51 protein-coding genes, 1 tRNA gene, 2 rRNA genes and 1 pseudogene (1 of these 55 running past the window's edge) are annotated in these 57,671 nt (G+C 35.1%); 46 read left to right on the plus strand and 9 right to left on the minus strand.

Going from position 1 to position 57,671, the window contains the following annotated elements; genetic code table 11:
• The 8 genes from COB47_RS01725 to COB47_RS01760 form a co-directional block, all read left to right on the plus strand.
• Positions 1-2,652 (plus strand): 23S ribosomal RNA (locus COB47_RS01725); it begins 297 nt to the left of the window's first position.
• 71 nt (positions 2,653-2,723) lie between these two features.
• Positions 2,724-2,840: ribosomal RNA gene (gene rrf / locus COB47_RS01730) — 5S ribosomal RNA — on the plus strand.
• A 410-nt stretch (positions 2,841-3,250) separates the two neighbouring features.
• Positions 3,251-3,922, plus strand: coding sequence for an HAD family hydrolase (locus tag COB47_RS01735; protein ID WP_013289699.1), 672 nt, complete (start codon positions 3,251-3,253; stop codon positions 3,920-3,922).
• Positions 3,923-3,935: 13 nt separating this feature from the next.
• Complete coding sequence (locus COB47_RS01740) at positions 3,936-6,203, plus strand: glycoside hydrolase family 65 protein (protein ID WP_013289700.1); 2,268 nt, start codon at positions 3,936-3,938, stop codon at positions 6,201-6,203.
• A gap of 233 nt (positions 6,204-6,436) precedes the next feature.
• On the plus strand, positions 6,437-7,663 hold the full coding sequence (locus COB47_RS01745; RefSeq protein WP_013289701.1) for an ABC transporter substrate-binding protein: 1,227 nt from the start codon (positions 6,437-6,439) through the stop codon (positions 7,661-7,663).
• 101 nt (positions 7,664-7,764) lie between these two features.
• Positions 7,765-8,652: a carbohydrate ABC transporter permease gene (locus COB47_RS01750; RefSeq protein WP_013289702.1), complete on the plus strand. Its 888-nt coding sequence runs from the start codon at positions 7,765-7,767 to the stop codon at positions 8,650-8,652.
• A gap of 43 nt (positions 8,653-8,695) precedes the next feature.
• Positions 8,696-9,529, plus strand: a complete 834-nt coding sequence (locus tag COB47_RS01755) for a carbohydrate ABC transporter permease (protein ID WP_013289703.1) — start codon at positions 8,696-8,698, stop codon at positions 9,527-9,529.
• A gap of 92 nt (positions 9,530-9,621) precedes the next feature.
• The gene (locus COB47_RS01760) at positions 9,622-10,641 is read left to right on the plus strand and encodes a LacI family DNA-binding transcriptional regulator (RefSeq protein ID WP_013289704.1); all 1,020 of its coding nucleotides are present in this window, start codon (positions 9,622-9,624) and stop codon (positions 10,639-10,641) included.
• Between the two features lie 69 nt (positions 10,642-10,710).
• On the opposite strand, the gene COB47_RS01765 is transcribed toward COB47_RS01760, so the two are convergent.
• Positions 10,711-13,056 carry a glycoside hydrolase family 65 protein gene (locus COB47_RS01765; protein WP_013289705.1) on the minus strand — a complete coding sequence of 782 codons (2,346 nt, stop codon included), beginning with the start codon at positions 13,054-13,056 and terminating at the stop codon, positions 10,711-10,713.
• Between the two features lie 526 nt (positions 13,057-13,582).
• Here COB47_RS01765 and COB47_RS12745 point away from each other — a divergent pair.
• The 6 genes from COB47_RS12745 to COB47_RS01790 all read left to right on the plus strand — a co-directional run bounded on the left by COB47_RS12745 (position 13,583) and on the right by COB47_RS01790 (position 17,403).
• The gene (locus COB47_RS12745) at positions 13,583-13,711 is read left to right on the plus strand and encodes a hypothetical protein (protein ID WP_013289706.1); all 129 of its coding nucleotides are present in this window, start codon (positions 13,583-13,585) and stop codon (positions 13,709-13,711) included.
• Positions 13,698-14,483, plus strand: a complete 786-nt coding sequence (locus COB47_RS11885; RefSeq protein ID WP_013289707.1) for a glycoside hydrolase family 73 protein — start codon at positions 13,698-13,700, stop codon at positions 14,481-14,483. The genes COB47_RS12745 and COB47_RS11885 overlap by 14 nt, the downstream gene beginning before the upstream one ends.
• Entirely contained in the window at positions 14,480-15,109 is a 630-nt protein-coding gene (locus tag COB47_RS01780) for a hypothetical protein (RefSeq protein ID WP_013289708.1), read from the plus strand. The genes COB47_RS11885 and COB47_RS01780 overlap by 4 nt, the downstream gene beginning before the upstream one ends.
• 565 nt (positions 15,110-15,674) lie before the next feature.
• Entirely contained in the window at positions 15,675-15,803 is a 129-nt protein-coding gene (locus tag COB47_RS12750; RefSeq protein ID WP_013289709.1) for a hypothetical protein, read from the plus strand.
• A 37-nt stretch (positions 15,804-15,840) separates the two neighbouring features.
• Positions 15,841-16,707: a hypothetical protein gene (locus COB47_RS01785; protein WP_237698964.1), complete on the plus strand. Its 867-nt coding sequence runs from the start codon at positions 15,841-15,843 to the stop codon at positions 16,705-16,707.
• 33 nt (positions 16,708-16,740) lie between these two features.
• Positions 16,741-17,403 carry a hypothetical protein gene (locus tag COB47_RS01790; protein WP_013289711.1) on the plus strand — a complete coding sequence of 221 codons (663 nt, stop codon included), beginning with the start codon at positions 16,741-16,743 and terminating at the stop codon, positions 17,401-17,403.
• A 205-nt stretch (positions 17,404-17,608) separates the two neighbouring features.
• Here COB47_RS01790 and COB47_RS01795 read toward each other — a convergent pair.
• Positions 17,609-18,751, minus strand: a pseudogene (locus tag COB47_RS01795) (IS256 family transposase).
• A gap of 96 nt (positions 18,752-18,847) precedes the next feature.
• On the opposite strand from COB47_RS01795, the gene COB47_RS12230 reads away from it, so the two are divergent.
• The 5 genes from COB47_RS12230 to COB47_RS01825 all read left to right on the plus strand — a co-directional run bounded on the left by COB47_RS12230 (position 18,848) and on the right by COB47_RS01825 (position 22,541).
• Positions 18,848-19,720, plus strand: coding sequence for a lysozyme (locus tag COB47_RS12230; protein ID WP_013289712.1), 873 nt, complete (start codon positions 18,848-18,850; stop codon positions 19,718-19,720).
• A complete protein-coding gene (locus COB47_RS01805; protein WP_237698965.1) occupies positions 19,639-20,583 on the plus strand; it encodes a hypothetical protein in 945 nt (314 codons plus the stop codon). Before COB47_RS12230 ends, COB47_RS01805 begins: the two co-directional genes overlap by 82 nt.
• Before the next feature lie 420 nt (positions 20,584-21,003).
• Positions 21,004-21,381 carry a hypothetical protein gene (locus COB47_RS01810; protein WP_013289714.1) on the plus strand — a complete coding sequence of 126 codons (378 nt, stop codon included), beginning with the start codon at positions 21,004-21,006 and terminating at the stop codon, positions 21,379-21,381.
• A 502-nt stretch (positions 21,382-21,883) separates the two neighbouring features.
• Positions 21,884-22,135, plus strand: coding sequence for a hypothetical protein (locus COB47_RS01820; RefSeq protein ID WP_013289715.1), 252 nt, complete (start codon positions 21,884-21,886; stop codon positions 22,133-22,135).
• A 49-nt stretch (positions 22,136-22,184) separates the two neighbouring features.
• A complete protein-coding gene (locus COB47_RS01825) occupies positions 22,185-22,541 on the plus strand; it encodes a hypothetical protein (protein ID WP_232841449.1) in 357 nt (118 codons plus the stop codon).
• 130 nt (positions 22,542-22,671) lie between these two features.
• Here the strand turns inward: COB47_RS01825 and COB47_RS01830 are convergent, their stop codons facing one another.
• The gene (locus COB47_RS01830; protein ID WP_013289717.1) at positions 22,672-23,658 is read right to left on the minus strand and encodes an aldo/keto reductase; all 987 of its coding nucleotides are present in this window, start codon (positions 23,656-23,658) and stop codon (positions 22,672-22,674) included.
• A gap of 158 nt (positions 23,659-23,816) precedes the next feature.
• Between COB47_RS01830 and zapA the strand changes: the two genes are divergently transcribed.
• Genes zapA through pepV form a run of 8 tightly spaced genes read left to right on the plus strand, consistent with a single transcriptional unit; the run spans position 23,817 to position 33,254 of the window.
• Positions 23,817-24,290, plus strand: a complete 474-nt coding sequence (gene zapA / locus COB47_RS01835) for a cell division protein ZapA (protein WP_013289718.1) — start codon at positions 23,817-23,819, stop codon at positions 24,288-24,290.
• Position 24,291: 1 nt separating this feature from the next.
• Positions 24,292-25,173 (plus strand): alkaline phosphatase family protein, encoded by an 882-nt coding sequence (locus COB47_RS01840; RefSeq protein ID WP_041742358.1) that lies wholly within the window; start codon positions 24,292-24,294, stop codon positions 25,171-25,173.
• Positions 25,170-27,473, plus strand: a complete 2,304-nt coding sequence (locus COB47_RS01845) for a U32 family peptidase (RefSeq protein WP_013289720.1) — start codon at positions 25,170-25,172, stop codon at positions 27,471-27,473. The genes COB47_RS01840 and COB47_RS01845 overlap by 4 nt, the downstream gene beginning before the upstream one ends.
• Positions 27,473-28,585 (plus strand): sporulation integral membrane protein YtvI, encoded by a 1,113-nt coding sequence (gene ytvI / locus COB47_RS01850; RefSeq protein WP_013289721.1) that lies wholly within the window; start codon positions 27,473-27,475, stop codon positions 28,583-28,585. The genes COB47_RS01845 and ytvI overlap by 1 nt, the downstream gene beginning before the upstream one ends.
• Before the next feature lie 11 nt (positions 28,586-28,596).
• Positions 28,597-30,414 (plus strand): ASKHA domain-containing protein, encoded by a 1,818-nt coding sequence (locus tag COB47_RS01855; protein ID WP_013289722.1) that lies wholly within the window; start codon positions 28,597-28,599, stop codon positions 30,412-30,414.
• Entirely contained in the window at positions 30,407-31,105 is a 699-nt protein-coding gene (locus COB47_RS01860) for a TVP38/TMEM64 family protein (RefSeq protein ID WP_013289723.1), read from the plus strand. The genes COB47_RS01855 and COB47_RS01860 overlap by 8 nt, the downstream gene beginning before the upstream one ends.
• Before the next feature lie 42 nt (positions 31,106-31,147).
• Positions 31,148-31,870, plus strand: a complete 723-nt coding sequence (locus COB47_RS01865; protein ID WP_013289724.1) for an N-acetylmuramoyl-L-alanine amidase — start codon at positions 31,148-31,150, stop codon at positions 31,868-31,870.
• On the plus strand, positions 31,863-33,254 hold the full coding sequence (gene pepV, locus COB47_RS01870) for a dipeptidase PepV (protein ID WP_013289725.1): 1,392 nt from the start codon (positions 31,863-31,865) through the stop codon (positions 33,252-33,254). Before COB47_RS01865 ends, pepV begins: the two co-directional genes overlap by 8 nt.
• Before the next feature lie 60 nt (positions 33,255-33,314).
• On the opposite strand, the gene COB47_RS01875 is transcribed toward pepV, so the two are convergent.
• Positions 33,315-33,941, minus strand: coding sequence for a manganese efflux pump (locus COB47_RS01875; RefSeq protein ID WP_013289726.1), 627 nt, complete (start codon positions 33,939-33,941; stop codon positions 33,315-33,317).
• A 168-nt stretch (positions 33,942-34,109) separates the two neighbouring features.
• Between COB47_RS01875 and COB47_RS01880 the strand changes: the two genes are divergently transcribed.
• The 13 genes from COB47_RS01880 (at position 34,110) to rimI (ending at position 46,772) form a co-directional block, all read left to right on the plus strand.
• Positions 34,110-34,652, plus strand: coding sequence for a sigma-70 family RNA polymerase sigma factor (locus COB47_RS01880; RefSeq protein ID WP_013289727.1), 543 nt, complete (start codon positions 34,110-34,112; stop codon positions 34,650-34,652).
• Complete coding sequence (locus COB47_RS01885; RefSeq protein ID WP_237698968.1) at positions 34,639-35,997, plus strand: hypothetical protein; 1,359 nt, start codon at positions 34,639-34,641, stop codon at positions 35,995-35,997. The genes COB47_RS01880 and COB47_RS01885 overlap by 14 nt, the downstream gene beginning before the upstream one ends.
• A gap of 51 nt (positions 35,998-36,048) precedes the next feature.
• Positions 36,049-36,357: an STAS domain-containing protein gene (locus tag COB47_RS01890; RefSeq protein WP_013289729.1), complete on the plus strand. Its 309-nt coding sequence runs from the start codon at positions 36,049-36,051 to the stop codon at positions 36,355-36,357.
• A 17-nt stretch (positions 36,358-36,374) separates the two neighbouring features.
• Complete coding sequence (locus COB47_RS01895) at positions 36,375-36,731, plus strand: anti-sigma regulatory factor (protein ID WP_013289730.1); 357 nt, start codon at positions 36,375-36,377, stop codon at positions 36,729-36,731.
• 4 nt (positions 36,732-36,735) lie between these two features.
• Positions 36,736-37,506 (plus strand): SigB/SigF/SigG family RNA polymerase sigma factor, encoded by a 771-nt coding sequence (locus COB47_RS01900; protein ID WP_013289731.1) that lies wholly within the window; start codon positions 36,736-36,738, stop codon positions 37,504-37,506.
• A gap of 159 nt (positions 37,507-37,665) precedes the next feature.
• Complete coding sequence (locus COB47_RS01905; protein ID WP_013289732.1) at positions 37,666-41,139, plus strand: Ig-like domain-containing protein; 3,474 nt, start codon at positions 37,666-37,668, stop codon at positions 41,137-41,139.
• A 216-nt stretch (positions 41,140-41,355) separates the two neighbouring features.
• On the plus strand, positions 41,356-41,718 hold the full coding sequence (gene queD / locus COB47_RS01910; protein ID WP_041742651.1) for a 6-carboxytetrahydropterin synthase QueD: 363 nt from the start codon (positions 41,356-41,358) through the stop codon (positions 41,716-41,718).
• Positions 41,715-42,485 (plus strand): GTP cyclohydrolase FolE2, encoded by a 771-nt coding sequence (gene folE2 / locus COB47_RS01915; RefSeq protein ID WP_013289734.1) that lies wholly within the window; start codon positions 41,715-41,717, stop codon positions 42,483-42,485. The genes queD and folE2 overlap by 4 nt, the downstream gene beginning before the upstream one ends.
• 63 nt (positions 42,486-42,548) lie before the next feature.
• The gene (locus COB47_RS01920; protein WP_013289735.1) at positions 42,549-43,988 is read left to right on the plus strand and encodes a hypothetical protein; all 1,440 of its coding nucleotides are present in this window, start codon (positions 42,549-42,551) and stop codon (positions 43,986-43,988) included.
• Positions 43,989-44,022: 34 nt separating this feature from the next.
• Positions 44,023-45,192, plus strand: a complete 1,170-nt coding sequence (locus COB47_RS01925) for an amidohydrolase (RefSeq protein ID WP_013289736.1) — start codon at positions 44,023-44,025, stop codon at positions 45,190-45,192.
• Between the two features lie 20 nt (positions 45,193-45,212).
• Entirely contained in the window at positions 45,213-45,686 is a 474-nt protein-coding gene (tsaE, locus tag COB47_RS01930) for a tRNA (adenosine(37)-N6)-threonylcarbamoyltransferase complex ATPase subunit type 1 TsaE (RefSeq protein ID WP_013289737.1), read from the plus strand.
• A complete protein-coding gene (tsaB, locus tag COB47_RS01935; RefSeq protein WP_013289738.1) occupies positions 45,667-46,332 on the plus strand; it encodes a tRNA (adenosine(37)-N6)-threonylcarbamoyltransferase complex dimerization subunit type 1 TsaB in 666 nt (221 codons plus the stop codon). The genes tsaE and tsaB overlap by 20 nt, the downstream gene beginning before the upstream one ends.
• Complete coding sequence (gene rimI / locus COB47_RS01940) at positions 46,329-46,772, plus strand: ribosomal protein S18-alanine N-acetyltransferase (RefSeq protein WP_013289739.1); 444 nt, start codon at positions 46,329-46,331, stop codon at positions 46,770-46,772. The genes tsaB and rimI overlap by 4 nt, the downstream gene beginning before the upstream one ends.
• A 32-nt stretch (positions 46,773-46,804) precedes the next feature.
• Here rimI and COB47_RS11895 read toward each other — a convergent pair whose 3' ends face one another.
• A complete protein-coding gene (locus COB47_RS11895; protein ID WP_237699021.1) occupies positions 46,805-46,927 on the minus strand; it encodes a HEPN domain-containing protein in 123 nt (40 codons plus the stop codon).
• Between the two features lie 113 nt (positions 46,928-47,040).
• Positions 47,041-48,690, minus strand: a complete 1,650-nt coding sequence (locus COB47_RS01950; RefSeq protein WP_013289740.1) for a putative bifunctional diguanylate cyclase/phosphodiesterase — start codon at positions 48,688-48,690, stop codon at positions 47,041-47,043.
• Positions 48,691-48,881: 191 nt separating this feature from the next.
• On the opposite strand from COB47_RS01950, the gene pulA reads away from it, so the two are divergent.
• Positions 48,882-51,359 carry a type I pullulanase gene (pulA, locus tag COB47_RS01955; RefSeq protein WP_013289741.1) on the plus strand — a complete coding sequence of 826 codons (2,478 nt, stop codon included), beginning with the start codon at positions 48,882-48,884 and terminating at the stop codon, positions 51,357-51,359.
• An 83-nt stretch (positions 51,360-51,442) separates the two neighbouring features.
• Here the strand turns inward: pulA and COB47_RS01960 are convergent, their stop codons facing one another.
• Positions 51,443-52,588 carry a DUF58 domain-containing protein gene (locus COB47_RS01960; protein ID WP_013289742.1) on the minus strand — a complete coding sequence of 382 codons (1,146 nt, stop codon included), beginning with the start codon at positions 52,586-52,588 and terminating at the stop codon, positions 51,443-51,445.
• Positions 52,589-52,877: 289 nt separating this feature from the next.
• Between COB47_RS01960 and COB47_RS01965 the strand changes: the two genes are divergently transcribed.
• From COB47_RS01965 to COB47_RS01985, 5 genes are all read left to right on the plus strand, one after another.
• Positions 52,878-52,964: transfer RNA gene (locus tag COB47_RS01965), tRNA-Leu, on the plus strand.
• Between the two features lie 138 nt (positions 52,965-53,102).
• Complete coding sequence (locus COB47_RS01970) at positions 53,103-53,861, plus strand: response regulator (RefSeq protein WP_013289743.1); 759 nt, start codon at positions 53,103-53,105, stop codon at positions 53,859-53,861.
• Entirely contained in the window at positions 53,851-55,071 is a 1,221-nt protein-coding gene (locus COB47_RS01975) for a HEAT repeat domain-containing protein (RefSeq protein ID WP_013289744.1), read from the plus strand. The genes COB47_RS01970 and COB47_RS01975 overlap by 11 nt, the downstream gene beginning before the upstream one ends.
• A 4-nt stretch (positions 55,072-55,075) precedes the next feature.
• A complete protein-coding gene (locus tag COB47_RS01980) occupies positions 55,076-56,470 on the plus strand; it encodes a glycosyltransferase family 2 protein (protein ID WP_013289745.1) in 1,395 nt (464 codons plus the stop codon).
• 80 nt (positions 56,471-56,550) lie between these two features.
• Complete coding sequence (locus tag COB47_RS01985) at positions 56,551-56,970, plus strand: bacteriohemerythrin (RefSeq protein WP_013289746.1); 420 nt, start codon at positions 56,551-56,553, stop codon at positions 56,968-56,970.
• 59 nt (positions 56,971-57,029) lie between these two features.
• Here COB47_RS01985 and COB47_RS12465 read toward each other — a convergent pair whose 3' ends face one another.
• The gene (locus COB47_RS12465) at positions 57,030-57,338 is read right to left on the minus strand and encodes a hypothetical protein (RefSeq protein WP_237698969.1); all 309 of its coding nucleotides are present in this window, start codon (positions 57,336-57,338) and stop codon (positions 57,030-57,032) included.
• A gap of 18 nt (positions 57,339-57,356) precedes the next feature.
• Positions 57,357-57,572, minus strand: a complete 216-nt coding sequence (locus COB47_RS12470; protein WP_237698971.1) for a hypothetical protein — start codon at positions 57,570-57,572, stop codon at positions 57,357-57,359.
• Between the last annotated feature and the right edge of the window lie 99 nt (positions 57,573-57,671).

Genomic DNA, 57,671 nt, shown 5'->3' on the forward strand with positions numbered 1-57,671 from the left:
GTGGGGTTGTAGGACGGAAGCGCAGGGCCACTTGAGGCGCTTAGCCGAATGGTCTGGGAAGGCCAGCCGTAGAGGGTGATAGCCCCGTAGGCGAAAAGCGTAGTAGAGTGGTGCTTCTGATCCTGAGTAGCACCAGTGCCGTGGTAGCTGGTGTGAAGCAGGGGGGACCACCCTCCAAGGCTAAATACTACCGGTGACCGATAGTGGACGAGTACCGTGAGGGAAAGGTGAAAAGAACCCCGGGAGGGGAGTGAAATAGAGCCTGAAACCCTGTGCCTACAAGCAGACGGAGGGGGCGAGAGTTCCTGACGTCGTACTTATTGAAGAACGGTCCGGCGAGTTACTTACGCATGCGAGGCTAAGGCGCGAGAGAGCGCTGGAGCCGCAGGGAAACCGAGTCTGAATAGGGCGAAAGTATGCGTAAGTAGACCCGAAACCGGGTGATCTACCCTTGGCCAGGGTGAAGTGTGGGTGAGACCACATGGAGGCCCGAACCGGTCGTCGTTGAAAAGGCGTCGGATGAGCTGAGGGTAGTGGAGAAATTCCAATCGAACCCGGAGATAGCTGGTTCTCCCCGAAATAGCTTTAGGGCTAGCCTCAAGCGAGTAGCCGCTGGAGGTAGAGCACTGATTGGGCTAGGGGCGCAAAAACGTTACCGAACCCTATCAAACTCCGAATGCTGGCGGTGATAAGCTTGGGAGTCAGACCACGAGCGATAAGGTCCGTGGTCGAGAGGGGAACAGCCCAGACCGACTGCTAAGGTCCCGAAGATGTGGCTAAGTGTGAGAAGGATGTTCAGCCGCGAAGACAACCAGGAGGTTGGCTTAGAAGCAGCCATTCCTTTAAAGAGTGCGTAACAGCTCACTGGTCGAGCGGCTGGGCGCCGAAAATACTCGGGGCTGAAGCCACACACCGAAGCATCGGGTTGCAGCGGAAGCTGCAGCGGTAGGGGAGCGTTCTGCGGTAGGGCGAAGCCCAAGGCGGAAGCCAGGGTGGACGAGGCAGAAGTGAGAATGCCGGAATAAGTAGCGCGAGGCAGGTGGGAAGCCTGCCCGTCGGAAGCCCAAGGGTTTCTGGGGAAGGCGAATCCGCCCAGAGTTAGCCGGGGCCTAAGGCGAGGCCGAAAGGCGTAGCTGATGGGTATCAGGTTGATAATCCTGAGCCACCTGCCGGAGGATATCCTACGAGGCGGGACGCAGGAGGAGCAGGCAACCGGGGAGTTGGTCTACCCCGGCCAAGCGGCGAGCGGGGGTAAGTAGGCAAATCCGCTTACCCGATAACCGTGAGCCGTGATGGGGAGCCGAAATTATAGTAGGCGAAGTGCTGCGCTTCACACTGCCAAGAAAAGCGTCGCGTAGGCGAAGGCAGGTGCCCGTACTGGAAACCGACACAGGTGGGCGAGGAGAGGATCCACAGACGGACGGGTGAAGCACCGCTAAGGAACTCGGCAAACTGACCCCGTAACTTCGGGAGAAGGGGTGCCTAAGGCTTTAGAGGTCTTAGGTCGCAGGGAATAGGCCCAAGCGACTGTTTATCAAAAACACAGGTCTCTGCTAAGCCGAAAGGCGAGGTATAGGGGCTGACGCCTGCCCGGTGCTGGAAGGTTAAGGGGAGGGGTGATGAGCTCCGAACCGAAGCCCCAGTGAACGGCGGCCGTAACTATAACGGTCCTAAGGTAGCGAAATTCCTTGTCGGGTAAGTTCCGACCCGCACGAATGGCGTAACGACTTGGGCGCTGTCTTGGCGGTGTGCCCGGCGAAATTGTGGTACCAGTGAAGACGCTGGTTACCCGCGGTTGGACAGAAAGACCCCGTGGAGCTTTACTGCAGCCTGGCACTGTGTTTTGGTGTGCCCTGTACAGGATAGGTGGGAGGCGGAGAAGTGGGGGCGCCAGCCTCCATGGAGCCGGCGGTGGGATACCACTCTGGGTGCACTGGAGCACTAACCAGACACTCTGAACCGAGTGATGGGACACTGTCAGGTGGGCAGTTTGACTGGGGCGGTCGCCTCCTAAAAGGTAACGGAGGCGCCCAAAGGTCACCTCAGCACGGATGGAAATCGTGCGGTATGAGTGCAAAGGCGGTAAGGTGGCTTGACTGTGAGAGAGACATCTCGAGCAGGGACGAAAGTCGGGCTTAGTGATCCGGCGGTTTTCAAGTGGGAGAGCCGTCGCTCAACGGATAAAAGTTACCCCGGGGATAACAGGCTGATCTCCCCCGAGAGTCCACATCGACGGGGAGGTTTGGCACCTCGATGTCGGCTCATCGCATCCTGGGGCTGAAGTAGGTCCCAAGGGTTGGGCTGTTCGCCCATTAAAGCGGTACGTGAGCTGGGTTCAGAACGTCGTGAGACAGTTCGGTCCTTATCCGCCGCGGGCGCAGGGTATTTGAGGGGAGCTGACCCTAGTACGAGAGGACCGGGTTGGACGGACCGCTGGTTTACCAGTTGTACCGCCAGGTGCACGGCTGGGAAGCCAAGTCCGGATGGGATAAACGCTGAAAGCATCTAAGCGTGAAGCCCACCCCAAGATGAGATACCCCACACCGATGAGGTGGTAAGGGTCCTGGTAGACTACCAGGTGGATAGGCCGCATGTGTAAGCGCTGTAAGGCGTTGAGCAAGGCGGTACTAATGGCCCGAGGAGCTTGACCAAGTGAGCTTTCCTCCTATTCACTTGCGAGGCTGCTTAAAAATGTGCTGAAAAAGATGAATACAGGTAACAAATCCGGTGGCGAAAGAGCGAGGGAAACACCCGTTCCCATTCCGAACACGGAAGTTAAGCCTCGCAACGCCGATGATACTGTGCTGGAGACGGCACGGGAAAGTAGGTGGCTGCCGGATTTTTTATTTTTGTGTATATGTGTTAAAAAAAATAACAAGCAAGCTGAAAACAAAAAATGCAAATGTTTAGCTACAACTTCTTTTTTAGCAAATTAAAACAATAAAAAACCGGGACGTGTTCGTACTCCGCCCTCTTTTTAACTTTCCTTCTGGTTTCTATTTTTATTGTTCTGGATTATTTTAATATATTTATTCCATCTAAATTTTTAACTTTCTTAACTTTCATGTCTTCACTGCATTTATACTTATGAAATTAATTCTTCCCTGAAACTCCCTGTAAAAAATATTATCTAACATTTCAAGTAGTTTACTTCAGGAAATCGAAAATAAACGAAAACGATATTGAAAACAATTCGAAAACCATTTATAATAGTCTTATACCACAATTTCAGCAAAGGGGTTTGCTTTTCATGGGAAAAATCAAGGCAGCCATTTTTGACATGGATGGTGTTTTAACAGATACTGTAAAGCTACATTTCAAAGCATGGAAGAAGATGTTTGAAAGCCACGGTTATAAGTTTGAATATGAAGATTACAAATGGAAAGTTGATGGAAAGCCAAGGTTAGATGGAATAAGAAGCATTGCATATGATGTGCCTGAAGACGAGCTAATAGAGATGGCAGAGGAAAAACAGAGATATTTTTTGGAATTTGTTGAACAAGAAAATTTAGAAGCTTTTGAAGATAGCATATGGCTTTTAAATCATTTGAAGCAAAACAATATAAGACTTGCTGTTGCTTCTTCAAGCAAAAATACTACCAAAATTTTAACCAAAATAGGAATTTACAATATGTTTGACACAATTGTAACAGGGTATGATTTCAAAAAGGGGAAACCTGACCCTGAAATATTTCTTACTGCTGCACAAAGGCTAAACGTAAATCCAAAAGAGTGCGCCGTGTTTGAAGATGCCATAGATGGTGTTAAGGCAGGTATTCGTGCGGGGATGCTTACAATTGGTGTCTGTAGAGATGGTCAATTTGATAGGCTCAAAGAAGCTCATTACGTGGTTGATAAATTGACCAATGTTAACTTGGAACTTCTTGAGAATCTTCATGAAAAACTTTTCAAAATGGTTTAGGAGGTTTTCAATAATGAAACTTTCAGAAAAAAACTGGCTGATTGAACAGGAAAGTTTTGGAGTTTCACATAAACATGAAACCTGTTTTGCTCTTACAAATGGGTATATAGGAATAAGGGGAATCAACGAAGAGTGTTTTTGTGATGAGATCCCAGGAACTTTCATAGCAAGTGTATTTGACAAAGACATAGCTCAGGTTACAGAGCTTGTAAATTTGCCAAATCCAATAGGTCTTAGGATATATATAAATAGAGAATATCTGAATCCTTTGAAATGTAAAGTTCTTGAGTTTAAAAGAGTTTTAGATTTAAAACAGGGACTGCTTTTCAGAAAATTAAGACTAAAAGATGAAAAGGGTAGAATTACATCAATAGAAGGATTTCGATTTGTCAGCATGAAAAATAAAAATCTTATTGTTCAAAAATATAATGTGGTTTGTGAAAACTACTCAGCAGTTTTAAATGTAGAAAGTTTTATCGATGCCAATACTATGAACTCTAAGGATATTCCAAACGATAGAGTAAAACATTATGAAGTAAAAGATAAAAGGGATTGCAAAAACTGTATATTCCTTGATATTACAACAAAGGATAAAAGATATAAAGTAGGAATGGCAAGTTCTACAGAGGTTTTATTAGATGGTCAGAAATGTTATTTTAATAGATTTGTAAAAGATTTAGGAAGCGTTATTACCGAAAACCTTGAGGTTGAAGCGAAAGAAGGAAAAAGTTATGAGATTGTAAAGCTGAGTGTATTGGTGTCCTCGAGAGAAAACGTTGAGGATATTTTTGAAAGTTCACAGAACAAGCTTGAAAGAGCAAAAGAATTAGGTGTTGAGAGGCTGCTTTCTGAACATATAGAAGAGTATGACAAGCTTTGGGATGTTGCTAAGCTTGAGGTAATTGGTGATGAGGTTGCAGATAGAAGTCTTAAATTCAACGTTTTCCATCTGCTTAGTATGGCAAATCCAGAAGATGAACATGTTAGCCTTGGTGCAAAAGGCCTTCACGGAGAAGGCTACAAAGGCCATGTTTTTTGGGATACAGAGATATTTATGCTCCCATTTTACATTTACACAAACCCGAAAGCTGCAAGGTCAATGCTGATGTACAGGTACAATCTTTTGGACGCTGCAAGAGAGAATGCAAGGAAAAATGGATACAAAGGTGCGCAGTTCCCCTGGGAGTCTGCAGACACCGGACAAGAGGAAACACCAAAGTGGGGATATGATTACCTTGGCAAACCTGTTCGAATATGGACGGGGGATATAGAATATCATATTTCAGCAGACATAGCCTTTGCAGTTTTAGAGTATGTGCGTGCAACAGATGACATGGAGTTTCTTTTAAACTATGGTGCGGAAATTGTGATTGAAACAGCAAGATTTTGGGCTTCTATTTGTAAATACAATGAAGAAAAGGATAAGTATGAAATAAATGATGTGATAGGTCCGGATGAGTTCCATGAACATTGTAACAACAATGCCTATACCAATTATCTTGCAAAGTGGAACTTGGAGAAGGCCTATGAAGTATTGACACGCTTAGAGGAAAATTACCCCAGCCATTTTGAAAGGTTAGTAAAAAAAATAAACTTATCAGAAGATGAACCTTTGAACTGGCTAAAAGTTGCATCAAAGATTTATATTCCATACCATCCTGAAACAAAGCTGATTGAACAGTTTGAGGGATATTTTAATCTTAAAGATTTTGTTATTGAAGAATACGACAGCAACAATATGCCAGTCTGGCCAAAAGGTGTTGAGCTTGACAAGCTGAATAATTATCAGCTCGTTAAACAAGCAGACGTTGTGATGCTTTTGTATTTGCTCGGCGACCAGTTTGATGAAGAGGTTATAAAAATAAATTATGACTACTATGAAAAAAGGACAATGCACAAATCGTCATTGAGCCCGAGCATCTATGCTTTGATGGGAGTAAGAGTGGGCGAGACAAAAAGAGCATATATAAACTTTATGCGTACCGCTTTGACAGACCTTGAAGACAATCAGGGCAACACAGCTTTGGGGATACATGCTGCCTCTTTGGGCGGCACATGGCAAGCCTTGATATTTGGATTTGGTGGTCTGAAAATAGAAAAGGATGATGTTCTATCTGTCAATCCGTGGCTTCCTGAAAGATGGAAAGCTTTGAAATTTAGCATCTGGTGGAAAGGAAACTTACTGGATTTTACTGTAACTGCCGAAAATGTTGAGATCAAAAAAAGAGTAGAGAAAAGCAAAATAAAAATCAAGATAAGAGGGAAAGAAATAGTATTATAGGCTTTTGAGTAACAACTCCCTGTGGGAAAAAAATTTCACAGGGAGTTTAGTTTCACGAAAAGATTTCGAAAAAAGTTTGGAAGTTTGGAGAATATGAAACAGCATTGATTATACCTAATAAACAAAATTTAAAAATTAAATTAAAAACCTATAGACAAGATTACTAACTTGTTGTATAATAAAATCATCGAAAACATTTCCGAAATATTTAATTCAAAAAGGAGGTTTGTTTTATGAAAAAATTTCTAACAATTTTATTAACACTAATTTTTCTACTTTCCTTGCTTGCAGGTGCGTTTGTTACACAAAAAGATGTTTTTGCCACTTCCAAGATAACTTTAAAGCTGGGTGCGTGGTCATCTTCTCCTGCTGAGAAGAAGATTGTTCAAAACCAAATTGCAGCCTTCAAAAAGCTCTATCCCAATGTCGATATTAAATTAGTTGAAATTGTCGGTGACTATAATCAAAAGATGCAGCTTCTCATGGCATCTAAAACAGAACCTGATATCTTTTACATGGATTCAATGCCAGCTTGGCAGTACATTGCAAAGAATGTCTTAGAGCCGCTTGACAGCTGGATGAAAAAGTACAATGTCAAAACAATTGGTTATGAGTCAGCACTTCTCCAGCCATTCATCTACAAAGGAAAAGTGTATGGACTTCCAAAGGATTATAATACATTAGTTTTGTTCTACAATAAAGAGATGTTCAAACAGGCAGGTCTTACACAGCCACCAAAGACATGGCAGGAGCTGAAAGAGTATGCTAAAAAACTTACAACAGACAAAGTTGTAGGTCTTACCATGAACCTTGAACTTGCAAGAATTCAACCTTTTGCATATCAAAATGGGGGTAAAGTATTTGATGGCAACAAGCCAGTCTTTACAGACCTGAAAGCTTTGGAGGGTTTAAAGTTTGCACTTGACCTTTTCAAAGAAGGAGTATGCAAGACTCCGAAGGACTTAGGCGCTGGCTGGGTTGGAGATGCATTTGCTGACAAGAAAGCTGCTATGACAATTGAAGGTGGCTGGATGATTCCATTCTTAAATGACAGAAAGATACCAAAAGACTCATATGGAATTGCAGAACTTCCCGCAGGACCAGCTGGTAAGTCAACAATGGCATTCACCGTTGCATATGTAATGAGCAAGAATTCAAAGCACAAACCTGAAGCGTTCAAACTTATAAGATTCTTAACTGGAGAAGGTGGACAAAAGTATGTGGTTGAAGCAGGTCTGGCACTTCCTTCATTGAAGAGCGCAGGTGTAAGTTTTGCTAAGACTTATCCAGAGAGAAAAGCGCTTGTTGATGGTGCGAAATATGCGCAGGTCTATTTCTATGGTCTGGATGGCACAAAAGTTGTGGATGTCTTCAACAAAGCATTTGAAGACTATGTAATTGGCAAAAAGTATGACCTTAAGAAGAACATTGAGGAAAGAGTAAAGCAAATCATGAAGTAAAATAAAAGAATACTACCTGGGAAAATAATCAAGGCAGGTAAAAAAGCCTGCCTTGATTTATAAGAATATAACTGTAAGTTATAGGAGGATGTGAATAAAAAATGAGAAATAGAACAAAAACGCAAGAATACTTGACAGCTTTTGTCATGCTGCTTCCTTATATACTGTCTTTTTGTGTATTTTTTGCTTACCCGCTTGTAAAAGCTTTTATGATAAGTTTTCAGAACTTTTCATTTTTAGGAGATACTCCACCTAAATTTGTAGGTTTTGCTAACTATAAAGAAGCGCTGACAAACAAGATGTTTTTAGATTCTATTCTTAATACACTTTATTATTCAGTTTTAGTTGTTCCTACTCAGCTTATTATTGCTCTCATTTTAGCTGTGATAGTAAATGACAAGGTAAAATTCAAGGAGTTTTTCAGGACAACATATTATCTTCCCACAGTTACATCACCTGTAGCAGTATCAATTATATTTCTGTTTTTGTACAAAACAGATGGGATTGTGAATCAGATTTTAAGGCATATTGGGATTACTCCACGAAACTGGTTCAATGAACCTTCTTTTGTGATGCCGGCAATTGTCAGTGTTGCTGTTTGGGGGTCTGTAGGGTTTTATATGGTTACATTTTTGTCTGGACTTTCAACAATTCCAGACCAGCTTTATGAAGCTGCAGAGGTTGAAGGTGCAGGAGAATTTATTAAGCTTATTAAAATCACAGTACCTCTTTTAAAACCGATGATATTTTTCAACACAGTTGTATCTTTTATTAGCACTCTTCAAATGTTTGATTTGTCATACATTATAGGCGGTTCTGATGGTGGTCCCATGGGAAAAGCAATGACAATGGTTGTGATGATATACAGAACAGCTTTTAAAGAGTTCAACATGGGAGTTGCCTCAGCTATGGCATTTGTTGTGTTTGGGATTATCTTTGTATTAACATTAATTCAGCGAAAGTTCTTTGGTGAGGAAATGTCATATTAAGTAACGATTTTTCTGGATTATCGAAAAAGGAGATGAGAAAAAGGTGTGGAAGAAGGAAAATACCTATGGGATTGGAGTCAAAATAGTTCTATATACAATCTGCATTTTATGGGCACTGATAACCTTAGTGCCTTACTTGATTGCAGTTATAACTTCTTTAAAACCTATAGAAGATGTGACAAAATTCTCAGTTGACTTTGGAAAGTTGAGCTTCAGTAGCTATAAATACATCACAACAGAGTTTCCGTTTATGAGGTGGCTTTTTAACAGCTTTGTGGTTGCAGTAGCTGTCACAGCTGGTAATTTGCTTTTTAATTCCATGGCAGCATATGCTCTTGCAAGACTTGACTTTCCGCTGAAAAAGGTTATTTTTTACATTATCATAGGTACAATGATGATACCTGGGCAGGTACTCTTGATTCCTATTTACCTTATTCTAAACAGACTTGGCTGGATTGATTCATACAAAGGACTAATCATTCCATGGCTTGTAAGTGCATTCTATGTATTTTTCATGCGCCAGTACTTTTTGACAATTCCTAAGGATTTAGAAGAAGCAGCATTGATTGACGGGCTGTCACGGTTTGGAATATTCTTTAAAATATTTTTACCGCTATCCCTGCCAGCTTTGGCTGCTCAAGCTATATTCATATTTGTGGGCAACTGGAACAGTTTCATGTGGCCAAGCATCATAGCTTCGTCTGAAGAGTTGTATACCCTGCCGGTAGGCCTCAACTCATTTTACGGTCAGTACTATCAATTTTGGAACCAGGTTTTAGCAGGAGCAATCCTTCTTTCTTTGCCAACCATAATAGTTTTCGTAGCATTTCAGAAATATTTTGTTAGGGGAATAGTCACAACAGGGCTTAAAGAGTAATAAAAATGTTGAAAAATAAGGCAAAGAAAGTGTATAATTAATTTCAAGGTTTTAGTAAAACATTTCAAAAAACAGAGGGAGAAACGCGAAAAATGAGAAAAAATAAGAATGTGACCATAAAAGATATTGCAAAAGCTTTAGGACTGTCACCAAGCACTGTTTCAAGGGCGCTTAATAATTACTCAGATATAAACCCGGAAACAAGAGACAAGGTAATAGAGATGGCCAAAAAACTAAATTACACACCAAATATCTTTGCAAAAAGCCTTGTCACAAACAAGACAAAAAGAGTTGGACTGTTCATTGAAGACATGGAGAAAGAAGGTATATATGGTGTTTTCTATTATGAGATACTTATAAGTTTCAGGAAAGCTGCAATGGACAATGGTTATGAGGTTGTTTTGCTCTCAACATCTTCAGAGGAGCAAAAAAGAATCTCTTTTGATACGGTTATGCAGGAAAAAGGGCTTGAAGGTGCATTCATTATGGGACTAAAAATGGATGATGAGTATCTGAATGAAATACAAAAAAGTACCTATCCTGTTGTTTTGCTTGACATTCCAATAAAAAACTCAAATATAGGTTATGTGACAACAAACAATCTAAAAGGTGCACAGCTTGCAACAGAACACTTGATTAACCTTGGACACAAAAGAATAGGATTTTTGAATGGTCACAAAAAAGCATATGTTAGTCAAGAAAGATTGAACGGTTATATATTAGCACTGAGCAAAAACGGACTTCAGGTTGACAGTGAACTTATTTATGAAGGTGATTTTACAGAGGTAAGCGGGTTTAAAGCAGCAGACTATTTTGTCCAGAAAGGTGTCACAGCAGTGTTTGCTGCATCAGACATGATGGCAATCGGTCTTATAAAAAGATTAAAGGAACTTGGTGTGGATGTGCCTAAAAAAGTTTCGGTTGTTGGATTTGACGATATATCCTTGGCACGTTACATCACCCCCACTCTTACAACAATAAGACAGAACAAGAGTGAGATGGGCAAATCAGCATTTTATCTGCTTTTGAACTTGATTTCAAAGCAGCCAATAAACCACATTATTTTAGAGCCAGAGCTTGTAAAAAGAGAATCAACAGCAAAGCTGCGCTGAATATCTTTGTAAGCTCAACAAAAACGGCTGTGAGAAGAAAGCGCAAATCTTCTCACAGCCTTTAAAATTTTAATTGGCAAGTATAAATTCTTTAGTCTGTCCTCTTTTCAATTCAAAACTGCTACCATAGTGTGAAAGCTGAATATTTTCACCTTCCAAAAGTGTATAGGAAGTAATGCTTTTTGTTGTTTCCACTTTCAAAACTCTTCCTTTGTATCTTACTTTAAACGATAAATATTCAAGTTTTTCAGGAAGCTTTGGAGCAAAGGAAAGTATACCTTTGTTTGTTCTCATTCCACCAAAACCGAATAGCAAAGCTTGCCAAGCACCGCCCATACAAGCAGCATGGATTCCATCTTTTGTATTGTCATTTAAATCGTCAAGGTCCATTCTTACTGTATATACAAAGTATTCGTATGCTTTGTCTAAGTACCCAAGTTCTGCTGCAAGGATGCTAAAGATTGCGGGTGAGAGTGATGAGTCATGTGTTGTAATTGGCTCATAGTATTCATAGTTATTTTTTAAATCCTCAAATGTAAAGTTTTCTCTTAAAAGGTAAATGAGCAAAAGAACATCTGGCTGTTTGCAAACTTGATATCTATAGATGTCTAAATAATGCCAGTTCAAAAGAAGAGGAAACTGACTCTCTGGGATTTTTGACAAATCAAGCCTCTTTTTATAGATGAATGAATCGTCCTGAGGAATAATCTTCAGCTCTGGATTGTACGGCAAATACATGTTATCAGCAATGTTTTTCCACAGCAAGACTTCATCTCTTGAAAGCTCAATTTTTCTGCAAAGCTTTTCAAAAGCATCGCTGTCTTTTTCTTTCAAGAGAGTATAAAGATTTGTAGCAAACTCAAGGGTCATCTTTACCATGTAGTTTGTATAAGCGTTGTTGTCAACAAGCGCAGTATACTCATCAGGGCCAGTGACACAGAATATGCAGAACTTTCCGTTCTTTGCTTCACTGAAATGGCCAAGTTCTGAATAAAATCTTGCAACTTCAAATACAATCTCTGCACCATAACTTTTTATGAATTCTAAATCATCTGTTACTTCAAAGTATTTTTTAATGGCATAGACAATATCAGCGTTTATATGATATTGCGCAGTTCCGGCTGGGAAGTAAGTTGAACACTCTTTACCAGCAATTGTTCGCCATGGATAAAGAGCACCACTATGATGAAGTTCTTTTGCTCTTTGCCTTGCTGCATTTAAAAGATTGTAGCGGTGTATTAGAAGCATTCTTGCAATTTCTGGATATGTGTAAATAAAAAACGGCATTATATAAATTTCAGAGTCCCAGAAATAATGTCCGCCGTAACCTTCACCTGTGAGACCTTTTGCGGCAATATTTGAAATACCATTTCTACCTGTTGATTGAAGCAGTGAAAATAGACTAAATCTTATAGCTTGCTGAATCTTAGGATCCCCTTTTACCACAACATCAGCATTTTCCCAAAAGGTTTCTAAAAATTCTCTTTGCTCTTTCAAAAGATTTTTAAAACCTATCTTTTTTGCTTCAAGTATTTCAGCAGCGCAGCGCTCTTCAATCAAATCTTCTTCAATATCTCTTTGTGTAAAGTATGAAAAATATTTTGTCAAATTATATTCCATATCTTTTTCAGCATCAAATTCAATCTCAAATATGACAAGGTTTTTTTCTTTGTCAGTAAAAGATTTATATTGAAAATCATCAAAGTACAAAACATGCTCTACCATGCAGCCATATGAAAGTCTGCTCTTTTTAGTTTTCTGCATCAAAAAACCACTAAGCTCAGCATGGCAAGCCTTAATTGTTTCAAAAGGAAATTTTTCTATTCCCGAGCCAACTCTCACATCTTCTGTCTCAAGAAGATTTGAAGAGTTTCCATCTATTTTGCTTACAATTTTTATTCTGCCAGAAAAATTTAAAGGTTTTATTCTGACGTTGATTGCTCCTAAATGCTGTCTTTTAAAGCATGCAAGACGCTCAAAAGATATATAAATTTTTCTGCCACGTTCAGATTCCCAGAGTATTTCTCGTACTACCGTTCCGCTCTTCATGTCAAGTTTTCTGATATGTTTATAAATTTTTCCACTGAATAAATTGAATTTTTCACCCTCAATCATTATTTCAAATGTCTTCACATCAGCCACATTTACCATTGCCTCTCCGCGCTTTGCAAATCCATATCCACCCTCTGGATAGGTTATATCAAACTCTTCATAAAAACCGTTGATATACGTTGCTTTAAAACTTTGTTTTTTGTCGGGGAAATCTTCATCCAAATTTCCCCTCAGACCCAAATATCCATTTGCAACTGTAAATATGGTCTCAAGCATAAAATTATTTTCAGGATGAAATCCATCTTCTATTATGTTCCACTCATCTGGCAAAAATATAGGTTCCTTTTTGGGAAGCTTTCTCAAACTGTATTCTCCTTTCGCTGCAAAATCTTTTTTACGTAATCATACCTTATTATAATTTTACAGTCAATGGCTGGAAGTTACTTTTTAAATATGTTTTGGGAATGTTACCGAAATATTTTCGGTAACATTATGTTCAAATAAATTACAGAGAGAATATTCTTGTTTGTGAGCTACTGTGTTTGACATGGGAAATAATACAAGGTTTACTTGGTAGCCACCGAGGTTTGCTTATGTTTAATTATGAAAGCGAGAGAAAATTGAAGAAATTTCAAGATATTTGGAGGAAGAAGAATTTTATATTGAAAAAATCGCAAAAATTAATTTAAAAAAAGAAAAGACGGGATTGACAATATAAAGATGCGTGAGATAAGATTTGCATATAAATTCCAGGGTATAGGTTAACAAAAAGAGAAGTTTTAGTACAAAATTTTATAAAAAAGATTGTAACTCAATTAAAAAACTAATGAATAAATTGATGGATGAAATGATGAAATATGATATGGAAGGGTAATGGTGAGATATTAAGATGTATGGCAAGGAAATAGAAATTGGTGGCAAGAAGTTAGCGGTTGCGAATGAGATTTTGAGGAGTCCAGAGGGTAAGATATACTTTATTGTAGAGGAAGTTGCCAGGTGGTTGTGTGACGTTATATAGGAGTGATATAAGTTGGAATGGGTATTATACACCGAAGGTGGCAAGTGGAGGTTCAATAACTTTAAAAGGTAATAGTGAGGCAAGCAGGAAAGAGAGTAGCAGTGCGAGTATAACACCGGGGTATTCAGACAATTTTGTATTGGGTGATAGAGGTTATTCAGGTGGAATATCAGCAAGTGTCTCGCCAGTGAGGACAGGTGGATGTTATACTACGCCAAGGATAAATGGAGGAGCTTCTTCAACACCAAAGCCTTCAGGTTCTTCAACTCTAACTGAAGTGAAAACAATAACTTCTAATATGAGTAAGGAAGATTTTGTGGCTGCTGTATTTGCAGCTGCAAAAGAAGTAGAAAAGAAAACAGGGATTCCAGCTGCAATTATTACAGCTCAAGCTATACTTGAATCGAATTATGGAAAGTCTGTTCCCGTTGATAAAAAGACAGGACAATATAGTTACAACTTATTTGGGATAAAAGGGGAAGACCCAGCAGGAAGTGTTACTGTTACTACAACAGAGTATGTCAATGGTAAAAAAATAAAAATTGAAGATAGATTTAGAGCATATAACAACTTTGAAGAATCAATAAAAGATCATAGTGAATTTTTAAGAAATAATAAACGATATCAAGAATTATTTAAAACAAGTGATCCTATTAAATGGGCAGAAGGGTTACAAAAAGCTGGTTATGCTACCGATCCTGAATATAGTAAAAAATTAATCAATATCATGACGACATGGAAACTAATTGATACAAAGGAGAAGAAAAAATGAAAAAGGCTTTTTGTAGAATAATTGTACTAATTTTAATGTGTATTACTTTGATTTCTTGTTCGTTTACCAAAGGCAATACTACATCTGAAATAAAGCAAACTGTCAATAAATTTGTGCATGCAATCAAAACAGGAAATATTGAAGAGTTTGTAAACATTGCAAATCCATATGGGATTTTAGTAATAAGAAACTATATAACTGGTGGATATGGCTTGCGAGGGAAAAACATTAGAAACTTCTATAAACCGAATGAAATATCTTCAGGTCTTATTTTTCCAGTAGATGGAGAACTGCCAGTAAAACTTTCGGAACTTTTTCATTCTACAGTTCAATTAGGAGGTAAGATTAATAATATCAAAAAGTTAAAAAGTATTTATTTCACAAATAAGATAGAATATATCCAATATAATAATATACAATCAACAAAAGAGATTGTTAACAGAATTTACAAAATACTCAATAAGGCAGGTAAAAATTATGAAACACCTGTAATATATGTACTTGATAATGATGAATTCTTACTTTGTGAAGCAAAAATTATTAATAGTCTACCTGTTGGAAGTTTTGTTTTGTTCAAAAAATTGAAGGGAGATTACAAAGTTATAGCAGTAATTGATTTGAAATAAAATTTTAAATACTTTATCTTTTTCATTTTGTATTTAAATTTAATTTTCTTTTTCGATATTTGCAAATCAATACAAAGCTATAACAGTATTATAATTTTACAGTCAATAGCTGGAAGTTACTTTTTAAATATGTATTGGGAATGTTACCGAAATATTTTCGGTAAAATTATGTTCAAATAAATTACAGAGAGAATATTCTTGTTTGTGAGCTACTGTGTTTGACATGGGGAATAATACAAGGTTTACTTGGTAGCCACCGAGGTTTGCTTATGTTTAATTATGAAAGCGAGAGAAAATTGAAGAAATTTCAAGATATTTGGAGGAAGAAGAATTTTATATTGAAAAAATCGCAAAAATTAATTTAAAAAAAGAAAAGACGGGATTGACAATATAAAGATGCGTGAGATAAGATTTGCATATAAATTCCAGGGTATAGGTTAACAAAAAGAAAAGTTTTAGTACAAAATTTTATAAAAAAGATTGTAACTCAATTAAAAAACTAATGAATAAATTGATGGACGAAATGATGAAATATGATATTGAAGGGTAATGGTGAGATATTAAGATGTATGGCAAGGAAATAGAAATTGGTGGCAAGAAGTTAGTGGTTACGAATGAGATTTTGAGGAGTCCAGAGGGTAAGATATACTTTATTGTAGAGGAAGTTGCCAGGTGGTTGTGTGACGTTATATAGGAGTGATATAAGTTGGAATGGGTATTATACACCGAAGGTGGCAAGTGAAGGTTCAATAACTTTAAAGGGTAATAGTGAGGCAAGCAGGAAAGAGAGTAGCAGCGCGAGTATAACACTGGGGTATTCAGACAGTTTTGTATTGGGTGATAGAGGTTATTCAGGTGGAATATCAGCAAGTGTCTCGCCAGTGAGGACAGGTGGATGTTATACGCCTAAGATAAATGGAGGTGGTTCCTTAACACCGAAACTTTCAGGTTCTCTTTCAATAGCGGATAAATTCAGAGATTTTTTAGATGGCATTGGACAAAAAGTTGAGGATTTCTCATCTAAAACTGAAAAAATTGTATTAAGAGTAATATTAAAAGATCTTTTAGAAGCGTTAAGACATGCCAGCAGTAATAGTTTGAAATATTCCATAAATTTTTTAGAACATTCCTTGCAGGATAATCCGAATGATATTATAATTTCCAATGAAAAAAGTGAATTGTCTCAAAAAATAAGGGAGAATGAAGATTATAAGAAAGTTAGGAAGTATATTATTTCTATAGCTAAAGAATTACTCCCTGCAATGAAAGTTGGGGAAGAAAAAGAGAAAGATCAAAATGGAAAATTTTTTAAAGTAACATTTTCTAAGGAGCAAGATTTAGATCTCTATTTGGCAATAAACAATGCTAACCTGTATTTTAAAAAAGAAAATGAAAACACCATAAGTATATGGCTTAAGGATACATATAACTTTGATAACAATGTTAAGAAAGAAAGTTCAATAGTACAAATATTGGACTTGGTAAGGGGAGAAATAGGTGTTGGTAAATGGCTGAATGAATTTGGAGAAGATTTGCAGAATATGGATGTTGTTAACTCATACGAAATTTTGATCAAAATAGAAACAGTTAAGTTTTAGTTTCTTTTACAAAAATAAAGGCGGTGATAATCCATGATAGGCAAAAAAACTTTGAGAGGTTTCTGTTTACTAATTGTTTTATCAGTCATGGGTTTTTTTGTTTTTATAGTTGGTATAATAGTATTTTCGATTTATTTCAATTCCAATCCGCCGAAGCATGTAAAAAACAGAGCTGAATGGATTAGGTTGTATAAGATATTTAATATAGAGTTTCCTGAACCGATAAAAGAAGAGAAAATTGTAAAATGCGAAACCTACTTTCTTGACCTATTAATTTTTGATGAAAAAGCCAAACCCAAATTAGAAAAGCTGACTTCAAACTGGCTTTATATCAGAAATAATAAGATACCAGACAATTTAGATAGGAAAATGCAAGATGACATTAAAACAGTTTTATATCATGTAAAAACCTTTTCCTTAGGAAAAAAGAAGCTTCCTGATGACTTGAAACCACTTTTTTTCGACGAAAATGGAAAGGAAGATGATGAGTCAATTTTGAATGAAAAATTAGTTCAAAATATGCTCTTTGAAATGAAAGAAGGATATAAATTTTATAGATATTACAGAAAAGGCAAGCGCGTATTTGGAGAGCTTTCTCTTTATTTTGTATATATTCCAAAAATGAATCATTTGTATGTGTATAATGATACTTTTTATACTGAAAGAATAGATTACATTAAAAAAGCTTTACAGTAGGAATAGGAATCTTAGGCTTTAAAGATATAAGAAAAAGATAAATTAAAATCGACAGAAATGGCGATAAAAATCATTTAAAAACTACTTAAAATGAAACTTTTTAGAGTTATGTATATTTTTTAGCGTTGCCATTTTTAAAGTTTTTATAAGTCAAGAGCACTGAATAGAGTATAATGAAGTTGAAAAAAGTTATACTTGAGACTTGTCAAAAATTTTGTATTTCCAATTTATAACGTAAGTTGTAAAGTTGGGTTATATTATTAAGACACTTTCTAATTATTTAGAACTCCATTCTTCCATTTTGTACGACGCAAGTTTTCTCGCTGTAAGTAAATATTAATTTCTAAAACCTCAACAGACTGAAAATATCCACCTGAGTTTACTTCTTTTTTTTTCAATCATACTGTTTGTACTTTCAACGGCGTTTGTGGTATAGATATGTTTCCTCAATTCCTCAGGATATTTCATATGAGTAAGGTAAAACTTTGCTTTTTCTGATATTGCTTTAATAAATCGAGTATATTATGAAAGGTATCCATCACAAAGTTCTTTAAATTTCAACACAGCTTCATCGGAGTCAAAAGAAGAGATTTTGATTTTGTCTAAACTCTTGTTAAACGCTGAAGCATCTTCTCATGTCTATGTTTTATGCCATTTAGGCTTAAGGTGTACAAAAGCAAGCTAAAGGTCGGCAAATGGGTAAGCAAGTTTGATAGCGTCTATAATACCAATAACAATTAGAACTTCCTTAAGCCCTCTTGTAATTAGGTCTTCAAATACTTTTGTTTAAGTAAGCCTTATTTTCTTTGCCCAAAGAAAGTATAGACACCAAAAAATATTTATTTTACCTTTCTTGAATTGATACCAAGAACAACATAACAAGTAGCCTGTTTAACTTTAGAACTATCTTTAATTTCACTTCTGAATAACCATCAATAATAAGTGCAAAAGCACTTGTTGGTAGTTCTCTTTGTTTGGGAAACTCAAGCTCATTTTTAAGGTCTTCTTTGATTTTTAGTATTTCATTTTCGGAATATGGAAGATTCAAAGCTTTCAAAGTTTGAACAAGGGAACGCTCAAGAATAACCATTGGCATACTTGCGACATAAGCAGGTAAGTAGGAAAACTATCAACTCTTTTGTAGTGGGAAGAAGAGGATAGAAGGTCGGAAATTGGAAGTAGCGTGTGCGAGGGACAGAGATTTCAAGACTTGAGGCAGGTGTTGCAAGTTTTACTTTTAGTTGCTTTAGAGCTGGGCGGTTAGGATCATCACAGGAAGCAATACATATTTAATACTTGCTTCTTTTGCCATGTTTTTAGCAGTCTCAATAATTTCGTTTTTATTCATTCTTAAGTAGCCCCCTTCGATGATTATTTCAATACTAATTATACAGTGGACACAATTTTATTTTAACTCCCTTGGAATGGGTATTATACACCGAAGGTGGCAAGTGGAGGTTCAATAACTTTAAAAGGTAAAAGTGAGGCAAGCAGGAAAGAGAGTAGCAGTGCGAGTATAACACCGGGGTATTCAGACAATTTTGTATTGGGTGATAGAGGTTATTCAGGTGGAATATCAGCAAGTGTCTCGCCAGTGAGGACGAGTGGATGTTATACGCCTAAGATAAATGGAGGTGGTTCCTTAACACCGAAACTTTCAGGTTCTACAACACTGCCAACTTTAAATTCTCAACTGTCTTCCACGAAAATAGATGCTGCTTCAAAAACTCAAAATATTCCAGCAGCAATAAAAAGATTAGAACCAAGCAAAGCTCTATTTGAATTTGTTAAGTCATATGAAGGATACTCCTCCATTGCTTATAGAGACAAAGATGGTGTTTGGACTATCGGAATTGGACATGTACTCAGAGACAAAGAATTGGGAGAATATGTTGACCTTAAAACTAACAAACCCAAGAAAGCAATAACTGAAGAAAAAGCATATGAGTTTTTCAAAAATGATATCAAAGGTGCAACTGATGCAATAAACAAGTTTATGGAAAACAATAAGATTCAACTTTCACAAAATCAATTTGATGCTTTAGTGAGCTTTACTTTCAATGTTGGTTCGGCATGGACAAATAATGAAATGTCTAAGACTCGTGATGATATAATTAAAGTTGTTAAAAATGGTATTGACACTAAATTAGAAAGAGAGCTCAGAGACGATTTTCTTTCTTGGTCAAAAGCTAAGGGACAAGTTTTAGAAGGTTTACAAAGGCGCAGATACGACGAATGGAAGATGTTTGTAAAGGGAGATTACAAGATTACAGATATAAATACTTGGAGAAAGATAAAAAAGGAAATTGGTCTTTAGAGATTTTATTAATTTTTGGACTCTGGAAGGAAATGAATAATAAACTACTTTTTGAGGGAAATTTATTTTTATGTTTTGGGCAAAAACTGACGAAATTAGTGAGGTGGTATCTTGTGAAGTTAATAAAAAAAGTTGTCACTACATTCTTAATTATGTTTTTAATTTTGCCTAATGCAGTTGTTTTAAGCAACGATAAAATTGAAAGAGGCTATTATGATTACAGTGGTAAAAAAGGGAACAACGATGTAGTAATGAGTATATACCTTAACAACTCAAAAGTTACAGGGTTATATGCTTACAAGGGTGTAAAAAAGTATATAAAGTTAGAAGGAATAATTAAGGAAGAGAAAATAAAATTGAATGAACTCGACCAAAAAGGTAAAGTAATTGGAACATTTAGAGGTAATATAAAAACAGCAGATATAATTGAGGGAACTTGGAGTAATGGCAAAGATAAGGAAATTTTTAAACTTAAGCTTATTGGAAAAAACTACGCTGAATACGGTAGAAGATTCGATTTGGTTGGTTTTCCAGATGAAGAAGTAGTGAAATTCGCTATTAGTGTTCAAAACTATTTAATAAGAAACAACAGAAAAGCACTTGCAAAATTAATAGCATATCCTATTGATGTCAAAATTAATGGTAAAAAGAAAACTATAAAAAATGAAAAAGAATTTGTTAATAGTTTTGACAAGATATTCAATGTTAATTTAAAAAAAGCAATTATCAAAGCTGAGCCTTTGTTTATGTTTGTAAACCAATATGGAGCTATGTTGGGCGAAAGTGGATATAACGTTTGGTTTGCAGCAGTAGAAAAGAAGGATAAAAAGCACTACTTGTTAATTCATACTATTAATAACTAATTGTTCCTTTAAATTGAAAGAACTATATTGCCTTTTATTATATACCAGAAAAATTCACGCCCAGCTTTTCAAAGTTGCTTTGGATGCTGCAAAAGAAGGACAGAATATTGAGATTAAAAATGTTTATATCTGCACTGTTTGAGGACATACAGTTTTAGATGAAGCTCTGGAATTTTACCCAATATGTGGGACAAAAAGAGAAATGTATAAAAAGTTTTGAAGAGTGATTTTCAAAAAGCTGCCTTTTTATACGGCAGCTTTTTACATATCTTAAGTCATTATTTGTGCGTATTATAAAGACATTTTGCTTGTAACAATAATTGTTTTTGTAACAAACTATTATTGACTTTTTTTTTTTTGATAAATTTGACTTCAGAAAATTTTATACTATTACGCTTAAAGGAGGATGGAGGGGTAAAAATGAATAGTATCCAAAAAATAGCTCATCATATTGTAAGTTCTATTGCTAATGATTTACGAGAAAATACGTTGACAAATATAGTATCAATTGCAGCAGGTGGAATAGGTGGAGGAGTGAAAGCGTACAGGGCTGCCACAAGTGGTTTTACAATGCTGGAGAGAAAGGTTGCAAGTAAAACAGTAAGTGGAGTATTGAAAGGTATGGGCGAAGGATATCTTTTCGGGAAAGGCACAGTAAGTGTTATTGCGACTGTTACTAATAAAATAGCAAGTGTAGAAAAGTGGTTTGATAATACCAAAGTGGGTAAAGCAATTGATAATGCCATCACAAAAGTGGAGTATGGATTACACAAACTTATTGGTGGAGGAACATATTAGTTAAAATATTTAAAAAATACGAAAAGAATATTATAAGGCAAATACGTAAAACAAGAGAAATTCTTTTTCATATGATGTTGATGTTTGTTATTTTAGTTGTTTTAGTAATTTTGATTATTGTGAGCAGCTTAATAAGAGTACTTCTGAAAGATTTGAAAGTAGAGTAGCTTTAGTATATAGGTGCTTTAATTATATGTGCTTATTGTATTTAAGAGAAAATTTTCAAAGTTCCTTTTTCTAATGAATAGCGGGCATAGTTCACAAAATAAAAAATGGTATTGCAAGTTTTAGAGAAGGCAAGTAACAGAATAAATGAAGATGGGGAATTTAGGAAAGCAAAAAGTGACAGTACAAAAGCCCGGCTCATTATTATTTTACAAAGAGCTGTAATGGAAGAAAAATATTTATTTGATATAAGAGAAGTACTGGGTAGCAACAATAGTTCCAGACACTTGATGGAGGAGCATATTAAAATGTAGATAAAAAAGGAAGGGAAAATGTCATGAGTAAAAAATTCAAGGCAAAGGATATTCTTTTTCGAATATCCATAGTATTTATTATTTTTATAACTATTTTAACAGGGTTTATCGTTATACCTGTTTTGGGCAGTTTAATAAATGTAGCACTAAAAGCCTTGAAAATTGAATGGCTTTGGTCAGTAGCTGCTTTTGGGTTGGTTGGTTATTATGTTTACAAATTTGTATCAAAGAGAATAAATAACAGAAAACTAAGGAAAGAAGGGATGCAAGATTGAAATTGTTACAATTTATTCTTGTAATGGTTTAGACGAAAATTATCAACCAGTGAATATAAAAAAGGTGTTCAGTGAAGTAGATGACTTTATAATTGTATGGTGTCAGGCTAAGAATATTAAAAAGGAAAGCCAAGTGTCAATGGAATGGTATAATCCAGAAGGAAAACTTGTATTTACAATAAACATTGATGTAAAGCCTACAAACCAAGAACATCCTTATAGATATTTTTGGAGTGTTATGAGGTATAATTTTATAAATGCAATCAAAGGTAAAGTGTTTGGTGTATGGAAAGTAAAAATAAAACCTTTTGACATTGAATATGAATTTGTAATAAAAGATTTAAAGAGTTATAGTTTATTTAAAGAAAGCAAAACAATTAGTGGAGTACTTGATGAAATAGTTTGAAATATTACAACAATATGGAAAGCAAAAAATTGATTATTCAAGAAACACATGATAAAAACTAAAAAAACAGGGGCTGCTTATTCCAATTGAAGAAAAACAGCCCATTTTTCTTTTAAAAGAAAAATAATGATTATTTCAAAATTTCTTCAATTTCTTTTAATTCTTCTTCTGAAAACTCAAGATTATTGATACATCCCACATTATCTTCAATCTGAGATACCTTGCTTGCACCAACAATTACTGATGCTACAACTTTATTTCGCAAAATCCAAGCAAGTGCAAGCTGTGAAACTGTCTGACCGCGCCTTTTTGCAATCTCAGATAATTTTTTAACCTTTTCAATTCTCTCAGGTGTTATATCACTTTCTTTTAAGAACACACCTGATTTTCTAACCCGTGAGTCTTCAGGAATACCATCTAAGTATCTATCACTCAGAAGTCCTTGAGCAAGAGGCGAGTAGATGACAGCTCCCATGCCAAGCTCATTTAATGTATCAAAAAGACCATTTTCAACGTCTCTTGCAAACATGTTGTATCGAACTTGATTTACTATAAGCTTTAATCCCATTTGTTTGGCAGCTGAATACGCCAGTTTGGTTTGTTCAGGATTATAATTTGAAATACCAGCATATAAAGCTTTTCCTTGATGTACTGCCTGATACAAAGCCTCCATTGTCTCTTCAATTGGCGTTTGAGGGTCTGGTCTATGAGAGTAAAAGATATCAACATAGTCGAGGTTCATTCTTTTTAGACTTTGGTCTAAGCTTGCAAGAAGATATTTTTTTGAGCCCCAGTCGCCATAAGGACCTTCCCACATTGTGTATCCTGCTTTTGTTGCAACAATTATTTGGTCTCTGTAAGGCTTTAAGTCAAGCTTAAAAATCCTTCCAAAATTTTCTTCAGCCGCACCTGGTGGAGGACCATAATTGTTTGCCAAATCAAAGTATGTGATTCCAAGGTCAAAAGCCTTTTGAACTATTTTGCGCATGTTGTCAAATTGATCACCATCTCCAAAATTGTGCCAAAAGCCAAGAGATATGGCCGAAAGCTTTAGTCCGCTTTGACCGCATCGTAGGTATAACATGTTGTTGTATCTGTTTGAATCTGCTACATACATGCTGAGTTATCCCCTTTTAAAAGTATTTTTAATAATTTGATTTTATCTTTTTGAATTCAACAATACAAGTACTTTTCTAAATCTCAATTGCAAATAAACCTAAAAAAATCTATAATATAGTTAACAACACTTTCAAAGCTTTTTAAGGATGTATGCCGATGGATGAAAATATCAGGAGAGAAGATAATTTGAAGAGAATTGAAGTAAAGATTGCAGGTATGAATTATGTATTGAAAACTGACGAAGATGAAGAGTACATAATGAAAATTGCAAATTATATAAACAAGAAGATGTCTGAGGTTGTGGCTAATGAGCCGCAGCTTTCTACGTCTTTGTCAGCAATGCTTACAGCATTTTTAGTGGCAGACGAGTATTTTAAGCATCTTTTAGAATGTGATGATAAGCTTTCAAAGGTGATTTCAGAAAAGGAAAAATATCAAAAAGAAGTTGATGAATACAAAGAGAAATTAAAAGAGGCAGAGGAAAAGCTCTTGCAGCAAAATCAAGAGATTGAAAAGTTAAATGAAATTATTCAAAATCTTAATCAAGAACTTGAAAAGACAAAGCAGGAACTTGAAAAAACCAAAAAAGAACTTGATGATTTTATAAACGCATTTGACGGTGATAGGTAAAATGAAAATGCTATTTATATTCTTAGACGGTGTTGGAAAAGGGGAGAAAAGTGAACACAACCCCTTTTTTTATTATCATCCAAAAGCATATGACATTTTTTTAAAAGAAGGAAATGTCTTGTTTTTAGATGCAACACTTGGTGTTGAAGGTCTGCCACAAAGTGCAACTGGTCAGGTTACAATCTATTCAGGTATAAATGCGGCAAAAGAGGTAGGTTTTCACATTAACGGGCAGATTACCCCAAGCCTCAAGCGAATAATTGAAAGACAAAATATTTTTACTACTCTTTTACACAAAGGCTTTAAAGTAGACTTCGCAAATGTTTACAGAAACGAGTATTTGCAAAAGCTATTAAATGACAAGAATTTTAAGATGTCTGTGACAAGCTACATGACCTTGATATCAGGAATAAAATTTAAAACAGTGGAAGACCTTTTAAGAGGAGAAGGGGTTTATTTTGACATCACAAACCACGTTTTAATTGAAAGTGGATATGAGGTACCAGTTTTTTTACCTGAAAAGGCAGCTGAAAATCTTTTGAATGTACTACACAAAAATGATTTTGTCCTGTTTGAACATTTTAAAACAGACATTATAGGGCACTCATGTGATATGGAAAAAGCTTTAGAGCTTTTAAAACTTTTAGATGAGTTTATGCTATACCTAATTGAGAATCTTCCGGAAAATACTTGTCTTATTGTGACATCTGACCATGGTAATGTAGAGGATTTGTCAACAAAAACGCATACAAAAAATAAAGTCCCTTTTTTAGCGTATGGGAACAAAAAAGAAATCTTTAAATTAGAATCAATTGACCAGATTTACAGAAGTATTTTGAAATACTTTGAAAAAGAAGCGCAGAGGGATGACAAAGAAATATGAAAAAGGTAGAGTTATTATCACCGGCAGGCGGGTTTGAAGAACTTGTTGCGGCAGTCAAAGCTGGGGCTGACAGCGTGTATGTTGGTGCAAAAGAGTTTTCAGCAAGGGCATATGCAAAGAACTTTTCAGAAGATGAGCTTAGAAAAGCTATAGATTTTTGCCATGAGCGAGGGAAAAAAATATATCTTGCAATAAACACCCTGATTTACAATGACGAGATGCCAAAAGCTTTAAAACTTGTAGAATTTGCAAACAAGGAAGGAATTGATGCTGTAATTGTGCAAGATTTAGGTTTGCTCTTTATTATTTTAAAAGAGTTTCCAGGCATGCCTGTTCATGCAAGTACACAGATGACAGTTCATAACTGTGCTCAGGTAAAGTTTTTGGAGAACTTAGGAGTAAAAAGAGTTATACTCTCAAGAGAGCTATCCATAGATGAGATAAAAAACATAAGACAGCAAAGCAGTATTGAACTTGAGGTTTTTGTGCATGGAGCTTTATGTGTTTCATATTCTGGTCAATGTTTGTTTTCAAGCATTCTTTTCAAAAGAAGCGGCAACAGAGGGCAGTGTGCTCAAGTTTGCAGGCTTTATTATAAACTTTTAGACAAAGAGAAAAAAGAAATTGATGAAGGTTTTCTTCTTTCACCAAAGGACATTTGTCTTTTGGAAAATATTGATACGCTAATAAAAGCAGGAGTTGAATCTTTCAAGATAGAGGGGAGATTAAAGGACCAGTATTATGTGTATACTGTGACCTCAATATATAGAAAATATATTGATATGTATTACGAGAAAGGCAAAATAACAATTGATAGTGCTGATAGGCAAAAACTCTTACTTGTTTTTAATAGGGGGAATTTCTGCTCTGGATATTTAGAAAATGCTGGTATAGATAGAATAATCTTTAAATCTGCACCTAATAATACAGGTCTTTTTATTGGAAAATTCTATTTTAAGAATGGAAAACTTTTTTTACAGACTTCATATAATCTTTCAAATGGTGATGTAATTTCTTTTAGGAATAAAAATTTCGAAGAGATTCTTCTTGAAATAAATAACAATATTGCAAAAGAAGACGATAAGATATTTGAAGTAAAAGTTGATTTTGAAAGAAAAAAGAGATTAAAAGAATTTTCAGAGGGTCAGGTGTTTATTGTAAGAAGCAAAGAACATGAAAAAGAGATAGAAAAAGAGCTGAAGCTGGAAAAAAAGTTTAGGAAGGTTGATTTCAAGATATGGATTGAAAAAGGAAAGAGAATAAAAGCTTTAGCTATGAGTGATGGATTTGTGGTAGAAGAAGAAGGAGAAGTTGTTCAGCAGGCAAAAGAGAAAGAGGTTACATCTGAGGCTGTAATCAGCAGCTTTTCAAAACTTGGTGGGACAGTTTTTGAGATGGGAAATTTTGATGCGCATATTGAAGATGGCTGTTTTGTGAAAGTTTCAGAATTAAACCGTCTGAGAAAGCTTTTGATTGAAAAGCTTTCTCAAAAGATAATTAGCTCTTACAAGAAAGAGCTAAACCAAGATATTGAAATTTCAAGGTATCTTGGAGATTGTTATGTACGGTCATTTGACAGGAACCACCGGTTTTCTTTTATGGTGGATTCTATCTGGCAACTTGAAAAGCTTAAAAAGTGGTGTGAGTTACGCAATCTTTCAGACTATGAAATTTATGTGCCTTACAATATAATTTTTGATGTTAAGATAGATGACAACATGGTTGTTTATCTTGACAGGATAACACACGATGAAGATTTGAAAAGGGTTGAGGTTGAGAAGATAAAAGAAAAGGGTATAAAGAAGGTTTTAGTAAGGAACCTTGGACAGTATGAGATTTTCAAGCACCACTTTGAAATTTATTTTGATTTTAGCTTGAACACAACAAACTCTGCCTCATTAAGATTTTTAGAGCAACTTAATTGTAAAAGAATCTGTCTTTCTGTTGAGCTATCTAAAACAAGAATTGCAGAAATCTACACGAGTGCACGAAAAAGTGAAATAGAGATAATTATCTTTGGCAAAATTCCACTTATGATAAATAGACTCAAATTTTTCGAAAAAGGAGAGTATTTACAGGACCGAAAAGGAGAACTTTTGAAACTTATAAAAACCCAGAGCGAGAAAAACGAAATATTAAACCCGGCGTTTTTATATATAGATGATAAAGATGTGATGGCTGATGTGTTGAGATTTGACTTTACAGGCGCAACTAAAAATGAAATGGAAAAAGCACTGGAAGGATATTTTGATGCAAAAAAGATTTTTCTAAAAATCACAAAGGGGTATTATTTGTCATGATGAGGGAGTTTACAAAAAACCGGTTTGTGGTTGCTATGATTTATGTTATCCTAATTAGCGCATTTATATTTTCATGTGCGTATTTAATCAGGACATTTGACATTTTTATGAGGTTTGTTATAAAGGCTTTTATTCCGGTTATTATTGGACTTTTCATTGCAGAGGTGTCTGAACCGCTTTTAAAATACCTGGAAAAAAGAAAGGTAAGCAGAACAATCTCTGCAATTCTTATACTGATTGCTTTGAATTTAATACTTGGTTTTATGCTTGCAGAAGGCATATACATTCTTGTAAATGAGTGTATGAGTTTAGTTTCAAGCCTTCAAAACATAGACTATGACAAAATATACCAGATGTTAGATAAGCTCTTTGCAAGTGTAAAAAATATATATTCAGGTCTGCCGGTACCTATTGTGAATTTCATTCAATCTGGTGTGAATGAGATTACAAATGTTTTAAATCAGATTGCCACATTGAGTCTAAAAGTTGTGAAGGTTATACCTGCAACTTTAAAAGGTATTACTATATGGTTTTTTTCTGTTTTATCAAGCTTTTTCTTTATGCGCGACAGACATAAAATGAGAGCATGGCTGATTCAAAATTTCTCAGCTCAGCTTTACCGAGAAATTTCATCAATTGTTTTTAAAGTTATAGATTCTGTTGTAGATTATGCGAAATCTCAGATAATTTTGTCGGCTTTGATGTTTCTCTCAGGACTGATAGGACTTTCTATAATAAGAGCACCTTACTTTTTGGTAGTAAGCCTCCTTCTGGGCCTTTTGAGCATAATTCCAATTATAGGTTCTGGCATAATATTGCTTCCGTGGATAGCTGGCAGTTTTATAGCTGGGGACACTAATTTTGGGATGAAACTTTTGGTTGTTTATCTCATAATCTTAGGTCTTCGCGAATTTGCGTCTATCAAGATTGTTGCAAGCCAGGTGGGAATTTCGACCTTTACAACACTTGTCTCTATCTATGCAGGTGTTGAAGTGTTTGGAGCATGGGGATTTGTAATAGGGCCACTTCTGGTTGTGTTTTTGAAGGCAGTGTATGAGACAGGGGCAATTAAAAAGATAAGAGAAAATCTTTTTATGCCAAAAAAGGAGTGAACTTATATAAAATGCCTATTGTAAAAGTTTATGCAAAAAATCAGATTGTTGCAGAGATAGAAGTAGAAAAGGGTTCAATTCTTTTGGATGTATTACAGAGAAACTCAGTTGAAATTGTGGCAAGCTGTGGGGGAAAGGGCGTATGTGGAAAGTGCAAAGTAACAGTAAAAAAGGGTCAAACTCCTTACATGGATAATTTTACATCAGAAGAGGAGAAACACTTAAGAAGTGAAGAAATTTCGCGTGGAGTTAGACTTGCATGTTGCCTGAAGGTCTATGAGGATATAGAGATATTTTTAGAAGAATCTTCTGAAAATGCGAATATACTTTCACATTTTGTCATGAATGATTTCGGGTATGAAGAAAATATAATTGTAAAAAAAGTGGTTTTACAAAGACCTTCTCTGGATGGTCAGAAGAGTTTTGATTTAATACTAAAAGAAGCAATTGGAGATAATAAGCTAAAAATTTTGCCAAAAACTTTGCAAAAGCTTGCGAAAATGAAAGACAGTGAATTTTATGCGGTGGTATATTCAGAAGAGATTATAGATGTAAAGATTTCATCTTTTGTATTTGGTGTTGCTGTGGATATAGGGACAACCACTGTTGTTTGCTATCTTGTTGACTTGATTCAAAAAAAGGTTGTGGATTATTATTCCTTTATAAATCCACAGAGAAAATTTGGTGCTGACGTTATATCAAGGATAGATTTTGCAAGAGAAAAAGAAGATGGACTTTTTATACTTCAAAATGAGATTATAAATGCATTGAATACAGCAATAAAAGTGCTTGTTGATAGAAATTCTATTTCGACAGAGGATATTGTTCGAATAGTTATTGTTGGCAATCCAACCATGCTACACCTTCTCTTGGGAGTTGACCCACAGACAATTGCTATTTCACCATTTGTTCCTGTTTTTACTGAGAGGATTTATGCAAAACCGGCTGACATAGGGCTAAAAATAAATCAAGCAGGAACAGTTGAGGTTTTAAACAGCATCTCAGCATATGTTGGTGCTGATATAGTTGCGGGAGTACTTTCAACGAAGATGTACAAGAACCCCAGAATTTCTCTTCTTTTAGATCTTGGGACAAACGGTGAGATGGTGCTTGGAAGCAGCAGTTTTATGCTTGCATGTTCGACTGCAGCAGGACCTGCATTTGAAGGTGTAAACATTTCATGCGGAATGGGTGCAGTTGAAGGTGCAATTGACAGTGTTAAAATAGAAAATGGCAAAGTGCATTTTACCACAATAGGGGCAAAATGGCCGATTGGAATTTGTGGTTCTGGAATAGTAGATGCTATTGCTTATATGCTAAAAGAAGGTATAATAGATGAAACAGGTAAGTTTTGTGATAAAAATGAGACATATAAAGAATATTTGAAGGAGGTAAACGGACAACAGGCATTTTTCATAACCGACTCAGTCTATATAACTCAGAAAGATATAAGAGAGATTCAGCTTGCAAAAGCAGCAATCTCAGCCGGGATAAAGACAATGATTCAACATGCCAACGTTACAGAAGATGAAATTGAAAATGTATATTTAGCAGGTGGATTTGGTAATTACATAAATCCCCGGTCGGCTGTTGAAATTGGCATAATCCCAAAGAAACTACAAGATAAAATAGTGGCTGTTGGAAACAGTGCTGTAGCAGGTGCTGTGCTTGTTCTGTTAAGTAGCAAAGCAGCCATTGAAGCACAAAGTCTGTGTAAAAATGTAAACTACATTGAACTTTCGAATTCTCAGGATTTTAACCAATTTTTTATTGAAAGTATGATATTTGAGAGTTTCGAACAAGAAGGTGAGCAAAGTCGAAATGGTTGATGAGGTAAGAGCAAAGGATAAGATTAAACTCTGGATATTTATTTTTATCATAGTGCTTTCAATGTTTGCTCTTGTATACGCAGAAAAGCAGCATCAGTTGAACCCTAAATATATAAAACAATATATTTCTCATTTTGGTGTATGGGCTCCAGTTGTGTTTTTAATACTCTATTCAATAAAATCATTTATAATCTTTATTCCTGCAGGAGTATTTATGCTGGCAGCTGGACTTTCGTTTGGTACTATGTTTGGAGCAATAATTCTCATTATTGGGACTATTCTTTCTTCTACTATTGGTTTTGTGTTTGCAAGGTATTTTGGTAAAGACTATGTACAAAAAAGATTGCAAAACACAAAGTTTTCAGATGTAGGAAAGAAGATAGCAGAAAAAGGTTTTTTAATCATACTACTTTTGAGGCTTGTGCCAATCCTTCCTTACGATGTAATAAATTATATATGCGGTCTTTCAAAGATAAGGTACAGAGACTTTATACTTGCCACATTTATAGGAACAGTGCCTGCATGTTTTTTATATGCTTACCTTGGTGAAAATATCTTAAAGCCATTTTCTAAAGGGTTTTACTTGAGTTTGTGTTTAGTGATTGTTATATCTCTCACACCAGTTCTTTTTGCAAAGAGTATAAAAGAATTTTTACAGGATGATAAAGAAGAAGATGAGCATAAAATTTAATTATGAGAATGAAAAAGTAGGAACAAGGAAAGGATAGAAGGGTTGAAAAGTATAAGAGAAAATCTATTTTTGATTTGTATATCACTTTTTACTTTTGGAATTTTGATAGCATGTTTATTTATAAATCGGTATGTATTCGAAATTGCTGAAATTTTTAATGAGGATACTTATCAAGGTAAGAATCTTGTTGTTATTGACCCCGGGCACGGTGGGTTTGACCCGGGAGCAGTGATCGGCGATATAAAAGAGTCTGTGATAAACCTTCAGATTGCAAAAAAGCTGAAAGAGTATTTTGAGATGTTCGGATTTAGAGTGGTTCTTACGCGCTCAACAGAAGATGATTTGAGCGAACACGACAAAAAGTCGCATGACCTGAAAAAAAGAAAAGAGATTGTGCTTGCAAACAATCCTCAAGTTTTTATTTCCATTCATTTAAACAGCTTTCCTGTGAGCAAGTACTTTGGTGCGCAGGTGTTTTATGACAAATCAAATGAGGAGGCGAAAAAAGTTGCTTTGTTTGTCCAAAATGAGCTAAGATATATGCCAAATGGGCTTGTAAACAGACGACAGCCAAAACCAATAGATGTGTATATCCTAAAAAACCTCAAAATTCCTGCTATATTGGTGGAATGTGGTTTTATGTCAAACAAGATGGAGTTATCTTTACTTCAAAGCCAGCAGTATCAGGACTGGCTTTCATACTCAATATTGAAAGGAGTTTTAAACTATTTAGACCAGAGGGAGGAGAAGGGGAAAAATGGATGAGGTAAAAGCGCTGATAGACAAAGAAATTGAAGATTTAAAAGATGATATAATAAATACTACTGTGCAGCTTATAAAAATCAGGAGCGTTGAGGATATGCCTGCACCTAATATGCCGTTTGGCAAGGCAATAAACGATGCGCTACTTACGTGTGAAAATCTTTGCAAAAACTTGGGATTTGAAACAAAGAACTATGACGGATATGCGCTTGAGGCAGTATATGGGAATCAGGATGAGGATGTGTGCGTGATAGGTCATCTGGATGTTGTACCTGAGGGGGAAGGCTGGAGCGTACCGCCTTATGAAGGTGTTGTAAAGGACGGTAAAATTTTTGGACGTGGTGCAGTTGATGATAAAGGTCCAACTGTGGCAGCTCTTTATGGCATGTATGTGCTTAAAAAGCTTGCCGAAGAAAAGAAGATTTCTCTTAAAAGAAAGCTCAGGTTTGTATTTGGTACAAACGAAGAAGGTGGTTCTAAATGTCTGCAGTATTATTTTGAAAGAGCAAAATATCCTACTGTTGGGTTTACTCCAGATGCCGATTTTCCAGTCATCCAGGGTGAAAAAGGTTTTTTGGTGTTTGAGTTTGCAAAAGATGTGGAAGATACCTTTGAGATTGAGGGTGGACAGCGACCTAACATGGTGCCTGACAGGTGCAGGTTCGAAGGTAGTTTTGATGTCCAAAAAGCCAAAGAAATTATTGCCAAAAAAGGACTAAATGATAAGGCAGAGGTTTTTGAAGAAGCTGGCAAGACAATTATAGTTACAAAGGGAGTATCTGCCCACGGGAGCCTGCCTTTTAAGGGCGAGAATGCCATATCTTATATGTTCGATATTTTAGATGAGCTTTGGACAAAAGAGGATGAGTTTAGAAGATTTATTGACTTTTACAATACTCATATTGGATTTGACGTGTTTGGCGAGAAACTCTCAATTGGATTTGAGGATGAAAAGTCAGGTAAGCTTGTGTTAAATGCCGGGATGATACGCAAAGAAAAAGATAAACTTATCCTTACAATAAATGTTCGATATCCAGTTGACACCTCATATGATGAGATAGAAAAGATAGTAAAAGAAGTAGTTCAAAATTACAATATTGAATATCGACTTGTCACAAACGTTCCCCCTCTTTATTTTGAAGCTGACCACTTTTTAATCAGAACGTTGCTTGAGGTTTACAGAGAATTTACAAATGACGATACACAGCCGCTTGTGATTGGCGGTGGAACATACGCAAGGTGGGCGAAAAATGTTGTTGCTTTTGGTCCAAATATGCCGGGTGATGAAGAGGTTGCACACCAAAAAGATGAATATATCCTTATAGACAGGCTCATGCTGTGTAGCAAAATCTATGCAAATGCTATTTACAGACTTGCCAAAGAATAGTAAAAAGTAAAGAGGCTGTAGTCTTGCTATGTGTAAGACTTTTCAGCCTCTTTGTCTTTTTTAAAATAGATTGTAAATTCCAAGAAGAATTAGAACAATCCCCGGGATGTAATTGGCAATAAGTGATTTTTTGAAAGTCTTAAAAAAGTAGGCAAAGACATTTCCTGCAGAGATAGCTATAAATTGAAATACTGGTATGAGAAATATTTGCTCTATATTTGCAAGGTTTGAAAGACCCAATGAGAATGAAGCTGAAAGACCATCAAGCGAAAGTGCAAGAGCAACCAGGAATGCTTCTACTGGTTCTATTGAGCCTGAGCTGTCGATGTCGGATAGTACAGGCTCTTTTATGATTTTTATAGTAAGTCCGAGCGATTTTAAAGACAGGTTAACAAGTGTCTTAGGTAAAGGGCTGCTGTTCTTCTCAAGAAGTGTTCTAATTACGAATACTATGCCGATTATTATCATAAAAATGGCGCCCAAGTGTGAAGAAAGTTGAGGTTCAAGGAATTTGCCAAACCATCTTCCCATGAAAAATGAAATTATGGTGATACTCATAGATGTGAAAAATATGATTACCTTTGATTTTGTAAGAATTTTAATACCTTTTGTACCAAAAGCGACTCCAAAAAAAAGTGCGTCGATGTTGAGAGAGAGAGTTATAACAAATATCTGATATATATTCATTGTCTGAAATCTATACACTCACCATTTTTTGGTCTTTATTATTATACGACCAAGCAAGTTATTTTGGTAATAGAGCAAAACGAAATTTTTGCTTTTCGCGTTATAATAAATATAGTAAAATTTTAGGTGTGTGATAAAAAATAAGTAAGAGGGGATTAAAAGTAAACAATGGATGAGAGAGAATTGGTGGAGAGAGCAAAGAAGGATAAGAAATACTTTGAAAAGTTATATGAGATGTATTTTGACAAAATTTATTCTTACATATACTACAGAACGTTCAACCATCCGATTACAGAGGACCTGACTAGCGAGACCTTTATGAAAGTGCTAAGGTCACTTGACAGGTTTGAGTGGAAGGAAAATGGTTCTTTTTGTGCATGGATATTTCGTATTGCTCAGAATGTTGTAAATGACTATTACAGAGCTAAAAAAGAATTTATTGGTATTGAAAAAATATCTGGTAGTTCAGTGCTAAGAAATCCGGAAGATGAGTTTTTAGATAAAGTAGAGAAAGATATGATAAAAAGTGCGCTTAAAAAACTTACAAAAGACCAGCAGGAAGTTGTGATTTTGCGGTATGGTGCAAACATGAAGTTTAACGAAATTGCAAAGATAAAAAACAAATCGGATGTGGCTGTAAGAGCCTTATTTTTCAGAGCAATGCATTCGCTCAAAGAAATGCTTTTAAAAGAGGTGCATGAAAGTGAATGATGAAAAACTTGACAGAATTTTTGAAGAGGCTTTTAAAGTGGAGTATCGGAAAGAGTTTAAACAGGAATTAAAAGAGATGTTGTTAAAAGAGTATGACAGAAGGGAAAAAAGAAGGTATTTCCTAAAAATATCCACTGTAGTTGCAGCATTTATAGTGTTAGCTATTGTGGCTTTTGGAACTATAAAACTTGATTTGATGAGATTAAATGTTCAGGACACCTCGTTTGTAAAGACAGAGATGGAGAATGCTTTCCACAAAGAGGATACAAGTACAAGACAAGAGACTAAACAAAATGATAATAAAAATAAAAGTGGAGATTTTACTGCTCAGCAGAAGGTTTCGCAAGATATTAATATTCCTGAGAAAAGTCAAACACGGGTAAAAGAAAAGCAAAGTACAAACAATACTTTTTTTGCATCATCTTCAAAAAAGACAGAATTCCAAAAATCTTCTGACATTATTGAAAAACCAGCTACTATTAAAAATAACAACAAGAATGCATTTAGTTCCCAAAAACCAGCTATCAGCAGTTCTTTACCAAGATCTTCAACCAAAAAGATTATTGAAAACGATGTAAAAAAGGTACCTGAGCAGAATACTAAAAAGGTTTCTAAAGCAGCTTCTGAAACCAAAAGTTCAGATACATCTGTGGTTGTTACAACACAAAATAAGGAAATTAAAAAAGAAAATCAATATGTGATAGTAAAAGAAGATGAAAAAGTGTCTGAAAGTGTTTATGTTTTGAAAGAAGAAGATCTAAAAATTGACAAAGAATATATTTTAGATGTTCTATCAAGTGTTGTATCTTCTAATGTATATGAAAAAGAAAATTCTACGTTACAAGATACTGTTGTGGCAAATGTCTATGAAGGATATTTTAATTTTAAGGTAGCCAAAAGTGATACACCAATATTAATTTCCCGATTTTCAGAATTTGAATCGCAGGAAGATGTTCTTAAAAGTGTTTATGACAAAACCAACTTCATTTTACAAGGACTTGGCATAAAGGATTATAAAATTACTGTTTTTCCTGTAGATGAGGGATACAGGGCAGAGATTACAGTTTTCTTTGACGGATATAGAATATTTGATGTTGACAGCTTTATAGATTATTCGAGCAGCGCAGATGTTATTAGTGGCAAAATTTATCTAAAAGGTTTTTCAGTATTAAAAAGCATGAAAATAATAGACAAAAAAACAGCTGCGCAAGAGTTTGAGAAAAAGTACAATCTCAAAGATATAAATCCATCTGATATTGCTATTGTATACAAGAAAACAGAAAAACTTTTTATTCCAACATATATTTACATTCATGAAAACAAAATATACTGGTTGGAAAAGTAGAGTTTAAAATGATATAATAAGTATACAAAAATGTTTACGGAGGTTTTTGTTATGAACCTTGATTTAAAAGAGAGAATTTCTGAGAATGGTATTGTGATTGAGCTAAAAGGTGAACTTGACATATTTTCTTCACCAACTTTGAAAGACAAGCTCTATTCATTGATTGATACATCGTCAAATGACGTTATTATTGATATGAACGATGTTACCTATATTGACTCTACTGGGCTTGGTGTATTTGTAGGTGCTTTAAAAAAGTCAAGACAAAAAGGTACAAACATTGTGCTTAAAAACTTAAAACCCAATGTAAGGAAAGTTTTTACTATCACCGGGCTTGATAAAGTCTTCAGAATTGAATGAGGAGGCAATTATCAAATATGGACCAAATTATGTTAACAATTCCGCCTAAAGCTGAATATATTATGGTAGTAAGGTTAACGTTGTCGGGTATAGCTGCACGAGCTGGTTTTGATTTTGAGACAATAGAGGATTTGAAAATGGCAATATCAGAGGTTTTTAACCTTTTTGAAATAGAAAAGCTAAGTAGAAAAATATCTATTGAGTTTAACGTTACAAGTGAGTATTTGGATATAAGAATTGATGTACCAAATGGCGAGTTAACAGGCAACGACCTTGCAAAGATGATTCTTCAAACCCTGATTGATGAGGCTGAGTTTGAAAAAACCGAAGATGGTCATATTGTGAAACTAAAAAAATATCATCGAGGGGTCTGATTTGATGGTTGATGAAAAAAGGACATTAGAGATTGATGATGAAAAAATAGATAGACTCTTCGAAGAGTATCAGAGAACCAAGGCTATTGAGCTTAGGAATGAACTTGTAAACAAGTACCTTTATATAGCTGAAATTATCGCAAAAAAGTTTGTCAACAGAGGAATAGACTATGATGACCTTTACCAGGTTGCATGCGTTGCACTAATAAATGCTGTGGAGAGGTTTGAACCCAACAAAGGTTATAAATTTACAAGTTTTGCAACTCCAACTATAATGGGAGAAATAAAAAGATATTTCAGAGATAGAGCTTCAATTATTAGACTTCCAAGGAGATTATATGAAACTTCTGCCAAGATAAAACTTGTGACAGAAATGCTTTCTTCAAAGTTAAAAAGACCGCCGAAGGTAGAAGAGATTGCTCAGCATCTTAACATGAGCACAGAAGAAGTCTTAGAGGTAATGGAAGCATCAAATAGTTATCTTCCCCAGTCTTTGGACCAGACCATGTATGAGGATGAAGAGATGACGCTTGGAGATGTTCTTGGCAAGAGCGATGAGAACATCTTACAGATAGAAAATGTTGAAGCTGTAAAGAAGGCAATTGAGAGGCTTTCACCTTTTGAGAGAGAGTTTGTTCAAAAGCGATTTTTTGAAGAAAAGACTCAAAAGGAAATTGCAGAGGAGATGAACGTTTCACAGATGTACATTTCACGGCTTGAAAAAAAGGTGTTAAAGAAATTGAAGGATTTCATTGAAGAGAAAAAAGAGGAATAAAAAAACATACAAGACTGCCGTGGAGGACAAAACCCAATTTTTTCTGCACGGCAGTCTTTTTTATCTTCCTTTTTCTAAACATTTTCCAAAAAACGTGATATAATACCTTGTATAAATGCTGTGAAGAAATACAAATATTGAACAAAGGAGAGAACAGCAATGTTAAAAAGAAGGGGTAAAAGACTTTTTGCTTTTCTAACCTTACTGAGTTTTCTGTTAAGCTTTTTGGTAAATACTTCATTTTCTCAAAACCTTTCTTACTATCAGCAGGCAGCACAGGTTTTAAAGCAAAAAGGAATAATGACAGGTGACACAAAAGGAAATTTGAATCTTGACAAACCTCTTAAACGGTCAGAGATTTCTAAAATGATTATCATGCTGCTTGGCAAAAAGCCTTTAGCAGATTTTTATGCAAATCAAAAAAGGTCTTCTTTTAAAGATATTAAGACAGATTACTGGGGGCTTGGATACATAGAAGCTGCAAAGGCAATAGGATTGATTTCAGGGTATACAGATGGGACTTTCAAACCAGAACAGTACTTAAAAGTTGAAGAGTTAACTGCCATAGTTGTAAGAGCACTTGGTGTGAGGGAGTCGGAGCTCAAAGGCAAGTGGCCACTGAACTATATCCAGAAAGCATATTCGATGAACATTTTTTATGGGATAGAATCCGAAATTGAGATAGGAAAGCTTGTCACAAGAGGTCAGACAGCAGCTATACTTTACAATGCCTTTTTAAACGAAAGCTTGAAAGCTACAAAGCCTGTCGGTATTGAAATAATTGACCTGCAAAATTTAAAGGTGACATTTGATAAGGAACTTTCTTCAATTGTTAAATCTGACTTTTCGTTTGATGGAGGACTTTCTGTTTTGGATGCAAAGTTTGCAGACTCAAGCAAAAAGGTTGTTGAGATAAAAACATCTGCTCAGCAAGAAGGAAAAGAATACACGCTTTTTTACAAAGGGCAAGCTACAACTTTGAAGTTTGTAGCAAAGACAATGCCTTTTTCCTTTGCAGAGGATATCAAAATTGAGAGTTTAAAGAAAGTGGATTTGAAGTTTACAAAGCCGATTTCAAAGAGCCAGCAGGATAACCTGCCGATAAAAATCTATGTCAATGGCAAAGAAGTTACAGATGTGAAAAAGAGTATTTCGAGCGATTTTAAAACTGTGAGTATAATCTTCCCAAGCAGATTAAATCAAACTGACAAGCTGATGGTTGAGATTACAAACCTTCTTTCAGAAACAGGTCAGATCTTAAGCATAACAAAAGAGCTAACAGTTATTGATGCAACCCAGCCAAAGGTTGTGGATTTTAGACTCATTAACAGCAAAAAGTTTAAAGTTATCTTCACTGAGCCTATGAATATTGATTCTGCAAATGCTTACAAGGTATGTGATTTATCTTCGGTTGGAGCAAATATAAGAATTGATTCGAATTATGTGTATGCAAAAGTTTCACCAGACCATCAAGAGAATGCTGTTGATATTGAACTTTTATATCCTCTTGCTGATGGGAATCATACGGTTGAAATAACAGAAGCGAAAGACTTTGCAGGATATAAAGCTCCTGACTTTAAAGCTACATTTACAACAGTGCTTGAAAAAAATCCGCCAAAGCTTGTGTCCTTAGAGCTTGTTTCAAACAATCGAATAAGACTTGTATTTGATGAAGAGATTAGAAGCTTAGATGGTTTGATTCCAACAGGCGAATATGAGATTTATCAGGCTCAAGATAGTACCAACCACGCAATTGGGGCAAAAATAACACTTCTTTCAGATGAAAAAACAATTGACATTCAGTTAAATCAACAATTGAAGCTTGACAGCAGAGCACTTGTTTCATTTGAAGTGAGGTTCCGATACGTTGAAGACCTTTTGGGCAACAAGGTATCAGATTGGGTATCAGTTGCAGGCAAAGCACAGGATGATACTACAAAACCAGCAGTAAAAAGCATTGAAGTATTGGATGGGAATATAATTAAAGTAACATTTACTGAAAATGTGAATGCAGATGACAGAGTTCAGAGCTTTTCTCTGCTTTCAGCAGATAGTATGCAAATAATAGAATCGCAGGCAAAAAGCGTAAAGAAGTTAAAAGAAAATGACAGTTCAATATTTGTGGTTGAGTTTTCGGCACTTGCAGCAATAAATGGTGGAAGATATACTTTGAAGATTTCAGGTATTTGTGATACGTCTGTAAAAGAAAATGTTATGGACACCAGTATTTATTCAATAGATGTAAAAGACACGCTTGCGCCAACTATCACTGCTGCAATTGCCAAGTATGATTCTTCTTCAGATATGGACAAAATAGATATATTTTTCTCAGAACCTATGGATATTGAAAAATTGAAGAATTTGAGCAGTTATTTTGTAGGGGCATCAAGCGCAACAATTCCACTTTCGAGTATCAAAGGGGCAAAAGTTGATTATATCTCTCCAAACGGCGACAGAATCACCCTTTTAATTCCAGGGGCAGACGATACATCTCCTGGCAAGTGGAGTCAATCTGGAGCTGTAGTAGACAAATTGGCAGTTCCTACTCTTACTGATAAAGCAGGGAACTTTATAGCAAATGCTACAATTGCAATGCCGGTTTCTGTGTCGGCAAACTTTAGAGGAATATCTGCACAAGACATAGAGGTTGTGGCACTGGATAAAAATACAATTGAAATAAGAAGTTTGAATGGATACATCTTTGCATCCTTTGACCCTGCAGCAATAATGTTCAGAAATGCATATTCAACATCAAGTTTAAATGGTAATCCGGACAACGATAAAGTGGTCAGCCTTGGTTTTGTAAGTTATACAATTTCTCAAGATAAAAAAGCCATTACTTTAAAAACATCAATTTCTTTAACTTCGAGTGCTATGGCTGATACAAATGATTCCGGACAGGATGTAGAACCACTGAAAATATTTACGGTAAATTCGAATATAAAAGACCAATTTGAACAGAGCCTTGTAATTTCACCCACGCTTGATATAAGTTTTTATCCTTCAATATTGTTAAAGGACAAGATTTCTCCACAGCAGACAGGTATTTCGGTTGGAAGTGGTAATCAGTCAGACACAATAGCTATTACATTCGATGAACCAGTTTTTGCTCTATCAGGTATAAATAATACAGTGCTGGCTGCAGGAATTGAGCTAAAGGTTGGAGGTATTACTTTAATTCCTGATGTTGACTACACAGCTTATATTCAAAACGGCATAGTTTATGTTAAGATAAAAAGAGCGGGTATAGTAGACAGTAAAGTAAGCGTAGAGATAAAAAGACCGGATTTAATAGTGGATAACAGTGGAAATTCGGCTTCTGTGTTGAAAGCTCAAACTGTTGAACATGTGACAGAAAGAACTTCACCTGATGTCACGGCAGAGTTTTCTTCGACAGATACAAGAAAAGTCAAGCTCACATTTTCTGAACCTATAGATGCTTCAACGCTAATTGCTCAAAACTTTTCGTGCGTTGCAGGGGGCAGTATTGTGAGCTTTGTAAAGTCTTCTGATAACAAGGTTGTTGAGATTACATTTACAAACCCGCTTCTGTCAGGGAGCATTATAAATATATCACCAAATGTCAAAGATTTGGCGGGAAATTCAGTGTCAGTCCAAGCAGTGAGAAAATAGCCAAAGAATGTGGTATAATAAATTTTGAAAGCAATGCTATATGAATAAAGTGATTTGTAATTATAATAACAGATGCAGAAAAGATAGCTCATTGAAGAATTCTACTTTAATGTTTTTGAGTTAGAACTTTAAAAAGAGGCTGTTATGTGATTGTCAAAAGAGCAGCCTCTTAAATTTTTAGTTAATATTTATTATGGGTTGGGAGTGATTTTCGTTATGCTTCTCAAAAAAATCTTTAAATTTGACGCGGCGCATAATCTCACAAAGTATAATGGGAAATGTGAAAACCTTCACGGGCACACCTACAAGCTTGTTGTTACAGTTGAGGGGAAACCTGATAACCAGGACATGGTGATAGACTTTGTGCTTTTAAAGAAGATTGTACAGAATGAGGTGATTGACATCTTAGACCATGCGTATATAAACGATATAATAGAAAATCCTACTGCTGAGAACATTGCAAAATGGATATGGGGAAAACTTAGCAAAAAAATAGAAGAACAAGGCGTCAAGCTTTATGAAATTGAAGTGTGGGAGACAGAGGACAGTAGCGTCATATACAGGGGTGAAGATGAATGATTGATGTTCAGAGTCAGAAGGACCTTCGCGGTATTAGTATTCAAAAAGTTGGGATAAAGGATTTAAACTGGCCAATTGTCGTAATGGATAGAGAAAACAAAACTCAGACAACAATTGCAAAAATTACTGCTGCAGCAGAGCTAAAAGGGGATATCAGAGGCACACACATGTCCAGGTTCATTGAAGCTATAGATGAGCTGAAAGTTGTGGGACCTAAGGAGATAGAAAAGCTTTTGGATAGAATAAAAGAAAAGCTGAATTCAGAGAAAGCCTATATAAGGTTTGATTTTCCTTACTTTATAAACAAAAGAACACCTGTGACAGGAACGCTTTCTCCACTTAAAGTTGACTGCTATTTCGAAGCAGAAAGAGACAACAAATTTGACCTTAAAGTAGGTGTGGTTGTTCCTGTTCACACTCTGTGTCCATGCTCAAAAGAAATTTCAGAATATGGAGCTCACAACCAGAGAGCTTATGTGACAATAGAGGTAAAGATGAGAAAATTTATGTGGATTGAAGAGCTTGTTGAGATTGCAGAATCTTCTGCATCATGCCCTCTTTATTCTATCTTGAAAAGGCCTGACGAGAAATGGGTAACAGAGAGAGCTTATCAGAACCCTCGCTTTGTTGAAGACCTTTTGAGAGAGGTTGTTTTAAAAATAAGGGAAGATGGGCGAATTAAATGGTATAAGGTTTTTGTTGAGTCAATTGAGAGTATTCACAACCACAATGCTTTTGCGTATATTGAAGGTGAAATAACAAAATGATACAATTAAAGTAACAATCTGCTTTTAAAAAAGCGAGGGAAGGTTTTAAAAAGACCGAGTGTTATGAAAATAAAGATTTATACAAAAAGGCTTGGAATAAGCATTGCAGCATTTGTATTTGGAATTTTGTTTATAATCCTTTTAATCAGAAATTTTACAATCAAAAATACACCAACCCAAAATGACAACATAACCTATGTAAAAAATATGTTTGAACTGAAAAATGCAAAGCTTGTTGAAGACAACATTCTCATCGAGAAGTTACCAGACGATGCCTTTATGTTCAAATATCTTTTTGAAGATTCAAAATCAAAATATGAAATTTATATGAAAGAGGACCAGACTATAGTTTATTTCAAGAAATTTACTCCTTCTGATATAGTTAATAGGTTTTCAATAAGTGATGTGAAAACAAAAGCTTTTAAGATTTTATACAAGCTTGCACCTTATACAAAAGGAAATGTTGATATTGAGGTGGCTTCATCGCAAAATGCCTACGTTTGTGTTTTTAATCGATATGAAGGCGACAAAAAGGTTTTAGGAGACTGGGCAACTGTTGTACTAAACAAAGATAACGGAGAACTTTTGGAGTTTAACATAAACTGGCATCAAGATATTAACTTTAGGAATGCAGGCAAAAAAGGCGACGAAGAGAGTAAAATCTTAAGTAGCATAAAGGTTGTACCTGTTTTGAGTTCGGATTCTTTTTTAAAGTATACCACAGTGAACAATGTCCTTGGATTAAAAGATGTCTATTACGACTTTGTTGATGGCAAGGTATATCCACAGCTTAACCTGCCTGTAAATACTTTAAATATAAAGGATTATAACAGCTATGTTGAGTACGCTCAAAAAAAAGCGCACGCGGAATATGTAAAGTTGAAATTTGAAAAGATTTTAAATCTACTTTCTTCTAAGACAAGGCGTCTTCCTTTTTCTTCCTCTGAGTTCAATATTTCTTCCAGCGGTGAATACTTGTATACTAAAAAAAGTATTTTTGGCAATGTAGAGATAACTGCTGATAAGTACGGAAACATCTTGAAAGCTGTGGCACATTTAAAACCGTCTGATGAAATAAAAAAAATTGAGTCTAAGGTCTTAAATGATTGGGCTGAACAGATTATGCAGGTGCTTGTTGGGAAATTTGTTCATGCAAAATCCTATATATTCGAAAATAAAAGTCAACATACTGTGAGTTACAAGTTCTATATAGGAAATGCATACATAATGAATGGTAGACTTGAAGTAACATTTGATAGACCTTCTGGAGAAGTAATAAAACTTGATTTTGATCTTGGTATAAGACCAGAGTTTATGGAAAAGGTGAAAACTTTAAAAAGTCCATCCGAGTATATGAATCTCATAAAATCAAGTGGATTTGAAGAGGTTTATGTTTTGACAAAAGATTATGGAAAGGTGTACCTTTATCAAAAGCCTGTTGAAGCACACTTAGCGCTGAAACCCAAATTTGATATGACATATCTTATGCATGCAACAAAATAAAATAATAGTTATTTGTTTGGGAGGCAATCAATTTATGGAAAGCATTTTAATAAAAAACGCAAAAATATATACAATGGATGAAAAAGGTATCATTGAAAGAGGAGATATACTTATCAAAGATGGAAAGATAGCAATGATTGACAATAATATAAATGAATATGCAGATCATGTAATAGAGGCAAAAGACAGGCTTGTCTTTCCAGGGTTTATAGATGCGCATTCACACATAGGAATGTGGGAAGATTCTGTCGGGTTTGAAGGTGCTGATGGAAACGAAGACTCAGACCCTGTCACGCCACACCTTAGAGCAATTGATGCTATAAATCCGTTTGACAGAAGTTTTGAAGAGGCAATTGAAGGTGGTGTTACATGTGTTGCAACAGGACCGGGAAGTGCCAATGTGATAGGCGGTCAGTTTTGTGTCATCAAGACGTTTGGCAAGAGAATTGACAAGATGGTTGTAAAAGAACCTGCTGCAATGAAGGTTGCATTTGGGGAAAACCCAAAAAGCGTGTACCATGAAAAACACCAGATGCCTCAAACACGCATGGCAACTGCTGCAATCTTAAGAGAAGCACTTTTTAAAGCAAGAGAGTACTTAAATAAAAAGCTTGAAGCTCAGCAGGATGAAGAGAAAGATATGCCAGAGTTTGATATGAAAAGTGAAAGCCTTATAAAGGTTTTAACAAAAGAGATTCCTCTCAAAGCTCATGCTCACAGAGCAGACGATATATTTACAGCTATAAGAATAGCTAAGGAATTTGATGTAAATCTTACCCTTGACCATGTAACAGATGGATATTTGATAGTTGACGAGCTAAAACAAGAGAATATCCCATGTATTGTTGGACCGAACCTTACTGATAGGTCAAAGGTTGAGCTCAAAAACCTTGACTTCAAAAACCCTGGGATACTTTCTAAAAACGGTATTCTTGTAGCTATCATGACAGACCATCCTGTCATTCCGCAAAAATATCTTGTGCTATGTAGTGCACTTGCATGTAAAAGCGGAATGGACGAGATAGACGCTCTAAAAGCAATTACTATAAACCCTGCAAAGATTTTAGGGATTGATAATAGGGTTGGTAGTATAAAAGAAGGTAAAGATGCTGATATTGTAGTTTACAAGGGTCATCCTTTTGACATATTTTCTGAGGTTGAATATGTTTTAATTGATGGCAAAGTTGTATATCATCGCAAATAAAAAAGGGGAAATCATGCAAAATGAAAGAAATAATATCTTATTCATATGAAGAAACAGTAGCGATTGGATACAATATTGGTAAGAATCTTTTTAAAGGTTCAATTGTAGCTTTAGAAGGTGATCTTGGTAGTGGAAAAACTGCACTAACACGCGGTATTGCCAAGGCTTTTGGGATTGAAGATATTTCAAGCCCAACGTTTACCATATTTCATGTCTATGAAGGGAAAGATGACATTTTAGTTTATCATTTTGATATTTATAGAATTGAAGAGACAGAACTTGAGGACATAGGATATGAAGAGTATTTTTATGGTGATGGTATAGTGATAATTGAGTGGGCTGATAAGTTAAAAAGGCTTTATCCCAAGGAGTGTTTAAAAGTTTGTATTCAAAAGATAGATGAAAATGTGCGAAATATAGTGATAACCGGTATTGGAGAAAGGTACAAAAAAGTTGAGGATGTGATAGAAAGAGATGAAGATATTGGCGATTGAGACGTCCGGCAAGGTAGCAAGCGCTGCTTTGCTGGAAGATTGCAAGGTAATTTCTGAGGTGGTTTTAAACACAAAACTTGTTCATTCGGTGATGTTGATTGATTTAATTGATCAGGTATTAAAAAATGCTTCTGTTAATATTGCAGAGATTGATCTTTTTGCGGTAGCAGTAGGACCAGGATCTTTTACCGGGCTCAGAATAGGTGTTTCAACAATAAAAGGTTTTTGCTATGCCACTTCAAAACCCTGTGTAGGTGTTGATACATTGAAAGCTCTTTGTTATAACTTCTGGGCTTGTTCAGATTTTCTAATGCCTATTTTGGATGCAAAATCACAAAAGGTGTTTACTGGAATTTTCAGATTCGAGGATGGCAAGCTAAAAACATATCATCCAACTTCTATAGTTGATATTGAAGAAGCAAAAGAGCTTGCAAAAAAGTATAACCCTGTTTTGCTTGGTGAGGGTTTAGATGTTTATGATTTTTCTCAGTTTAAACTTTCACCTAAGTTTTTGCAGTATCAAAAAGCGTCAAATGTTGGATTATTAGCTTATGAACTTGCACAAGAAGGAGAAGTTATTTCTCATTTTGACCTTGTACCAGTTTACCTTAAAAAATCGTACGCAGAAAGGGAACAGGGTACATGACAAAAGGTGTAATAAGAAGGATGACAGAAAAAGACATTGATATGGTACATGAAATAGAAATTTTGTCATTCTCTGTACCATGGAGTAAAGAAAGTTTTATAGATGAGGTTAAAAATGAAAATGCGATATACTATGTATATGAAGAGGATAGTAAAGTATGGGGATTTGCAGGGATGCATCATATAGTAGATGAAGGACACATTACAAATATTGCTGTGCATCCCCAAAAAAGGGGGCAGGGAATAGGGAGACTTTTACTTTCTGCCCTCATTTCATATGCAAAGGAAAATGGACTTGTTGGTCTTACGCTTGAGGTAAGGAGCAAAAATTATGTTGCTATCTCACTTTACAAAAGCTTAGGATTTGTCCAGGAAGGTATAAGAAAAAATTATTATTCCGATCCACCAGATGATGCCATAATTATGTGGCTGTGGTTATAGATTTGTACTTAATACTTCTTCAATTTTTCTCATTATTTTCTGAGTAATTTGAAGGCATTCTTCTCAACAGCTTGTTGGCAATGGAAACAAACAAGTCCTCTGTCCCCTTCATGCTCATATAAAATTTGAGCAGCTCTAAAGTCCTTTTTACCCATTTGAATCCAGTCAATGAATTTTTTAGAATCTACCAAGAAGACTCACTCCTGTTCTGTAGATTAAGTTAGCGAATGTGGCTTTGTCATCTTTTAACCTCTGCCACTTTTGCTATTCAAAACCTCTTTGCAAGCTCCATAAATTGGTCTTTCGGAAGTGGTTTGCCAAACAAATACCCCTGTCCGAAATCACACTCAAAAGATTTTAGTATCTCAGCCTGCTGACTATCCTCAATACCCTCTGCCACAACTTTTAACTCTAAGATGTGAGAAAGGTCAATTATACTTTTAGCTATTTTTTGTTCTTTTATATCCTTGTTCATATTTGCTATAAAACTTCTATCAATTTTAACAACGTCAATAGGAAGTTCTTTCAAATAGTTCAGAGAAGAATAGCCTGTACCAAAATCGTCAAGTAAAACTTTCATACCCTTTTCTTTAAAAGTTTTAAGTGACTTTATGGTATTTTGTGGATCTGCCATTGCAACTGATTCGGTAATCTCTATTCCTAAATAAGCAGGATCAATATTTGAAGTTTCGATGGTATAAAGTACGTCATCAATAAAATTTGCGCTTGAAAACTCTCTTAAAGATGTGTTAAATGAGATATAAAAATTGTAATTTACTACTTCTCTTATGTTCTTCAAATCTGAAATGACCTTTGTCACCACCCATTTACCAATTTGAGTTATTAATCCTGTCTGTTCAGCAATTGGGATGAAAGACATAGGTGGTATAATACCTTTTTGTGGATGTATCCAGCGAATAAGTCCTTCTGCACCACATAATTGTATTTTTTTAAGATCCACAATTGGTTGATAATATAAAATAAACTGTTCTTCTTCTATAGCTTTTCTCAAATCTGATTCAAATTCCAGTCTCTGCTGAAGAATATTATCCATTTCCAGACTATAAAAACAGAAAGTGTTTTTGCCTTTTTCTTTGGCAAGCTTTAAAGCTTTATCAGCGTTTGTCAGAAGCGAGGTGCTATCTTTTCCGTCTGAAGGATATATAGCTATTCCCATGCTTGGTGTGATATAAAAATTATATTTCATTATTTCCCATGATGTAGAAAAAGAATTAAAGATTTTATAGATGAAATAGTTCAGAATATTGAGATCAGGAAAGCTATAAACTACTATTCCAAATTCGTCTCCTGTCAGCCTTGCCACAAAACCATTGGTACCTATTGATTCTTTAAGTTTTTGCGCAATTTCTTTTAGAACAATATCACCAGTTGTATGCCCAAGAGTATTATTTATCTTACCAAAATTGTCAATATCAATCAATATTAATGCAAACTGCTGTCCTTTAAAATTGGATTCCTTAATAGTCTTTTCAAGTGTAAGCATAAAATGATTTTTGTTTGGAAGACCTGTTAGCTGGTCAAAGTAAGCAAGTTCTTTTATCTTTTCCTGGTTTTTGGCAAGTTTTTTATACTGGACAACAAGTTTTTCCTGTGTTTTGGAAAGCTCAGCATTTGTCTTTTGAAGTTCATTTAATGCATTTTGGAGATTATTTTCAGACAGGTAAAGCGAATAGATTTTTTTGCGAATCAGAAAATACAAAAGACTTGCAGTAACAAGTACAAAGAGCCAGCCTTTGATGATAGAAAACATTGCAAATAGATTTTTGCTAGAAAGAAGTTTAGTTGTCAGCATATCAGATACTAAAATCCATATAGCACTTGCAACTGCATATATTATTGATATTTTGGCTGCATAGTTGTTTGCTTTGCAATTTAAATCCTTGTTTTTTTCATACATTTTGATAATCACCACAGATTCTAAATAAAATTTTTCTTCTTTTATTTATACCCCAATAAAAGGGAATAAAAACATTTTATAATTTATAATTCTCAGTCAACAAATTTTTTTATTTCAAAAAAGGGTATAAATGATATATAATTTCTTAAGTATTGCATATCTTATTATTTAGAAAAAGACAGGTGGTTTTAATGATAGTGAAAGCTTATATTGATGATTTTAACGAGATAATTGTTATTCTTTCTCAAATGGTTCACTCTGTAAAGAAGGAAGATTTTAAAATATTTTTAAATGAAGAAGAAATAGATATAGAAAGAATTGATAAAATAGTTCCTCATTCTGATAGTCCATATGAAGCAGAGATGAGAGGATATGAAATTTGCGAAGAAAAAGGGAAAATCAGGTTTGTTTTAAAGGAAGGATATTTTGACTATCACCGAAAACCACTAAGTAAACCAGTGTTTGTAATTGGCGAGATGAATAATTGGCAGATTTCACCAGAATGGGAAATGACATATTCAAAACTGCGTGGAAGATATGAGCTTATAAAAGATCTGAAAGAGATAAAAATTGGGCAAAAATTTAAATTTGCAGAGGGTGCAAGTCAAAAACTTTGGTATCCTCCGGGATTTGGCAACGATATCGTAATAAATGAGTACTTTGACAGAGAATCTGCTTTTACAAATATGATAAAAATAGTTACTTCAAAAAGACTTTTGCCAAATTTGAAATACAAAATTACTTATAAAACTGAGCATATATGGGCAAGACCAAGGGGAATTTTAACAGCACCAGAGTTTTTTTATCCTTATGAACTTGGTATGAAATATGAATCATATGGTACCTACTTTAAACTCTGGGCACCTTCGGCATATAAAGTTAAAATAAAAATATTTGATGAGAGTGAAAATTACAGGTTTGAAAAAGAAATGGCTCGAGAAGAAAACGGTGTATGGAATATTTATCTCACTGGTAACTTGAAAAACCATTATTATCTTTATGAGGTCTGGCATTACAACTATGATGATGACGAAGGGTTTGTTGTGTATGAAGTTCCTGATCCTTACTCAAGAGCTTCTTCCTCAAACTCTCAAAAATCTTTCATATTTGACCCGGCAGATATACAAATTGAAGGATGGCAGCAAGATACTTATATCAAGAACATAGAAAAACAACAAGATGCTATAATATATGAAATGCATGTAAGAGACTTTACGATTGATAAAACCTCAGGTGTGGAAGAGAGACTCAGAGGAAAGTTTTTGGGACTTTGTCAGCAAAGCTACTACAAAGAAAAGTTTTCAACGGGACTTTTACACCTTAAAGAACTTGGAATTACTCATATTCATCTTCTTCCTATTTCTGATTTTGGAAGTGTGGATGACAAAAATCCTGATAAAAAATATAACTGGGGATACGATCCTGTACTTTATCAGTGTCCTGAGTACTGGTATTCAACAAAAAGCGGAGGAATTGAAGCTTTAAAAGAGCTCAAAACTATGGTTAAAACTTTGCATGAAAACAACATTGGAGTTGTAATGGATGTTGTGTTTAATCACACGTACCATATAAAGGGTGGTAGATTTTCTATCTTTGATAAGATTGTTCCCGGATATTTTTACCGCATAGATGATTATGGCGAATATTCAAATGCAACAGGTTGTGGTAATGAAATTGCAACAGAAAAACCAATGGTTCGAAAATTTATACTTGATACAATAATATACTGGGCAGAAGAATTTCATATAGATGGTTTCAGGTTTGATCTCATGGGGCTTATTGATACTCAAACTATGAGAACAATTGCCAGAGAGGTTCGCAAGAGGAATCCAAAAGCTCTTATTTATGGTGAAGGTTGGGTGATGGGAGATAGTTTGTGTCTTGTGGAAGAAAGAGCAACAATTGAATCAAGTGCACATAAGGGATATTCCATTGGACTTTTCAATGATAGAATAAGAGATAGTATAAGAGGTGACCTTGACGGGTTCAGAACTGGCTATATGCATGGGAACCTTTCGGATGTTGAAAGATTAAAGCAGGGTATAAAAGCAGCTATTGATGATTTTGCCAAAGAACCTGACGAATGTGTTAACTATGTTTCCTGCCACGACAATTTAACTCTTTTTGATAAAGCCCAAAAAACTATGGTTGGTGAAGATATATTCTGGATTGACAGGGCGTGTCGACTGGCAAATGCAATTATTTTGACCTCTCAAGGTATAGCGTTTTTGCATGGTGGAGTTGAATTCAACAGAAGTAAAGGTGGGCATCCAAACACATATAACGCAGGAGATAGCATAAACAAGATTGACTGGAGTCTAAAAGAAAAGTTCTATGACACATTTAAGTTTTATTGTGACCTCATAAAGTTGCGAAAAGAACATTTAGCGTTCAGAATGCGCTCATCAGGTGAAATAAGAAAATATCTAAAATTCTTGCCAGCATCTGATGGCATTGTGGCGTTTTTGATTTCATATCCTTATGATGTGTGGAAAAAAATTATTGTTGCATATAATCCTTTTAAAGAAAAAAAGGTCATTGCGCTTCCTGATGGAATATGGAAAATAAAAGCGAATGATGGAGTTATATTTTCAGAAGAAAATGAACAGGAAGCGATAGGTAGTTTTGAAATTGCACCTAGCAGTCTTTTCATAGCATATCAGGAATGATATCTTTTTTGCTTTCCAAAAGAAAACTTAAGCCGCAGGTGTAAATAACAAACATAATAGAATGTGCCTGCGGCGATTTTTACTTAGGCTCTGGTGCTTTCTAAAATATTCTGTTTTGCCAGAAAAATTCTTACATTTTCTGATTCTAAGTTTAAAGCTTTATCATTATATTCAAGAAGGATAATGGTAAACTTAACTCCAAGTGAGGAGTAAAGGAGAATAGAATCTTCCATCTCCTTGTTCACAAATGAGGTAATTATAAAAAGCTCGCGGAAGTTGTAACTTCTTAAGACCTGATAAAGTAGAACTTCAAAGTATTCGTTTACCTGAATTTTAATGTGTGCAAGGGTTTCGAGAATTTTTAGAAGCTGATTTGAGTCTTGTGATGGAAGCAGAATTTCAAGCGGCTGCAGGGTTTCTTCATCTACACCATTGCAAACAAAACCAACTGGAATGTGAGCATCCAAGCATTCTTTTGCCAAGCTTGCTGCAATCTTTATTCCAAACTCAATAGCGTTTTTGTTGAAAACCTCTTTTCTTTCATACTCTGAACTCTGGACATTCAAAAGTATCAAAGCCTCACCTGATGAGGTGTATTCGTACTTGTTTACCATCAAAGTATTATACTTTGCAGTTGCGTTCCAGTTTATTCTATTGAAAGAATCAAAAGACTGATACTCTCTTATTCCTGCGAAGTGAAATATATCTTCATAATAATGTCTTTTTACCACAACCTCACCTGAGAGGCTTGAGCGGGGCAGAAGGTGTTTTTTCAGGTCCAAAAATGCTGGGTAAATGGTAATGTTGGAATTTACATAGTAGCACCTGTCATCTGTCGAAAGACCGAAAAGGTCTCCTGTCACAAGATAGATCTTGTCGAGCTTATAAAATCCTCTTTTTGTTGCAACAAATCTGTGCCGCCTTACTATTTGCTGGTAAGGCAGAAAAAAGAAAATGCTGATGTACCTTAGCTTATCTCCCACTACATAATTTTTTGCATTTTCCATGAAAAAGAATGCTGACACTTCAAATTCAGATTTTACCCATGGAAGCGGCAGGATCTTACCGTTGTAAATTCTTTCGATAATGTGGATTTCATCACCTTCAGATTTTTTGTTCTCTTCAAAGTGGATTTCATACTCTACACTTTTGAGTCCAAATTTTTTAGTTATAAAAAAGTTCAGAGCAAATAGCAAAGAACATATTATAAACAACCAGAAAGTTTCCATTCAAATAACCTCGCGCTTTTTTGAGTTTATTTCTATTATATCCCAACCATTTGAATATTAAAACTTAAAAATTTTTCAGAGAATTTGTTGGTGTTAATATCCCTTTTAAAAAACTGACCCGAGTGTAATTAATTTTTTGATTTTAGCCCCTTGACTTTTTACCGTGAAAGACAGTAAAATGAAGTTGGTAACTCAATCTGCCAGCAGGATTTTATCAAAATCTACGGCTTTGACAATCTCAAAAATTTATGATATAATCTATTTTGCTTGAAAATTCAAAGGAAAATGTGCCGAAGTGGTGGAACTGGCAGACGCGCTGGACTCAAAATCCAGTGGCCGCGAGGCCGTGCGGGTTCGACTCCCGCCTTCGGCACCATAATAGGTTTTGAGTATAGCCCCTTTTTTTAAACCTGTACAGGGTTCAAAGAAAAAAGGGGTTTTTTATTTTTGTTTTAAAAGATTAAAAATGGGTAAAAGAAAGTCAGGATGGTATTTGAAGATGGGAGAGCATCTTATGATAGTTAAGAATATATTAATTGCGGATGAAAATGAGTATGTAAGAAAAGCGATAAGAGAGAGGTTTGAAAATTCTTTTGATCCGATACATCATTATATGTTTTTTGAAGCTGTTGATGGTGAGGAAGCTTTAAATAAGATTGGTGAGAATAATATTCATATTGCCATAATAGATACAAATTTATCCAAAATAAATGGCTTTGAAGTTTTGAGAACTATTAAAAGAAGTCCTGTTAAAGCTCACATTCCAGTAATTTTGCTGAGTAGCAATATTCACCGTGCGACAAGATTGAAGGCATATGAACTTGGTGCTGTTGGAATCATACCAAAGCCGTTTTCAACTTTAGAGGTATTCAATATAGTTAAATCACTTTTGTACACCCAGGATGAATATTTACATATTCATGAGATTATGCATATTATTTCTTTTTTAGAACAAATGTCAAATAAGCATATTATTGTAGTTCCCAAGATTGTGGATGAGTTTTTGTCAGAATACTTTACTTCGTATAAATTTTTAGCTGTAAATGCTTCAACTGGAGAGCTGCTTTATAACAGAGATTTTGATGAAGACGAGATTAAAGAAATTTTGAGTTATTTAAAAAATGGGCAGAAAATAAATTCGAATGCCTTAACTATAAAGATTAACGTTAAAAATGAGATTTTTCATTTTATATTCAAGATTTTTAGTGACAATAAAAGATTTGTACTTTTAAAAAAAGTTTTAGATTTTTGGAGTGAATTAAATGATAGATAGTATAAACTTTGTAATCTTATGTGTTATATGTATTGTAATTCTTCTAATTGTTACTTCGGGAATTGTTTTTTTATACAAAATTATAAATAGTATTCGTCAGGGAAAAATGAGACAGGTTTTTGAAAATTACAGTAAAATTGTTTATGATGTAATAACAGGAAAGAGAAGTATTATCTCTGCTGAAAATTTTTATCTTCTGAGTGATGTTATAAATACAAATTATCCATGGATAGATGGGGAAGAAAAGAAAAATCTTTATGTAGCCCTGAAAAATTCGGATTTTTTTGACTTTGCGATAGATAAAATTCAAAAAGGTAATAGAGCTCAAAAATTAAGATTTGCAAAGGTTTTAAGTGTGGTGGGTGGAGAAGATGAACTGAAAATGCTTTTAAATATGAGTATTAAGGCACCTTATCTTATAGATATAACTGCTGAAGCTATTTTCAAAAATATAGATAAGATACAGGATTTAAATATATTTAAACCTTTCTTAAAAACAGTCTTTTTGGAAATGGATAAATACCCCTATGCAATTAGAAGAAGAATAGAGTTTTTTGCAGTTTACGGTGGAGAAAAAATAAAAGATATTCTTTTCTATGTTATAAAAGAAAATCCATCAGACAAGGTATTAATATCATGTTTAAATATATTTTCAGAGATTGCAACATTGGAAGATTTAAAGAACATTGATTTTCTTATAAACCATTCATCACCAGAAGTTAGAGCTGCTTTCTGCAAAGCTACAGAAAAAGTGGGATGTATAAACTGTGCTGAAAAACTTGAAACACTAATAAACAACGAAAAGGTGAATTTTGTAAAACTGCGGGCTTTAAGAGCTTTAAGCAATGTATACCCTAAAAGTTCCTTGAAATATCTGCTTTCTGCCCTTGAAGATGATTGGTTTTATATGAGAGATTTTGCGAAAAATATGCTTTCAGAATTCGGACCTGTTGTGTTGAAAGAACTTTTAACATTTTACTTTTCAACAAATGATAAATTTGCAAAGGATAAGATAAGAGAAGTGTTTTATAGTCCTGTCAATTTTGAGTATATTATAAAAAGTTTTTTGAATTATAGAACTGATTATGAGAAAAATTTAGCTTTGGAAATAATAAAAATACTGGAGTCGTCTAATCCACAATGTTTTTATCAAAGACTTAAAGAAGAGGGATATGATTATCTTATAACAATAAAAAGAGGTAGTGAATAGTAAGATGAAACAGATTATGTTGTGGTTTTCATGGTTTGTATCGTATTATGTCTTGGTTTTAAATACCATTTATGCAGTTTTGATTTTAATATCTCTTTTTGGCATTGTAAGTTACTGGAGAAACAAAATAAAAGGAAGGATTGTTGAGATTGTTTCATCTGATTTTGCACCACCTGTATCACTGCTTGTTCCAGCATATAACGAAGAAGAAACAATAGCAAAATCTGTAAAGTCATTTCTACAAATAGACTATCCAGAGTATGAAGTAGTTGTGATTAATGATGGTTCAAAAGATGGGACCATGGATGTATTAAAAAGTGAATTTGAACTTTACATTGTAGATAGAAAATTTAGGAAGGTTCTTCCTACAAAAGATATAAAGGCTATATATTATTCTAAAAAATATTCAAATTTGATTGTAGTTGATAAAGAAAACGGGGGTAAGGCTGATGCCCTCAATGCGGGTATAAATGTATGTACATATCCATATGTTTGTTCGCTTGACGCTGACTCGATTTTAGAAAGAGATTCAATAGCAAAGGTTATGCAACCGTTCTTTGATAACCCAGATGAAGTTGTTGTAACAACAGGTATTGTTAGAATAGTAAATGGATGTAAATTAGATACGTTTGGTAACATTCAGGAACTACATCTTCCAAAGTCGGCTATAGCAAAGTTTCAAATAATAGAATATCTAAGAGCTTTTTTAGGCGCAAGAAAAGGACTTTCTATGATAGGGAGTCTTGTCATTGCTTCAGGTGCATTTGCAGCATTTAACAAAAATGCTATTGTAAAAGTTGGGGGATTTTCTCATAAGACTGTTGGAGAAGATATGGAAGTTGTCGTAAAACTCAGAAAAAATTCATACAAAGAAGGTGGGCATGGCAAAGTTGAGTTTGTGCCAGACCCTATTGTTTGGACACAATGTCCAGAGAGTATACAAGACCTGTCAAAACAACGCAGAAGATGGCAAAGATGTCTTTGCCAGGTACTTTTTATGCACAAAGACCTTTTGTTCAACCCTCGATATAGGATGTTAGGGCTCTTTGCTATGCCGTATCAATTTATATTTGAGCTATTAGGTCCATTTGTGGAGATTATGGGATATATCTTTATACCTTTTGCATATTTTACACATATAATTAATTTAGAAGTTGCGTTGTTTTTCTTTGTAGTGGAAATATTATATGGTATTGTTATTTCTATTTTAGCAGTTCTGCTTGGAGAGTTTTCTGAGAAAAAATACGAAGAGTGGAGAGAGTTTGGCTTGCTTGTGTTATTTGCTATATTAGAAAATTTTGGTTACAGACAAATGACAGTATTATTTAGAATTATCGGTACATTTGAAGCTATACTAAACAAAAAGGGATGGGCAAAGCCTGAGAGAAAAAAACTGTAATGTTTTGTGTTAGTAATGGCAGATAAGAGGGTATAAACTATTTAAAAAGATTAATTAATTACAGGGGGGGTAATAAGAAAATGCCACAAATAGAATGGCTTGATCAGTACTCTGTTGGAGTTGAGTCTATAGACAACCAGCACAAAGAGCTTTTTGAGAGAGTAAACAGGCTTTTGAATGCTTGTGCTCAGGGTGAAGGTAAGAAAGTTTTGCCAGAAGTTTTAGACTTTTTAGGTGATTATGTTGTTTTTCATTTTTCAACTGAAGAAAAGTACATGAAAGAGTATTTGTATCCAGATTATTTAACTCATAAGAAAGAACACGACAGCTTTGTTGAAACCTACAAAAAGTTTCGAGAGGAGATAGAGAAAGAAGGAGCAGGAGTTGCTGCAGTTATAAAGACAAACAAACTTATTGTTGACTGGCTTAAAAATCATATCCTTGGAACAGATAGAAAACTTGGGGTTTTTTTAAAAGAAAGAAAAATACAAACGGAGTAATTTAGTAGATTATAAAAATTGCAAAAAGCTGTCCACCACAAGGGTAGACAGCTTTTTGTTTATATGCTAACAAGCTTTTTCTGCATTTTTCTTTTAATTGAAATATTGTCTTCTTTTCTATTTCTCAAACTTTCAATTGGGTGTGGAGCCATCTCCCACTTGTAATCTTCATCTTTTACCGTGTTGTGCTTATCAATTACCACATGACTTGCAACCAAATTTATATAATGATTTACTTTGTTCTGAAACCAGAAGAATGTGTGGTTTTCTGGCAAGTCATTTACGTTTCTCAGGTTTTCTTTGTCGGCTGTGATTTCAACCATCTGGGAAAGAACTTTGCGGACATATTCGCTTGTGTCATGGAACATTAAAAGATTTGGGAACTGTCAAAAAGGAATGACCTCGCACCAAGATTTGTTTTCATGTTTTTGTAATAGCCCAGCTGCTTTGTAAAGATGTGCAATTTCTGCATCAAGATGTATCTCCCAGATGGATTTTATATTTGAGTCAACCTCAGATTCATAGAATGAATAATACAGATAGCATTCGGTGTATTCATGCAAAAGAAGATTTTCAAACCATGTGAATCTCGGGTCAATCAATGAACTATAACTTTATGAGATTATTATTTTCTTGCTATAAAAAATGGTGTAGAATATTAAGACGTAAAAAAATAAAAAAGTAGCAGGAGGAAAAAAATG

The sequence above is a fragment of the Caldicellulosiruptor obsidiansis OB47 genome (assembly GCF_000145215.1).
Taxonomy (GTDB): Bacteria; Bacillota; Thermoanaerobacteria; order Caldicellulosiruptorales; family Caldicellulosiruptoraceae; genus Caldicellulosiruptor; species Caldicellulosiruptor obsidiansis.

What these genes read in the sequence shown, in the direction of transcription:
- COB47_RS01735 (WP_013289699.1), top strand. Translation starts at nt 3,251, where the DNA reads ATGGGAAAAATCAAGGCAGCCATTTTTGACATGGATGGTGTTTTAACA.
- COB47_RS01740 (WP_013289700.1), top strand. Translation starts at nt 3,936, where the DNA reads ATGAAACTTTCAGAAAAAAACTGGCTGATTGAACAGGAAAGTTTTGGA.
- COB47_RS01745 (WP_013289701.1), top strand. Translation starts at nt 6,437, where the DNA reads ATGAAAAAATTTCTAACAATTTTATTAACACTAATTTTTCTACTTTCC.
- COB47_RS01750 (WP_013289702.1), top strand. Translation starts at nt 7,765, where the DNA reads ATGAGAAATAGAACAAAAACGCAAGAATACTTGACAGCTTTTGTCATG.
- COB47_RS01760 (WP_013289704.1), top strand. Translation starts at nt 9,622, where the DNA reads ATGAGAAAAAATAAGAATGTGACCATAAAAGATATTGCAAAAGCTTTA.
- COB47_RS12745 (WP_013289706.1), top strand. Translation starts at nt 13,583, where the DNA reads ATGTATGGCAAGGAAATAGAAATTGGTGGCAAGAAGTTAGCGGTTGCG.
- COB47_RS01780 (WP_013289708.1), top strand. Translation starts at nt 14,480, where the DNA reads ATGAAAAAGGCTTTTTGTAGAATAATTGTACTAATTTTAATGTGTATT.
- COB47_RS12750 (WP_013289709.1), top strand. Translation starts at nt 15,675, where the DNA reads ATGTATGGCAAGGAAATAGAAATTGGTGGCAAGAAGTTAGTGGTTACG.
- COB47_RS01790 (WP_013289711.1), top strand. Translation starts at nt 16,741, where the DNA reads ATGATAGGCAAAAAAACTTTGAGAGGTTTCTGTTTACTAATTGTTTTA.
- COB47_RS01805 (WP_237698965.1), top strand. Translation starts at nt 19,639, where the DNA reads ATGGAAGATGTTTGTAAAGGGAGATTACAAGATTACAGATATAAATAC.
- COB47_RS01810 (WP_013289714.1), top strand. Translation starts at nt 21,004, where the DNA reads ATGAATAGTATCCAAAAAATAGCTCATCATATTGTAAGTTCTATTGCT.
- COB47_RS01820 (WP_013289715.1), top strand. Translation starts at nt 21,884, where the DNA reads ATGAGTAAAAAATTCAAGGCAAAGGATATTCTTTTTCGAATATCCATA.
- COB47_RS01830 (WP_013289717.1), bottom strand. Translation starts at nt 23,658, where the DNA reads ATGTATGTAGCAGATTCAAACAGATACAACAACATGTTATACCTACGA.
- zapA (WP_013289718.1), top strand. Translation starts at nt 23,817, where the DNA reads ATGGATGAAAATATCAGGAGAGAAGATAATTTGAAGAGAATTGAAGTA.
- COB47_RS01840 (WP_041742358.1), top strand. Translation starts at nt 24,292, where the DNA reads ATGAAAATGCTATTTATATTCTTAGACGGTGTTGGAAAAGGGGAGAAA.
- COB47_RS01845 (WP_013289720.1), top strand. Translation starts at nt 25,170, where the DNA reads ATGAAAAAGGTAGAGTTATTATCACCGGCAGGCGGGTTTGAAGAACTT.
- ytvI (WP_013289721.1), top strand. Translation starts at nt 27,473, where the DNA reads ATGAGGGAGTTTACAAAAAACCGGTTTGTGGTTGCTATGATTTATGTT.
- COB47_RS01855 (WP_013289722.1), top strand. Translation starts at nt 28,597, where the DNA reads ATGCCTATTGTAAAAGTTTATGCAAAAAATCAGATTGTTGCAGAGATA.
- COB47_RS01860 (WP_013289723.1), top strand. Translation starts at nt 30,407, where the DNA reads ATGGTTGATGAGGTAAGAGCAAAGGATAAGATTAAACTCTGGATATTT.
- pepV (WP_013289725.1), top strand. Translation starts at nt 31,863, where the DNA reads ATGGATGAGGTAAAAGCGCTGATAGACAAAGAAATTGAAGATTTAAAA.
- COB47_RS01875 (WP_013289726.1), bottom strand. Translation starts at nt 33,941, where the DNA reads ATGAATATATATCAGATATTTGTTATAACTCTCTCTCTCAACATCGAC.
- COB47_RS01880 (WP_013289727.1), top strand. Translation starts at nt 34,110, where the DNA reads ATGGATGAGAGAGAATTGGTGGAGAGAGCAAAGAAGGATAAGAAATAC.
- COB47_RS01885 (WP_237698968.1), top strand. Translation starts at nt 34,639, where the DNA reads ATGAAAGTGAATGATGAAAAACTTGACAGAATTTTTGAAGAGGCTTTT.
- COB47_RS01890 (WP_013289729.1), top strand. Translation starts at nt 36,049, where the DNA reads ATGAACCTTGATTTAAAAGAGAGAATTTCTGAGAATGGTATTGTGATT.
- COB47_RS01895 (WP_013289730.1), top strand. Translation starts at nt 36,375, where the DNA reads ATGGACCAAATTATGTTAACAATTCCGCCTAAAGCTGAATATATTATG.
- COB47_RS01900 (WP_013289731.1), top strand. Translation starts at nt 36,736, where the DNA reads ATGGTTGATGAAAAAAGGACATTAGAGATTGATGATGAAAAAATAGAT.
- COB47_RS01905 (WP_013289732.1), top strand. Translation starts at nt 37,666, where the DNA reads ATGTTAAAAAGAAGGGGTAAAAGACTTTTTGCTTTTCTAACCTTACTG.
- queD (WP_041742651.1), top strand. Translation starts at nt 41,356, where the DNA reads ATGCTTCTCAAAAAAATCTTTAAATTTGACGCGGCGCATAATCTCACA.
- folE2 (WP_013289734.1), top strand. Translation starts at nt 41,715, where the DNA reads ATGATTGATGTTCAGAGTCAGAAGGACCTTCGCGGTATTAGTATTCAA.
- COB47_RS01920 (WP_013289735.1), top strand. Translation starts at nt 42,549, where the DNA reads ATGAAAATAAAGATTTATACAAAAAGGCTTGGAATAAGCATTGCAGCA.
- COB47_RS01925 (WP_013289736.1), top strand. Translation starts at nt 44,023, where the DNA reads ATGGAAAGCATTTTAATAAAAAACGCAAAAATATATACAATGGATGAA.
- tsaE (WP_013289737.1), top strand. Translation starts at nt 45,213, where the DNA reads ATGAAAGAAATAATATCTTATTCATATGAAGAAACAGTAGCGATTGGA.
- tsaB (WP_013289738.1), top strand. Translation starts at nt 45,667, where the DNA reads ATGAAGATATTGGCGATTGAGACGTCCGGCAAGGTAGCAAGCGCTGCT.
- rimI (WP_013289739.1), top strand. Translation starts at nt 46,329, where the DNA reads ATGACAAAAGGTGTAATAAGAAGGATGACAGAAAAAGACATTGATATG.
- COB47_RS11895 (WP_237699021.1), bottom strand. Translation starts at nt 46,927, where the DNA reads ATGGGTAAAAAGGACTTTAGAGCTGCTCAAATTTTATATGAGCATGAA.
- COB47_RS01950 (WP_013289740.1), bottom strand. Translation starts at nt 48,690, where the DNA reads ATGTATGAAAAAAACAAGGATTTAAATTGCAAAGCAAACAACTATGCA.
- pulA (WP_013289741.1), top strand. Translation starts at nt 48,882, where the DNA reads ATGATAGTGAAAGCTTATATTGATGATTTTAACGAGATAATTGTTATT.
- COB47_RS01960 (WP_013289742.1), bottom strand. Translation starts at nt 52,588, where the DNA reads ATGGAAACTTTCTGGTTGTTTATAATATGTTCTTTGCTATTTGCTCTG.
- COB47_RS01970 (WP_013289743.1), top strand. Translation starts at nt 53,103, where the DNA reads ATGATAGTTAAGAATATATTAATTGCGGATGAAAATGAGTATGTAAGA.
- COB47_RS01975 (WP_013289744.1), top strand. Translation starts at nt 53,851, where the DNA reads ATGATAGATAGTATAAACTTTGTAATCTTATGTGTTATATGTATTGTA.
- COB47_RS01980 (WP_013289745.1), top strand. Translation starts at nt 55,076, where the DNA reads ATGAAACAGATTATGTTGTGGTTTTCATGGTTTGTATCGTATTATGTC.
- COB47_RS01985 (WP_013289746.1), top strand. Translation starts at nt 56,551, where the DNA reads ATGCCACAAATAGAATGGCTTGATCAGTACTCTGTTGGAGTTGAGTCT.
- COB47_RS12465 (WP_237698969.1), bottom strand. Translation starts at nt 57,338, where the DNA reads ATGTTCCATGACACAAGCGAATATGTCCGCAAAGTTCTTTCCCAGATG.